The organism is Nonomuraea sp. ZG12 (assembly GCF_052068115.1).
In the GTDB taxonomy this organism is placed as follows: Bacteria; Actinomycetota; Actinomycetes; order Streptosporangiales; family Streptosporangiaceae; genus Nonomuraea.
This window is the reverse complement of record NZ_JBQHCW010000001.1, coordinates 337671-393416: the sequence shown is the minus strand read 5'-3', so window position 1 is coordinate 393416 and position 55746 is coordinate 337671. Positions and strand designations below refer to the sequence as shown.

Annotated in this window: 56 protein-coding genes and 1 riboswitch (1 of these 57 cut by a window edge); of the genes, 16 read left to right on the top strand and 40 right to left on the bottom strand. The window is 71.8% G+C overall.

Features of this window, described 5'->3' with window-relative positions; all coding sequences use genetic code 11:
- The 15 genes from ACTMTF_RS01795 to pyrR form a co-directional block, all read right to left on the bottom strand.
- A protein-coding gene (locus ACTMTF_RS01795) for a primosomal protein N' (RefSeq protein ID WP_441108909.1) crosses the window boundary here: on the bottom strand, positions 1-1026 show its start. It extends 1512 nt beyond the left edge of the window; 1026 of the gene's 2538 nt are visible here — the first part of the coding sequence; its start codon is at positions 1024-1026; its stop codon lies beyond the left edge, outside the window.
- A 359-nt stretch (positions 1027-1385) separates the two neighbouring features.
- On the bottom strand, positions 1386-2573 hold the full coding sequence (gene metK / locus ACTMTF_RS01790; RefSeq protein ID WP_397000965.1) for a methionine adenosyltransferase: 1188 nt from the start codon (positions 2571-2573) through the stop codon (positions 1386-1388).
- A 128-nt stretch (positions 2574-2701) separates the two neighbouring features.
- Complete coding sequence (locus ACTMTF_RS01785; protein ID WP_441108908.1) at positions 2702-3070, bottom strand: hypothetical protein; 369 nt, start codon at positions 3068-3070, stop codon at positions 2702-2704.
- A 571-nt stretch (positions 3071-3641) separates the two neighbouring features.
- Positions 3642-4841 carry a bifunctional phosphopantothenoylcysteine decarboxylase/phosphopantothenate--cysteine ligase CoaBC gene (gene coaBC, locus ACTMTF_RS01780; RefSeq protein WP_397000969.1) on the bottom strand — a complete coding sequence of 400 codons (1200 nt, stop codon included), beginning with the start codon at positions 4839-4841 and terminating at the stop codon, positions 3642-3644.
- Between the two features lie 8 nt (positions 4842-4849).
- Entirely contained in the window at positions 4850-5119 is a 270-nt protein-coding gene (gene rpoZ / locus ACTMTF_RS01775) for a DNA-directed RNA polymerase subunit omega (RefSeq protein ID WP_101783051.1), read from the bottom strand.
- Between the two features lie 5 nt (positions 5120-5124).
- Entirely contained in the window at positions 5125-5736 is a 612-nt protein-coding gene (gmk, locus tag ACTMTF_RS01770; protein WP_441108907.1) for a guanylate kinase, read from the bottom strand.
- 100 nt (positions 5737-5836) lie between these two features.
- Positions 5837-6160 carry an integration host factor, actinobacterial type gene (mihF, locus tag ACTMTF_RS01765; RefSeq protein WP_397000973.1) on the bottom strand — a complete coding sequence of 108 codons (324 nt, stop codon included), beginning with the start codon at positions 6158-6160 and terminating at the stop codon, positions 5837-5839.
- A gap of 825 nt (positions 6161-6985) precedes the next feature.
- A complete protein-coding gene (gene pyrF, locus ACTMTF_RS01760) occupies positions 6986-7684 on the bottom strand; it encodes an orotidine-5'-phosphate decarboxylase (protein WP_397000975.1) in 699 nt (232 codons plus the stop codon).
- Positions 7681-8658: a dihydroorotate dehydrogenase gene (locus tag ACTMTF_RS01755; protein ID WP_397000977.1), complete on the bottom strand. Its 978-nt coding sequence runs from the start codon at positions 8656-8658 to the stop codon at positions 7681-7683. Before ACTMTF_RS01755 ends, pyrF begins: the two co-directional genes overlap by 4 nt.
- A gap of 15 nt (positions 8659-8673) precedes the next feature.
- The gene (locus tag ACTMTF_RS01750) at positions 8674-9540 is read right to left on the bottom strand and encodes a dihydroorotate dehydrogenase electron transfer subunit (protein WP_397001550.1); all 867 of its coding nucleotides are present in this window, start codon (positions 9538-9540) and stop codon (positions 8674-8676) included.
- A 22-nt stretch (positions 9541-9562) separates the two neighbouring features.
- Complete coding sequence (gene carB, locus ACTMTF_RS01745) at positions 9563-12850, bottom strand: carbamoyl-phosphate synthase large subunit (protein WP_441108906.1); 3288 nt, start codon at positions 12848-12850, stop codon at positions 9563-9565.
- A complete protein-coding gene (gene carA / locus ACTMTF_RS01740) occupies positions 12837-13943 on the bottom strand; it encodes a glutamine-hydrolyzing carbamoyl-phosphate synthase small subunit (RefSeq protein ID WP_441108905.1) in 1107 nt (368 codons plus the stop codon). Before carA ends, carB begins: the two co-directional genes overlap by 14 nt.
- Positions 13940-15229 carry a dihydroorotase gene (locus ACTMTF_RS01735; RefSeq protein ID WP_441108904.1) on the bottom strand — a complete coding sequence of 430 codons (1290 nt, stop codon included), beginning with the start codon at positions 15227-15229 and terminating at the stop codon, positions 13940-13942. Before ACTMTF_RS01735 ends, carA begins: the two co-directional genes overlap by 4 nt.
- On the bottom strand, positions 15226-16143 hold the full coding sequence (locus tag ACTMTF_RS01730) for an aspartate carbamoyltransferase catalytic subunit (RefSeq protein WP_397000985.1): 918 nt from the start codon (positions 16141-16143) through the stop codon (positions 15226-15228). The genes ACTMTF_RS01735 and ACTMTF_RS01730 overlap by 4 nt, the downstream gene beginning before the upstream one ends.
- Positions 16140-16685: a bifunctional pyr operon transcriptional regulator/uracil phosphoribosyltransferase PyrR gene (gene pyrR / locus ACTMTF_RS01725; protein WP_397000987.1), complete on the bottom strand. Its 546-nt coding sequence runs from the start codon at positions 16683-16685 to the stop codon at positions 16140-16142. Before pyrR ends, ACTMTF_RS01730 begins: the two co-directional genes overlap by 4 nt.
- A gap of 129 nt (positions 16686-16814) precedes the next feature.
- On the opposite strand from pyrR, the gene ACTMTF_RS01720 reads away from it, so the two are divergent.
- From ACTMTF_RS01720 to bldD, 5 genes are all read left to right on the top strand, one after another.
- Positions 16815-18059 carry an arginine deiminase gene (locus tag ACTMTF_RS01720; RefSeq protein ID WP_441108903.1) on the top strand — a complete coding sequence of 415 codons (1245 nt, stop codon included), beginning with the start codon at positions 16815-16817 and terminating at the stop codon, positions 18057-18059.
- Positions 18060-18073: 14 nt separating this feature from the next.
- Positions 18074-18985 carry a carbamate kinase gene (gene arcC / locus ACTMTF_RS01715; RefSeq protein WP_441108902.1) on the top strand — a complete coding sequence of 304 codons (912 nt, stop codon included), beginning with the start codon at positions 18074-18076 and terminating at the stop codon, positions 18983-18985.
- 18 nt (positions 18986-19003) lie between these two features.
- Positions 19004-20425: an amino acid permease gene (locus ACTMTF_RS01710; protein ID WP_441108901.1), complete on the top strand. Its 1422-nt coding sequence runs from the start codon at positions 19004-19006 to the stop codon at positions 20423-20425.
- A complete protein-coding gene (locus ACTMTF_RS01705; RefSeq protein WP_441108900.1) occupies positions 20425-21291 on the top strand; it encodes a universal stress protein in 867 nt (288 codons plus the stop codon). Before ACTMTF_RS01710 ends, ACTMTF_RS01705 begins: the two co-directional genes overlap by 1 nt.
- A 303-nt stretch (positions 21292-21594) precedes the next feature.
- Positions 21595-22089: a transcriptional regulator BldD gene (gene bldD, locus ACTMTF_RS01700; RefSeq protein ID WP_138711987.1), complete on the top strand. Its 495-nt coding sequence runs from the start codon at positions 21595-21597 to the stop codon at positions 22087-22089.
- Between the two features lie 1173 nt (positions 22090-23262).
- Here bldD and ACTMTF_RS01695 read toward each other — a convergent pair.
- The 4 genes from ACTMTF_RS01695 to ACTMTF_RS01680 all read right to left on the bottom strand — a co-directional run bounded on the left by ACTMTF_RS01695 (position 23263) and on the right by ACTMTF_RS01680 (position 26715).
- Positions 23263-23520 carry a hypothetical protein gene (locus ACTMTF_RS01695; RefSeq protein WP_441108899.1) on the bottom strand — a complete coding sequence of 86 codons (258 nt, stop codon included), beginning with the start codon at positions 23518-23520 and terminating at the stop codon, positions 23263-23265.
- A 143-nt stretch (positions 23521-23663) separates the two neighbouring features.
- A complete protein-coding gene (locus ACTMTF_RS01690) occupies positions 23664-24110 on the bottom strand; it encodes an SAV_6107 family HEPN domain-containing protein (RefSeq protein WP_441108898.1) in 447 nt (148 codons plus the stop codon).
- Between the two features lie 1207 nt (positions 24111-25317).
- A complete protein-coding gene (locus ACTMTF_RS01685; RefSeq protein ID WP_441108897.1) occupies positions 25318-25509 on the bottom strand; it encodes a ferredoxin in 192 nt (63 codons plus the stop codon).
- A 6-nt stretch (positions 25510-25515) separates the two neighbouring features.
- On the bottom strand, positions 25516-26715 hold the full coding sequence (locus ACTMTF_RS01680; protein ID WP_441109810.1) for a cytochrome P450: 1200 nt from the start codon (positions 26713-26715) through the stop codon (positions 25516-25518).
- Between the two features lie 91 nt (positions 26716-26806).
- On the opposite strand from ACTMTF_RS01680, the gene ACTMTF_RS01675 reads away from it, so the two are divergent.
- A complete protein-coding gene (locus tag ACTMTF_RS01675) occupies positions 26807-27430 on the top strand; it encodes a TetR/AcrR family transcriptional regulator (protein WP_441108896.1) in 624 nt (207 codons plus the stop codon).
- Between the two features lie 47 nt (positions 27431-27477).
- Here the strand turns inward: ACTMTF_RS01675 and ACTMTF_RS01670 are convergent, their stop codons facing one another.
- The gene (locus ACTMTF_RS01670; RefSeq protein ID WP_441108895.1) at positions 27478-28275 is read right to left on the bottom strand and encodes a L,D-transpeptidase family protein; all 798 of its coding nucleotides are present in this window, start codon (positions 28273-28275) and stop codon (positions 27478-27480) included.
- Positions 28276-28372: 97 nt separating this feature from the next.
- On the opposite strand from ACTMTF_RS01670, the gene ACTMTF_RS01665 reads away from it, so the two are divergent.
- Both ACTMTF_RS01665 and ACTMTF_RS01660 read left to right on the top strand, forming a co-directional pair.
- On the top strand, positions 28373-28849 hold the full coding sequence (locus tag ACTMTF_RS01665) for a YbaK/EbsC family protein (protein WP_441108894.1): 477 nt from the start codon (positions 28373-28375) through the stop codon (positions 28847-28849).
- A 29-nt stretch (positions 28850-28878) separates the two neighbouring features.
- Complete coding sequence (locus ACTMTF_RS01660; RefSeq protein WP_397001011.1) at positions 28879-29472, top strand: GNAT family N-acetyltransferase; 594 nt, start codon at positions 28879-28881, stop codon at positions 29470-29472.
- 135 nt (positions 29473-29607) lie between these two features.
- Here the strand turns inward: ACTMTF_RS01660 and ACTMTF_RS01655 are convergent, their stop codons facing one another.
- The gene (locus ACTMTF_RS01655) at positions 29608-30237 is read right to left on the bottom strand and encodes a DsbA family protein (RefSeq protein WP_441108893.1); all 630 of its coding nucleotides are present in this window, start codon (positions 30235-30237) and stop codon (positions 29608-29610) included.
- A 27-nt stretch (positions 30238-30264) separates the two neighbouring features.
- Positions 30265-31185, bottom strand: a complete 921-nt coding sequence (gene metF / locus ACTMTF_RS01650) for a methylenetetrahydrofolate reductase [NAD(P)H] (protein ID WP_441108892.1) — start codon at positions 31183-31185, stop codon at positions 30265-30267.
- 103 nt (positions 31186-31288) lie between these two features.
- Between metF and ACTMTF_RS01645 the strand changes: the two genes are divergently transcribed.
- The gene (locus tag ACTMTF_RS01645; protein ID WP_441108891.1) at positions 31289-32356 is read left to right on the top strand and encodes a polyprenyl synthetase family protein; all 1068 of its coding nucleotides are present in this window, start codon (positions 31289-31291) and stop codon (positions 32354-32356) included.
- Positions 32357-32389: 33 nt separating this feature from the next.
- Here the strand turns inward: ACTMTF_RS01645 and thiE are convergent, their stop codons facing one another.
- The 3 genes from thiE to ACTMTF_RS01630 are packed head-to-tail and all read right to left on the bottom strand — an operon-like array spanning position 32390 to position 34589.
- A complete protein-coding gene (gene thiE / locus ACTMTF_RS01640; protein WP_441108890.1) occupies positions 32390-33043 on the bottom strand; it encodes a thiamine phosphate synthase in 654 nt (217 codons plus the stop codon).
- Entirely contained in the window at positions 33021-33395 is a 375-nt protein-coding gene (locus tag ACTMTF_RS01635) for an Rv2175c family DNA-binding protein (RefSeq protein ID WP_441108889.1), read from the bottom strand. Before ACTMTF_RS01635 ends, thiE begins: the two co-directional genes overlap by 23 nt.
- A gap of 30 nt (positions 33396-33425) precedes the next feature.
- The gene (locus ACTMTF_RS01630; RefSeq protein WP_441108888.1) at positions 33426-34589 is read right to left on the bottom strand and encodes an NAD(P)/FAD-dependent oxidoreductase; all 1164 of its coding nucleotides are present in this window, start codon (positions 34587-34589) and stop codon (positions 33426-33428) included.
- A gap of 59 nt (positions 34590-34648) precedes the next feature.
- Positions 34649-34765: riboswitch (TPP riboswitch) on the top strand.
- Between ACTMTF_RS01630 and ACTMTF_RS01625 the strand changes: the two genes are divergently transcribed.
- The 4 genes from ACTMTF_RS01625 to pknB all read left to right on the top strand — a co-directional run bounded on the left by ACTMTF_RS01625 (position 34756) and on the right by pknB (position 39072).
- On the top strand, positions 34756-36069 hold the full coding sequence (locus tag ACTMTF_RS01625; protein WP_441108887.1) for an FAD-dependent oxidoreductase: 1314 nt from the start codon (positions 34756-34758) through the stop codon (positions 36067-36069). Its footprint overlaps the riboswitch before it by 10 nt.
- On the top strand, positions 36066-36278 hold the full coding sequence (gene thiS / locus ACTMTF_RS01620; RefSeq protein ID WP_441108886.1) for a sulfur carrier protein ThiS: 213 nt from the start codon (positions 36066-36068) through the stop codon (positions 36276-36278). The genes ACTMTF_RS01625 and thiS overlap by 4 nt, the downstream gene beginning before the upstream one ends.
- Complete coding sequence (locus ACTMTF_RS01615; RefSeq protein WP_397001029.1) at positions 36271-37026, top strand: thiazole synthase; 756 nt, start codon at positions 36271-36273, stop codon at positions 37024-37026. Before thiS ends, ACTMTF_RS01615 begins: the two co-directional genes overlap by 8 nt.
- 129 nt (positions 37027-37155) lie before the next feature.
- Positions 37156-39072 (top strand): Stk1 family PASTA domain-containing Ser/Thr kinase, encoded by a 1917-nt coding sequence (gene pknB / locus ACTMTF_RS01610; protein ID WP_441108885.1) that lies wholly within the window; start codon positions 37156-37158, stop codon positions 39070-39072.
- A gap of 71 nt (positions 39073-39143) precedes the next feature.
- Here pknB and alc read toward each other — a convergent pair whose 3' ends face one another.
- Genes alc through ACTMTF_RS01595 form a run of 3 tightly spaced genes read right to left on the bottom strand, consistent with a single transcriptional unit; the run spans position 39144 to position 42601 of the window.
- Entirely contained in the window at positions 39144-40088 is a 945-nt protein-coding gene (alc, locus tag ACTMTF_RS01605) for an allantoicase (protein WP_441108884.1), read from the bottom strand.
- Complete coding sequence (allB, locus tag ACTMTF_RS01600; protein ID WP_441108883.1) at positions 40089-41396, bottom strand: allantoinase AllB; 1308 nt, start codon at positions 41394-41396, stop codon at positions 40089-40091.
- 50 nt (positions 41397-41446) lie between these two features.
- A complete protein-coding gene (locus ACTMTF_RS01595; protein WP_441108882.1) occupies positions 41447-42601 on the bottom strand; it encodes a glycerate kinase in 1155 nt (384 codons plus the stop codon).
- Positions 42602-42771: 170 nt separating this feature from the next.
- Between ACTMTF_RS01595 and ACTMTF_RS01590 the strand changes: the two genes are divergently transcribed.
- Positions 42772-43923, top strand: a complete 1152-nt coding sequence (locus ACTMTF_RS01590) for a winged helix DNA-binding domain-containing protein (protein ID WP_441108881.1) — start codon at positions 42772-42774, stop codon at positions 43921-43923.
- Here the strand turns inward: ACTMTF_RS01590 and ACTMTF_RS01585 are convergent.
- Positions 43877-45064, bottom strand: coding sequence for a hypothetical protein (locus ACTMTF_RS01585; protein ID WP_441108880.1), 1188 nt, complete (start codon positions 45062-45064; stop codon positions 43877-43879). The genes ACTMTF_RS01590 and ACTMTF_RS01585 overlap by 47 nt on opposite strands.
- A 45-nt stretch (positions 45065-45109) precedes the next feature.
- Between ACTMTF_RS01585 and ACTMTF_RS01580 the strand changes: the two genes are divergently transcribed.
- Positions 45110-45667, top strand: coding sequence for a CGNR zinc finger domain-containing protein (locus ACTMTF_RS01580; RefSeq protein WP_441108879.1), 558 nt, complete (start codon positions 45110-45112; stop codon positions 45665-45667).
- 34 nt (positions 45668-45701) lie between these two features.
- On the opposite strand, the gene ACTMTF_RS01575 is transcribed toward ACTMTF_RS01580, so the two are convergent.
- The 8 genes from ACTMTF_RS01575 to ACTMTF_RS01540 all read right to left on the bottom strand — a co-directional run bounded on the left by ACTMTF_RS01575 (position 45702) and on the right by ACTMTF_RS01540 (position 51763).
- Positions 45702-47060, bottom strand: coding sequence for an 8-oxoguanine deaminase (locus tag ACTMTF_RS01575; RefSeq protein ID WP_441108878.1), 1359 nt, complete (start codon positions 47058-47060; stop codon positions 45702-45704).
- Entirely contained in the window at positions 47057-47530 is a 474-nt protein-coding gene (locus ACTMTF_RS01570; RefSeq protein ID WP_441108877.1) for a (2Fe-2S)-binding protein, read from the bottom strand. Before ACTMTF_RS01570 ends, ACTMTF_RS01575 begins: the two co-directional genes overlap by 4 nt.
- Positions 47530-48390 (bottom strand): FAD binding domain-containing protein, encoded by an 861-nt coding sequence (locus ACTMTF_RS01565; RefSeq protein WP_441108876.1) that lies wholly within the window; start codon positions 48388-48390, stop codon positions 47530-47532. The genes ACTMTF_RS01570 and ACTMTF_RS01565 overlap by 1 nt, the downstream gene beginning before the upstream one ends.
- 4 nt (positions 48391-48394) lie before the next feature.
- Positions 48395-49255, bottom strand: a complete 861-nt coding sequence (gene pucL / locus ACTMTF_RS01560; RefSeq protein ID WP_441108875.1) for a factor-independent urate hydroxylase — start codon at positions 49253-49255, stop codon at positions 48395-48397.
- The gene (gene uraH / locus ACTMTF_RS01555; protein ID WP_441108874.1) at positions 49256-49555 is read right to left on the bottom strand and encodes a hydroxyisourate hydrolase; all 300 of its coding nucleotides are present in this window, start codon (positions 49553-49555) and stop codon (positions 49256-49258) included.
- Positions 49552-50061, bottom strand: coding sequence for a 2-oxo-4-hydroxy-4-carboxy-5-ureidoimidazoline decarboxylase (gene uraD / locus ACTMTF_RS01550; RefSeq protein WP_441108873.1), 510 nt, complete (start codon positions 50059-50061; stop codon positions 49552-49554). The genes uraH and uraD overlap by 4 nt, the downstream gene beginning before the upstream one ends.
- Before the next feature lie 114 nt (positions 50062-50175).
- Positions 50176-50760 (bottom strand): TetR family transcriptional regulator, encoded by a 585-nt coding sequence (locus ACTMTF_RS01545; RefSeq protein WP_441108872.1) that lies wholly within the window; start codon positions 50758-50760, stop codon positions 50176-50178.
- A 13-nt stretch (positions 50761-50773) separates the two neighbouring features.
- Positions 50774-51763 carry an aldo/keto reductase gene (locus ACTMTF_RS01540; protein WP_441108871.1) on the bottom strand — a complete coding sequence of 330 codons (990 nt, stop codon included), beginning with the start codon at positions 51761-51763 and terminating at the stop codon, positions 50774-50776.
- Between the two features lie 115 nt (positions 51764-51878).
- Between ACTMTF_RS01540 and ACTMTF_RS01535 the strand changes: the two genes are divergently transcribed.
- Positions 51879-52718, top strand: coding sequence for a deoxyribonuclease IV (locus ACTMTF_RS01535; protein ID WP_441108870.1), 840 nt, complete (start codon positions 51879-51881; stop codon positions 52716-52718).
- 300 nt (positions 52719-53018) lie between these two features.
- On the opposite strand, the gene ACTMTF_RS01530 is transcribed toward ACTMTF_RS01535, so the two are convergent.
- Genes ACTMTF_RS01530 through ACTMTF_RS01520 form a run of 3 tightly spaced genes read right to left on the bottom strand, consistent with a single transcriptional unit; the run spans position 53019 to position 55701 of the window.
- Complete coding sequence (locus tag ACTMTF_RS01530; protein WP_441108869.1) at positions 53019-54677, bottom strand: sodium:solute symporter family transporter; 1659 nt, start codon at positions 54675-54677, stop codon at positions 53019-53021.
- Positions 54674-54964, bottom strand: a complete 291-nt coding sequence (locus tag ACTMTF_RS01525; protein WP_397001065.1) for a hypothetical protein — start codon at positions 54962-54964, stop codon at positions 54674-54676. Before ACTMTF_RS01525 ends, ACTMTF_RS01530 begins: the two co-directional genes overlap by 4 nt.
- Positions 54961-55701: a LytR/AlgR family response regulator transcription factor gene (locus ACTMTF_RS01520; RefSeq protein WP_397001067.1), complete on the bottom strand. Its 741-nt coding sequence runs from the start codon at positions 55699-55701 to the stop codon at positions 54961-54963. The genes ACTMTF_RS01525 and ACTMTF_RS01520 overlap by 4 nt, the downstream gene beginning before the upstream one ends.
- Positions 55702-55746 lie beyond the last annotated feature (45 nt).

Here is a 55746-nt window from a genome sequence, read left to right as displayed (position 1 = left end):
GTTCGCGGTCAGCGCGACATGCCTGCCGCTCCCCAGCACCCGGCTCAGCTCCGCGTCGAGCAGCGCCACGTCCTTCCCGTCGGGCACGACGACGAGCGCCCCCCTGCCGCCGTCCAGCGTCGCCCGCACCGCCGCCGCGAGCGCCACCGCCCACCCCTGGCCACCGGGCAGCGCCGACCACACCGCCCGAGGCGTCCTGCCATTGCGCAGCGCGTCCAGAAACGAAGGCCCCATCGGATAGTCCGCCCAGGCCGCATCGTCCCCGCTCAACGGCACGGCAGCGCTTCCCGCCACCTCCCCGGACACACCTTCCCGCCCAGGATCATGCGCCCCCTCACCGCCCAAGGGCGTGACGGCGCCTTCCGCCACCCTCTCGACCTCACCCTCCCGCCCGAGGCCGCCCGGGTCGCGCGCCGCGTCCTTCGGCGTGGCGGACTGTGCCGGGTCCTCATCGACGCTCGTGACGGCCGGCCGCCGTGGATCCTCAACGCCCTGTACGGTCCGCCGCCCTGAATCGGGGACTCCCTGGCGGTCCGCCTCCGGCGAGGACTGCGGCACCGGCGGGGAGTCGGCGTCGGCCGTGGGGCGGACGGCCGACTCGGTCCTGGCATGACGTGGCGGGACGGCCAGGCGCAGCACGTCGGCGAGGGTGCCCGCGTAGCGGTCCGCCACCGCCCTGGCCAGCTCGGCGACCTCGGGGGTGAGCACCCGCTCGGGTGACACGACCCGTTCGAGCGGGGTCAGCTTGCCGGTGTGATCGCTGTGCTCCACCCGCTCCAGCACGAACCCGTCGACCAGCTTGCCCGCGAACCGCACCCGCACCCTGACCCCCGGCCAGGCGCTGTCCTGCATCGAGGCGGGCACGAGGTAGTCGAAGGGCCGGTCGAGGTGAGGCAGCGGGTTGTCCACCGCCACCCTGGCCACCGGCAACTCGGCGGCCGGGACCACGGCCCCCTTGGTGTTCTTCGACGACATCGGGGGCCGCACCGCGTCGAGCGGCAGGAGTGCGTCGTCGGAGTGGGTCACGCATTACGTCTACCAGACCCGGAAGCCGGAAACGCCCGCCCTGCCTGCCAGGACTCCCCCACCCACCGCCCCCGCACCACCCACGCCCGCACACCGTGACGCCGCCATCGGTGCGGTCAAAACCAGAGGCGTGAGCAGGACACCGCGGACGAAGAACGCCACCCCCCGCCTACGGCCCTGATCAGCACATCAAGGCCAACGGACCCGAGCAACCGAGTCACGGCCCCAGCCCCGCTCCGGGCCTGTGAGAGCGCCGGAAACCCGGGCGCACGCTCGAATCCCGCACCCCACGCCAGGGACCCGGTGCACGACTGAATGCCGCACCCCACGCCGGGGATGCGGCATCCGTCAGTTCAACGTTACAGACCGGCGGCGGACCTGAGGGTCTCGGCGCGGTCCGTGGACTCCCAGGAGAAGCCCTCGCGACCGAAGTGGCCGTAGGCGGCCGTCTCGGAGTAGATGGGCCGCAGCAGGTCGAGGTCGCGGATGATCGCGGCCGGGCGCAGGTCGAAGACCTGGAGGACGGCGGCCTGGATCTTCTCCACCGTCACCTTCTCGGTGCCGAAGCACTCGACGAACAGGCCGACGGGCTGCGCCTTGCCGATGGCGTAGGCGACCTGGACCTCGCAGCGGTCGGCGAGACCGGCGGCCACGACGTTCTTGGCCACCCAGCGCATCGCGTAGGCCGCCGAGCGGTCGACCTTGGACGGGTCCTTGCCGGAGAAGGCGCCGCCACCGTGGCGGGCCATGCCGCCGTAGGTGTCGATGATGATCTTGCGGCCGGTGAGGCCGGCGTCGCCCATCGGGCCGCCGATCTCGAAGCGGCCGGTCGGGTTGACCAGCAGGCGGTAGCCCTCGGTCTCGATGTCGAGACCCGCGAGCACGGGGTCGACCACGTGCTCCTTGATGTCGGGCGTCAGCATCTCCTTGAGGTCGATCTCCGCGGCGTGCTGCGTGGAGACGACCACGGTGTCGAGGCGCACCGGGCGGTCACCGTCGTACTCGATGGTGACCTGGGTCTTGCCGTCGGGCCGCAGGTAGGGGACGGTGCCGGACTTGCGGACCTCGGACAGGCGCTGGGCCAGCCGGTGCGCGAGCATGATCGGCAGCGGCATCAGCTCGGGCGTCTCGCGGCAGGCGTAGCCGAACATCAGGCCCTGGTCGCCCGCGCCCTGGCGGTCGAGCTCGTCGACATCGCCGCCGACCCGGTGCTCGTAGGCGTCGTCGACCCCCTGGGCGATGTCCGGCGACTGCGCCCCGATGGACACCGACACGCCACACGAGGCGCCGTCGAAGCCCTTGTGGGAGGCGTCGTAGCCGATCTCCAGGATCTTCTCCCGGATGACGCCGGGAAGGTCGACGTAGGTCTCGGTCGTGACCTCGCCTGCGACGTGGACCTGGCCGGTAGTGATCATCGTCTCGACGGCGACCCGGCTCGTGGGGTCGTCCTTGAGCATGGCGTCGAGAATCGCGTCACTGATCTGGTCGGCGATCTTGTCCGGGTGGCCTTCGGTGACCGACTCGGAGGTGAACAGGCGACGTGACAACTCAGTGGCTCCTCATGCAGCGGCTGCTGACGGATTTAAGGCTCGGGGCGAGTAGACACGCCAGAGCCTCGCCGAAGTCTAGCCCTACCAGGTGCCAGGGCGCGAAACCGTCCGCGATTCGACACTCGTCACAGGTGAGGCAGCGGATCGGGAGGCAGCGTCTCCGGCGCGAACACCTCCGCGTCGGCCGCGGCCACCACGGCCGCGTACTCGTCGTCGAACTCGAACACCATGCTCCCCAGCTCGATGACCGGCCCGGGGGCCTGCAGGATGGGCCCGAGCCTGGTCTGCCGCGGGAAGCTCGCGTACACCGACACCGGCCGGTCGCTCCTGAGCATCCTGGTGGCGAGCACCGAGATCGCCGTGTCCGTGACCACGATCAGGAAGTTGGCCGCCCCCGGCGGCCCGATGGACAGCGCGGGAAAGACGTACCGGATCGCCCCCTGATGGCCGAGTACGGTCCTGCAACGGTCCCTGACAGCAGCGTTCACTGGCATCCCGCCCCCTTTGCCCTTAAGTATCCGTAGGGGTAGGGATATGCCGCAACAGCTGATCCGGTAATCCACCTGCCTGGTTAGCCTCCTGTACGCCCCCCGACGAACCGCCCGCATGCCACCCCGGCACTCCAGGCGTCCGGGCACAACAGGTCGGACATAAGCCACAAACAACTCAGGCGTACGGCCACAACGGATCGAGCGCGAACCCGAGCCCAGCCGGCAGGCAAACGACGGCATGTCCCGTGCGACACCCGCGTGACCGAGGCACACGGCGCAGGGTCACCACGGGCGGCGAGACGTCCTCGGAGATCCGCGCCCTCACCCAGAAGACCCGGAGTGAGAAACGGCGCGACGCACCGGCCAGGCGCTGACATCAGGAGAAACACCCCGCAAGCCACCGGCACAGGAAGCGCCGCCACCAACGGAACCCCACCGGCACGGGAAGCAACACGCCGTATGGAAACCTACTGACACGGGACGCGACGCGCCCCCTGGAAGCCGGAGCAACACGATCCTGGAAAACAACGGCGCGATCTCTTGGCAAGGCGCCGGCATGGAGACAGCGGGCGCCTCAGCGCAGGCGGGCCGCGACCGCGTCCCAGACGGCGTCGGCCACGTCCTCCTTGGGCCCCCGCGGCACCTCGATCGGCTCGCCGCCCGCGACGAGCACGGTGGCGGCGTTGTCGGGGGTGCCGAAGGCGAGGTGCTCGCCGACCTGGTTGACCACGAGCAGGTCGCATCCCTTGCGGGCGAGCTTGGCCTGGCCGTTGGCGAGCACGTCGTGGGTCTCGGCGGCGAACCCGACGATCACCTTCGGCAGCGCGCCCGGCACGGCGGCCCTGCGCCGCTCCCCCAGCTCCGCCAGGATGTCGGGATTCTTCGTCAGGTGGATGGGCTCAGGCTCGCCATCCGTCTTCTTGATCTTGGCGTCGTGCCGGGCGGCGGGCCGGAAGTCGGCCACGGCGGCGGCCATGACCACCACGTCGGCGTGGCCGGAGGCGGCGAGCACCGCCTCGCGCAGCTCGGCCGTGGACTCGACCCGGACCACGGTGGCGCCGGCGGGATCGGGCAGCGCGACGTTGGCGGCGATCAGCGTCACCTCGGCGCCACGGGCGGCGGCGGTGCGGGCCAGCGCGTAGCCCTGCAGGCCGGACGAGCGGTTGCCGATGAAGCGGACCGGGTCGATGGCCTCGCGGGTGCCCCCGGCGGAGACGACGACCTTCTGGCCGGTCAGGTCGAGCGGCCGGTCGCGCAGCACGCGCAGGCAGACGCGGAAGATCTCGGCGGGATCGGGCAGCCGCCCGGGACCCGTGTCGGCCCCGGTGAGCCGGCCGACGGCCGGGTCGATCACCAGGGAGCCGCGCTCGCGCAGCGTCGCGACGTTGGCGCGGGTGGCGGGGTGCTGCCACATCTCGGTGTGCATCGCGGGCGCGAACACCACCGGGCAGCGCGCGGTCAGCAGTGTGTTGGTGAGCAGGTCTCCGGCGAGGCCGTGGGCCGCCTTGGCCAGCAGGTCGGCCGTGGCCGGAGCCACCACGACGAGGTCGGCCGTCTGGCCGATCCGCACGTGGGGAACCTCGTGAACGTCGTCCCACACATCGGTCGCCACCGGGTTGCCCGACAGGGCGGCCCAGGTGGGCTCGCCCACGAAACGCAGGGCCTCACGGGTCGGCACGACCCGCACCTGATGCCCGGACTCGGTGAACAGGCGCAACAGCTCACACGCCTTGTAAGCGGCGATGCCGCCGCTGACACCCAGGACGACCTTCATCGAGGAGGTCAGACCGCGCCTTCGATGGGCTCGGCGTTGAGCAGGCCCTCGGAGACCTCGCGCAGTGCGATGGACAGGGGCTTCTCCTGGGCGTGCGTCTCGACCAGCGGCCCGACGTACTCCAGCAGGCCCTCGCCGAGCTGGGAGTAGTAGGCGTTGATCTGACGGGCCCGCTTGGCACCCATGATCACCAGTGAGTATTTGCTGTCGACGATGTCGAGCAGCGCGTCGATCGGCGGGTTGGTGATCCCCTCAGCGACCGGGGCAATTCCTGCCACGATTGTCAGACCTCTCGGTTGGTGGATGTCGTGACCCCCTGAGGGTCAGTCATCAAGGCTATCAGCCGGCGGCACACGTCTTTGACATCCGTGTTCACCAGCGTGAGGTCGAACTCCCGCTCGGCCGCCATCTCGACCCGCCCGGCCGCCAGCCGCCTGGCGATGACGTCCTCCGGCTCGGTCCCGCGACCGCGCAGCCGTTTCTCCAGCTCTTCCCAGCTGGGCGGGGCCAGGAACACCAGCAGGGCCTCCGGCATGCTGCGCCGCACCTGCCTGGCGCCTTCGAGGTCGATCTCCAGCAGCGTCGGCACGCCGACCGCGAGCCTGTCCAGCACGGCCCGCCGGGGCGTGCCGTAGCGGTTGCCCGCGAACTCCGCCCACTCGAGCAGCTCGTCCCGCTCCACGAGCCGGTCGAACTCCTCGCCGTCGACGAAGAAGTAGTGGACCCCGTGCACCTCACCGGGCCGGGGCCTTCTGGTGGTCACCGAGACCGACAGCCACACCTCAGGGTGTGCCCGCCGGAGCTCGGCGACGACCGTGGACTTGCCGACGCCTGACGGCCCTGAGAGGACCGTCAGCCGCCTGTCGCTCGAGGGGAGGAAGCCGCCGACTCGCATGCCCACTCCGACTGCCTCATGGGCCCTAACACTGCCGGACCGGGACCTGTCGGTCACTTCCTACCCCCCGTTGAACCCGCGTTTTCGTGTGGAACCGAGATTAGCTCTCGTTGCCACCGAACTCACGCTCGAGGGAAGCCCTCTGGTTCGCACCGAGACCCCGCACGCGGCGGGACTCGGCGATGGCAAGACGCTCCATAAGCTGCTTGGCGCGGACCTTGCCCACGCCAGGGAGCGATTCCAACAGAGCCGACACCTTCATCTTGCCGATGACGTCGTCGGTCTGCCCGGACTTGAGCACCTCAGCCAGAGAAACCGCGCCATGCTTGAGCCGGTTCTTGACCTCGGCACGCTCTTTACGGGCCTTGGCAGCCTTCTCCAGGGCTGCGGCGCGCTGCTCAGGGGTCAGGGGAGGAAGAGCCACGCCGGGTCACCTCGAATTTCTGTCGATGTACTCGGACGGGAAGGGAAACTAGCTGGTCATCGGCCCCTAAGCAACGTCAAGAGCGGTTTCTCTCGCCACAAAGTCCACTTCATCACTGTCCGTAATGGTAAAATCACTTTCAGCTGATCAAATCGCCCTCACTTCCCACTTCTCGGCCGTGCGCGTCGCACCGCCGGAGGGCGCTACGATGATCATGTGAGGGCACGCGCCGCATGTCCGAAAGCAGGGCTGACCTGTGTCCGTAACCTCCGCACCGCACCCCGGCGGCCGAGTCCGGCACGCCCCAATACGCTCCCTCATGGGCGAATTCAGCACACCCCGGAAACCACCCGCAGATGAACCCGGCACCACCCCCCAGGCTCCTCGCACGAGCACCACGACGACCGCGACGGCTTCGACCCGCGAACCGCCGCAAGAACTCGAACGCCGACGCCGCAAGCCAGCGCGCTGACGCCGCAAGCACACCGAAGCCGTAAGCAAGCACCCTCACGCCGTGAGCCCGTCGACGCCGTACGCACGCTCGTTGCGAGCGCCCTGACGCGGCAAGCACGCTCGCTGTGAGCACGCTGACGCGTACGCGCTCTCGACGTAAGCACGCTGGTGCCGTACGCGCTCTCGCCGTGAGCACGCTGGTGCCGTACGCGCTCTCGCCGTGAGCACGCTGACGCCGTGAGCGTCCCGGCGCGGTAAGCCCGCGGCCTCACGCGTCGAAGCGGCGACGGCCCGTACGGTCGAAGCGCCCGTACGGCGCGCCGCCCACTCACGGGCGGGCAGGCGCCGGCGACGGGGACGGCGGGGACTTGGTCAGGGCTGGGTGGTGCGGCGTAGTGACGCCGCGATGGCGGCCGCGGCCGCGCCCGGGTCCGGGGAGCCGGTGATGGGCCGTCCGATGACCAGCAGGTCGGCGCCGTCGGCCAGCGCCTGCTCGGGGGTGGCCACCCGGGCCTGGTCCTGGCTGGCGGCACCGGTGGGCCGCACTCCGGGGGTGATGAGCATGATGCCCGTCCCCACCTCCGCCCGGACGGCGGACACCTCGTGGGGAGAGCAGACCAGCGCGGTGGCGCCGGCTTCGACGGACATGGCGGCCAGGCGGCGGACCGCCTCGTCGGCGGGCCCGGCCAGGCCGATGCGGCCGAGGTCCTCCTCCGCCAGGGAGGTCAGCACGGTGACGGCGGCGATCTTGGTGTGCGGCGCGGCCTGTACGGCCGCCCTGATCATCGCCGGGCCGCCGGTGGCGTGCACGGTCAGGATGGCGGGGCGCAGCCGTGCGACGGCCTTGGCGGCCCCGGAGACGGTGTTGGGGATGTCGTGCAGCTTGAGGTCGAGGAAGACCTGGACGCCGCTGGCGCCGCGGACGGAGGCGATCACGTCGGGCCCGTAGCGCAGGTAGAGCTCCAGGCCCACCTTCACCGTGCTGACGTGCGGTGTCACCAGCCCGGCCCACCTGGCGGCGGTCTCCAGGTCGGGGGCGTCGAGGGCGACGGCGATGGGTGCGGGCGTCACGGGGTGCTCTCCTCGGTGTCGACGAGCAGGTGCCGTGGGGCGCTGCCCGGCGGGCGGTGGGCCAGGCCGACGGCGTCGGCGAGGCGGTGGAAGCCGCGGGCCTGCAACAGGTCTTCGAGCTCTCGCTCGATGCGCAGGCACGCGTACGGGTCGTGGAACAGCGCGGTGCCGACGCCGACGGCGCAGGCGCCCGCCAGGATGAGCTGGAAGGCGTCCTGGCCGCTCATCACGCCGCCGACGCCGATGAGCGGCACGCCGGGCAGCGCGGCGTGCACCTGCCACACGCAGCGGACGGCGAGCGGCAGGATGGCGGGGCCGGACAGCCCGCCGGTCACGGCGGCCAGCGAGGGACGCAGCGCCTCGGTGTCGATGGCCATGCCCAGCGGGTTGTTGATCATGGACAGCGCGTCCGCTCCGGCGTCGACGCAGGCTCTGGCGACGGAGACGATGTCGGCCACGTCGGGGGCCAGCTTGGCGACGACGGGCACGTCGTAGCGCATGATGGAGCGTACGGAGGCGATCACCTCGGCCCCGGTACTGCCCTCGCGGGCGAAGACCCGGCCCCGGTCCTCCATGTTGGGACAGGACAGGTTCACCTCCAGGGCGGTGACGCCGGGCGCGTCGGCGAGCCGGCGGGCCAGCTCGGAGTATTCGGCGACGGTGCCGCCGCCGATGGACACGATGGTCTTGATGCCCCGCTGGGCGAGCCAGGGCAGCTCCCGCTCCAGGAAGGCGTCGATGCCGGGCCCTTGCAGGCCGACGGCGTTGAGCAGGCCGGAGGGCGTCTCGGCCATACGGGGCGTGGGCCGCCCGGCGCGTGGCGCCATGGTGATGGACCGGGTGGTGAGCGCGCCCAGCCGGTGGAGGTCGAAGAACTGGGCCAGCTCGCGCCCCGAGGCGGCGCATCCGGCGGCCGTGGTGACGGGGTTGGCCAGCTCCACATGCGCCAGGAATGTACGCATATCAACCGACATGGCCCTCACCCCCGCTCAACTGGCATGGCGGGCACCGCCTCCCGGCGCGCCGAGGGCGTCGAACGGGATCGTTCCCACGTCCTCGAAGCGCACCCGCTCCCCCCGGAACACCGGCCCCTCGGCGCACGCCCTGACCATCCTGGTGGCGCCGTCGTCGCCGATGATCGGCAGCACGCACGTCATGCAGACCCCGATGCCGCACGCCATCGACTCCTCCACCGCCACCTGCACCGGGATGTCGAACTCCATCGCCACCGCCGTGACCGAGCGCAGCGTCTCCATCGGGCCGCAGGCGTAGACGGCGTCGGCCCGGGTGTCGGCGATCACCGACGGCAGCGCGTCGGTGACCTTCCCCCGCACGCCGAGCGAGCCGTCCTCGGTGGTGAGGGTGGTGGTCTCGGCCATGCGGCGGGCCCGCATCGCGCCGAACACCCGGTCGGCACTGGCCCCGCCGAGCACGAAGTCGACCCGGCAGCCGCGCTCCAGCAGCGCGTCGGCCAGCGGGAACAGCACCGCGGAGCCGTACTCCGAGCCGACCAGCACGCAGTGGACCGGGTCGCGCGGCAGCGGGAACGGCCGGCCGAGCGGCCCGACCAGGTCGAGCGTGTCGCGGGCGCGGCGCTCGGCGAGCCAGGCGGTGCCGGAGCCGCGCACGGTGAAGACGAGCTCCACCGTGCCGCCGTAGTCGGACTTGACGTCGTGGATGGACAGGGCGCGCCTGGTCACCATGGACGTCCGCGCGCCCCCGACCGCGACGGAGACGAAGTGGCCGGGACGGTAGCGCTCGGTGATGCCGGGCGCCACCACGGTCAGCGCATGGTACGCGTCGACCCGGCGCGTCGTCAGCACCGTGCCCGTCACCTGCACCGGAGTGCCGGCCAGTCTGCTTCACCTCCTGGGGGAGCTAGCCCCGTAGTACCTGCGCGTGCTCCTGGAGGGACCGTACGCCGACATCGCCCCGCACGATCGCCTGAATGCCCGCCGCGGCGGCGGCGAGCCCCGCGACGGTGGTGATGCACGGGATGCCGCGCAGGACCGCGGCCGTGCGGATGTCGTAGCCGTCGAGCCTCGGCCCCGACTGGCCGGGGCTGCCGAACGGCGTGTTGACGATCAGGTCGATCTCGCCGTCGAGAATGCACTGCACACTCGTGGGCTCACCTCCGGGACCGGTCCCCTCACTCTGCTTTCGCACGATCTTGGCACGTACGCCGTTGCGGCGCAGCACCTCTGCCGTGCCCTCGGTGGCGAGGATCTCGAATCCGAGATCGGCGAGCGCCTTCACAGGGAAGATCATCGCACGCTTGTCCCGGTTGGCCACGGATACGAACGCGCGTCCCTTGGTCGGAAGCGGGCCGTAGGCGGCGGCCTGCGACTTGGCGAAGGCGATGCCGAAGGACTCGTCGATGCCCATGACCTCGCCGGTCGAGCGCATCTCGGGGCCCAGCACGATGTCGACGCCGCGGAAGCGGTTGAACGGCAGCACCGCCTCCTTGACCGCGATCGAGGCCTCCATCGGCAGCGTGCCGCCGTCGCCGGTGGCGGGCAGCATGCCCTCGGCGCGCAACTCCGCGAGGCTCGCGCCGAGCATCACCCGGGCCGCCGCCTTCGCCAGCGGCACCGCCGTCGCCTTGGACACGAACGGCACCGTACGGCTCGCCCGGGGGTTGGCCTCCAGGACGTACAGGACGCCGGCCGACATCGCGTACTGGACGTTCAGCAGCCCGCGCACCCCGACGCCGTCGGCGATGGCCTCGGTGGCGGCGCGGATGCGCTTGATGTCGAGGCTGCCGAGCGTGATGGGCGGCAGCGTGCACGCCGAGTCGCCGGAGTGGATGCCGGCCTCCTCGATGTGCTCCATGACGCCGCCGAGGTAGAGCTCGGTGCCGTCGTAGAGGGCGTCCACGTCGATCTCGACGGCCTCGTCGAGGAACTTGTCGATGAGCACCGGATGGCCGCCCTCCTCGGCCGCCATGTAGGTGGCGAGGGTCTCCTCGTCGTAGACGATGGCCATGCCGGCCCCGCCCAGCACGTAGGACGGGCGCACGAGCACCGGGTAGCCGACGTCCTCGGCCACGGTCAGCGCCTCGGCGACCGTGGTGGCGGTGCCGTGCTTGGGCGCGGGCAGGCAGGCCTCGGCCAGCACCTGGCCGAACGCGCCCCGCTCCTCCGCCAGGTGGATGGACTCGGGCGAGGTGCCGACGACGGGCACCCCCGCGTCCTTCAGCGCCTGCGCGAGCCCGAGCGGCGTCTGCCCGCCGAGCTGCACGATGACGCCCGCGACCGGGCCGGTCTCCTGCTCGGCGTGCACGACCTCCAGGACGTCCTCCAGCGTGAGCGGCTCGAAGTAGAGCCGGTCGGAGGTGTCGTAGTCGGTCGAGACGGTCTCCGGGTTGCAGTTGACCATGACGGTCTCGTAGCCGGCCCTGGACAGCTCGAAGGAGGCGTGCACGCACGCGTAGTCGAACTCGATCCCCTGCCCGATGCGGTTGGGCCCGGAGCCGAGGATGATGACCTTCTGCCTCGTGCCGTACGGGACCTCGCTCTCCTCGTCGTAGGCCGAGTAGAGGTAGGGGGTCTTGGCGGCGAACTCGGCGGCGCAGGTGTCCACGGTGTTGTAGACGGGCCGCAGGCCGAGGGCGTGGCGCAGGTCGCGCACCCGGGCCTCGTCGATGCCGCGGATCTCGCCGATCTGCACGTCGCTGAAGCCGTGCCGCTTGACCCGCTGGAGCACCTCGGGGGTCAGCTCCGGCGCGTCGGCCAGCGCCTGCGCCTCCTCGTGCAGCAGGAAGAGCTGGTCGAGGAACCACGGGTCGACGCTGGTGGCGTCGTACAGCTCCTCGGCGGTGGCGCCCGCCCTGATGGCCTGCTGCATGGTGACCAGCCGGCCGTCATGAGGGGTACGGCACGCGGCCAGCAGCTCGGCCTTGCCGGCGAGCTCGCCCGCCCAGGTGAACGACGAGCCCTTCTTCTCCAGCGACCGCAGCGCCTTCTGCAGCGCCTCGGCGAAGGAGCGGCCGATGGCCATGGCCTCGCCCACGGACTTCATGTGCGTGGTGAGGGTGGGGTCGGCGCCCTTGAACTTCTCGAAGGCGAAACGCGGCACCTTGACCACGATGTAGTCGAGGGTCGGCTCGAAGGAGGCCGGGGTCTCGCGGGTGATGTCGTTGGGGATCTCGTCGAGGGTGTAGCCGATGGCCAGCTTGGCGGCGATCTTGGCGATCGGGAAGCCGGTGGCCTTCGACGCCAGCGCCGACGAGCGGGACACCCGCGGGTTCATCTCGATGACGATCATGCGGCCGGTGCGCGGCTCCACCGCGAACTGGATGTTGCAGCCGCCGGTGTCGACGCCGACCTCGCGGATGACCGCGATGGCGACGTCGCGCATGTTCTGGTACTCGCGGTCGGTCAGGGTCAGCGCCGGGGCGACGGTGACGCTGTCGCCGGTGTGCACGCCCATCGGGTCGATGTTCTCGATGGAGCAGACGATGACCACGTTGTCGCGCCTGTCGCGCATGACCTCGAGCTCGTACTCCTTCCAGCCGAGGATGGACTCCTCCAGGAGCACCTCGGTGGTCGGCGAGGCGTCGAGCCCGGCGCCGGCGATGCGCCGCAGGTCGGACTCGTCGTAGGCGAGCCCGGAGCCGACGCCGCCCATGGTGAACGACGGCCGGACCACCAGCGGGTAGCCCAGCTCGGGGACGGCGGCCAGGCACTCGTCCATGGTGTGGCAGACGACCGAACGGGCCGACTCGGCGTTCAGGCCGTGCTCGCGGGCGACCTTGGCGACGATCCCCTTGAACAGCTCGCGGTTCTCGCCCGCCTGGATGGCGTCGAAGTCGGCGCCGATGAGCTCCACGTCGTACGTCTCGAGCACGCCGGCCTCGTGCAGCGCGACCGCGGTGTTGAGCGCGGTCTGGCCGCCGAGCGTCGGCAGCAGCGCGTCGGGCCGCTCCTTGGCGATGATCTTCTCGACGAACTCGGGGGTGATGGGCTCGACGTAGGTGGCGTCGGCGAACTCGGGGTCGGTCATGATCGTCGCCGGGTTGCTGTTGACGAGGATCACGCGGAACCCCTCGTCCCGCAGCACGCGGCAGGCCTGGGTGCCGGAGTAGTCGAACTCGCACGCCTGCCCGATCACGATCGGCCCGGAGCCGATCACCAGCACGGACCTGATGTCCTCACGCTTGGGCACGGGTCATGACCTCACAGAACTCGTCGAACAGGTAGGCGGCGTCATGCGGGCCCGCGGCCGCCTCGGGGTGGTACTGGACGCTGAAGGCGCGCCCGTCGAGCAGGCGCAGGCCTTCGACGCACCGGTCGTTGAGATTGACGTGGCTGACCTCGGCCTGCCCGAAGGGGGTGTCGAACGGCCCGTCGAGCGGCGCCTGGACGGCGAAGCCGTGGTTGTGCGCGGAGATCTCCACCTTGCCGGTGCGCACGTCCTGGACCGGCTGGTTGACGCCGCGGTGGCCGTAGCGCAGCTTGTAGGTGGACAGGCCGAGCGCGCGGCCGAAGAGCTGGTTGCCGAAGCAGATGCCGAAGAACGGCACCCTGGCCTCCAGCACGGCGCGCAGCGCGGAGACGTCCGCGGTCGCCGGGTCGCCGGGGCCGTTGGAGAAGAACACGCCGTCCGGCCGCACCGCCATGATCTGCTCGAACGTGGCGGTGGCGGGCAGCACGTGCACCTCGCAGCCGCGTTCGGCCATCCGGTGCGGCGTCATGCCCTTGATCCCGAGGTCGACGGCGGCGACGGTGTACCGCCTGTCGCCGATCGCGGGGACGACGTACGGCTCGGTGGTGGCCACCTCGGCGGCCAGGTTCGCGCCCGCCATGCCGGGGGCCTGGCGTACGCGCTCGACGAGCTCCTCCACCGGCGCGGCCGGGGCGCTGAAGATGCCGGCCCGCATGGCGCCACGCTCGCGCAGGTGGCGGGTGAGGGCGCGGGTGCCGGGCATGGCGATGCCGACGACGCCCTGCTCCTTGAGGTAGTCGTCGAGCGAGCGGTCGGCCCGCCAGCTCGACACCACCCGGGACGGCTCGCGGACCACGTATCCGGCGACCCAGACGCGGCCCGATTCGGGGTCCTCGTCGTTCACGCCGGTGTTGCCGATGTGCGGGGCGGTCATCGCGACGATCTGGCGATGGTAGGAGGGGTCGGTGAGGGTCTCCTGGTAGCCGGTCATGCCGGTGTTGAAGACCATCTCGCCGAAGGTCTCGCCTTCGGCTCCGTACGGGGTTCCGTGGAAGACACGTCCGTCTTCCAGGACGAGCACCGCGTTTGTCACACCAGCTTCCCTTCAAGAACGGTGGGCCTGCCCCGCAGGAACGTCGCCACTACCCGGCCCGGCAGCGTCATGCCGGTGTAGGGGGTGTTGCGGCTCTTGGACGCGAAGGCGGAGGGGTCCACCTCGGTGCGGGGCGCCGGGTCGTACAGGGTGAGGTTGGCGGGCGCGCCGACCTCGAGCGGCCGGCCGTGGCCGGACAGGCGGCCGATCCGCGCGGGCGCGGCGGACATCCGGTCGGCGACGGCCGCCCAGTCGAGCAGCCCGGTCTCCACCATGGCCTCCTGCACCACGCTGAGCGCTGTCTCCAGGCCGATCATGCCCATGGCCGCGGCCGACCACTCGGTCTCCTTGTCCTCGACCGGGTGAGGGGCGTGGTCGGTGGCGACGACGTCGATGGTGCCGTCGGCGAGCGCGGCGCGCAGCGCGGCCACGTCGGCGCGGGTGCGCAGCGGCGGGTTGACCTTGTAGATGGGGTTGTAGGCGCCGGCCGGCGACTCCTCGACGAGGTCGTCGGTGAGCAGCAGGTGGTGCGGGGTCACCTCGGCGGTGACGTTCCAGCCGTGGGACTTGGCCCAGCGCAGGATCTCCACCGAGCCGGCCGTGGAGACGTGGCAGACGTGCAGCCGCGAGCCGACGTGCGCGGCCAGCAGGCAGTCGCGGGCGATGACCGCCTCCTCGGCGACGGCCGGCCAGCCGGTCAGGCCGAGCCTGCCGGAGATCACGCCCTCGTTCATCTGCGCGCCCTCGGTGAGCCTGGGCTCCTGGGCGTGCTGGGCGATGACGCCGTCGAACGCCTTGACGTACTCCAGGGCGCGGCGCATGAGCACCGCGTCGGAGACGCACTTGCCGTCGTCGGAGAAGACGCGGACCCGGGCCGCGGAGTCGGCCATCGCGCCGAGCTCGGCGAGCTGCCTGCCGTCCAGGCCGACGGTGACGGCGCCGACGGGCTGCACGTCGCAGTGGGCGGACTCGCGGCCGAGCCGCCAGACCTGCTCGACCACGCCGGCGGTGTCGGCCACGGGCGAGGTGTTGGCCATGGCGTGCACGGCGGTGTAGCCGCCGCGGGCGGCCGACTGGGTGCCGGTCCGCACGGTCTCGGCGTCCTCGCGGCCGGGCTCGCGCAGGTGGGTGTGCAGGTCGACGAGGCCGGGCAGCGCGATGGCGCCGCCGCCGTCGACGACCTCGTCGTCGCCCTGGAGCGCGGGGCCGATCTCGGCGATGATCCCGTCCTGGACGCGGATGTCGGCCGGTTCGCCGCCCAGAATCCGGATATTTCGAATGATCACGCGATCTCTCCCCCGAGCAGCAGGTACAGCACGGCCATGCGGATGGTCACCCCGTTGGCGACCTGCTCGACGATGGTCGAGCGCGGCGAGTCGGCCACCTCGGCGGCGATCTCCATGCCCCGGTTCATCGGCCCGGGGTGCATCACGATGGCGTCGTCGGGCATCTTGGCGAAGCGGGCCCGGTCCAGGCCGTAGCGGCGGGAGTACTCGCGCTCGCTGGGAAAGTAGGCGGCGTTCATCCGCTCCTTCTGCACCCGCAGCATCATCACCACGTCCGACTTGGCCAGCACCGTGTCGAGGTCGTAGGAGACCTCGCACGGCCAGGTGTGCACCGAGACCGGCAGCAGCGTGGGCGGCGCGACGAGCGTGACCTCGGCGCCGAGCGTGTGCAGCAGCAGCACGTTGGAGCGGGCCACCCGGCTGTGCAGCACGTCGCCGACGATGGTGATCCTGCGCCCGTCGAGCGCGCCCAGCCGGCGGCGCATCGAGAAGGCGTCGAGCAGCGCCTGCGTGGGGTGCTCGTGAGTGCCGTCGCCGGCGTTGACCACGCTGCCGTGCACCCAGGTGGCCAGCCGGTGCGGCGCGCCGGAGGAGCCGTGGCGGATGACGACGGCGTCGGCGCCCATCGCCTCCAGGGTCAGCGCGGTGTCCTTGAGCGACTCGCCCTTGGAGACGCTGGAGCCCTTCGCGGAGAAGTTGATCACATCGGCCGACAGCCGCTTGGCGGCGGCCTCGAAGCTGATGCGGGTGCGGGTGGAGTCCTCGAAGAACAGGTTGACCACCGTGCGGCCGCGCAGCGTGGGCAGCTTCTTGATGGACCGTTCCGAGACCCTGGCCAGCTCCTCGGCGGTGTCGAGGATGAGCAGGGCGTCGTCCTTCGTCAGGTCGCCCGCGGAGATCAGGTGCCGGTTCACTTGGCGACCTCCTTCATGAGGATCACGGCGTCGCGCCCGTCGGTCTCCCGCAGGAAGACCCTGACCTTCTCGCTCTTGGCGGTGGGCAGGTTCTTGCCGACGTAGTCGGCGCGGATGGGCAGCTCCCGGTGACCGCGGTCGACGAGGGTGGCGAGCTGGACGGCGACGGGGCGGCCGAGGTCGTTGAGCGCGTCGAGGGCGGCGCGGACCGTGCGGCCGGAGTAGAGGACGTCGTCGACGAGCACGACGATCTTGCCGTCGATGCCGTCGGCCGGGAGCTCGGTGCGGCCGAGCGGGCGGGCCGGCTTGAGCCTCAGGTCGTCGCGGTACATCGTGATGTCGATCGAGCCGACGGGGATCTTGACCCCTTCGAACTCCTCGATGCGGTCGCCGAGCCGGCGGGCCAGCGGCGCGCCACGCGTGGGGATGCCCAGGAGGACGACTTCGTCGGCGCCCTTGGTCCGTTCGAGGATCTCGTGCGCGATCCGGGTCAGCGCCCGATGGATGTCCGGGCCTTCGAGGACGGCCCTGGATTCGGACATGAAGGATTCACCACCTTTCCCGCCTCACGGGACGGGTCTTAAAGGGCGTTGGTCGCGACACACAGTACCAGGCGCTACCAGCCACAACTCGGCGGGCGTGACGTCCGGGCTCGCGGGGATAGAGCAGGGATGAGGTTTCATGTCGATTCCGAAGTGGGCCGGCTCCACGAGGTCCTGCTGCACAAGCCGGAGCTGGCGCTCAAGCGGCTCACTCCGGCCAACAAGGACGCGTTCCTCTTCGACGACGTGCTGTGGGTGCAGCGCGCGATGGAAGAGCACGAGGAGTTCCAGCAAGTGCTCCGCGACCGCGGCGTCCGCATCCACCTGCTCTCGGACCTGCTGCGGCAGACCGTCGACATCCCGGAGGCGCGCAAGCACATCCTGGACGCGGTCGTCGACGAGCGCTGGCTCGGCCCGGTCGCCGTCGACGACATCCGCAACACCCTGGACGCGATGGACTCGGAGACCCTCGGCACCTACCTGACCGGGGGCATCACCAAGGGCGAGCTGGCGGCGCTGGGCTGCGCCCCCAAGTCGGTGCTCATGCACACGCTGCGCGAGGAGGACTTCATCCTGCCGCCGCTGCCCAACCACCTGTTCACCCGTGACACGTCCTGCTGGGTGTACGACGGCGTGGCCGTCAACACCATGAAGAAGAAGGCGCGGATGCGCGAGACGGTGAACATGGAGGCGATCTACCGGTTCCACCCGTCCTTCGCCGGCGGGTACGGCAGGCCCGGGGAGGGCGGCTACCACGTCTGGATGCCCGGCCAGGCGGTCGCGCCCGCCACCCTGGAGGGCGGGGACGTGCTGGTGATCGGCCGGGGCGCGGTGCTGGTCGGGATGAGCGAGCGCACCCAGCCGCAGACCGTCGAGATGTTCGCCCGCAGCCTGTTCAGGGCCGGCTCGGCCACCAGGATCGTGGCGCTCAACATGCCCAAGGCCCGCGCGTTCATGCACCTCGACACCGTCATGACCATGCTGGACGTGGGCGTCTTCACGCAGTACGCCGGGCTCGGCATGCTGCCCGCCTACACCATCGAGCCGGGCCGTACCGACAAGGAGCTCGAGGTCACCGACCACCCGCCGCAGGACATGCACCAAGCCATCGCCCACGCACTGGACCTGCCCGAGATCACGGTGCTCACGCCCACCCAGGACGTCTACGCCGCCGCGCGGGAGCAGTGGGACGACGGCTGCAACGGGCTCGCCATCGAGCCCGGCGTGGTCGTCGCCTACGAGCGCAACACCACGACCAACAACTACCTGCGCGACAACGGCATCGAGGTCATCACCATCCGCGGCAGCGAGCTCGGCAGGGGACGCGGCGGGCCGCGCTGCATGAGCTGCCCGCTCGTCCGCGACGGCATCTGACGGGGGCTGACAGGATGCGGGTCATCGTCGCGCTCGGCGGCAACGCGCTGCTGCGCAGGGGCCAGAGCATGAACGCGCACACCCAGATGGACAACGTGCGCGGCGTCGTCAAGACGCTGGCCGACCTGGCCAGGAAGCACGAGCTCATCATCACCCACGGCAACGGCCCCCAGGTCGGCATGCTGGCCCTGGAGAGTCCGTACCCCTTCGACACGCTCGGCGCGCAGACCCAGGGCATGATCGGCTACTGGATGCTCCAGGCCCTGCAGAACGCCCTGCCGGGCCGGCAGGTGCTGGCCATGGTCACGCAGACCCTGGTGTCGGCCGTGGACCCGGCCTTCGACGACCCGAGCAAGTTCGTCGGCCAGGTGTACGAGCGCGAAGAGGCCGAGAAGCTGGCCGGCGAGCACGGCTGGACCGTCAAGCCCGACGGGCGCCACTGGCGGCGCGTCGTCCCCTCCCCCTCGCCGCAGCGGGTCGTGGAGACCCGGCTGGTGCGCCAGATGGTCCGGGAGGGGGTCGTGGTCATCTGCGCGGGCGGCGGCGGCATCCCGGTCGTCCGGGACGAGCAGGGCCGTCTGGCGGGCGTGGAGGCGGTCATCGACAAGGACCTCACCGCGTCCATGCTGGCCGAGGCGCTCGACTGCGACGCGTTCCTGATCCTCACCGACGTGCCGCGCGTCATGCGGGACTTCGGCACGCCGCGGCAGAGCGAGATCGCCCACACCACCCCGTACGAACTCCGCGCCATGGACTTCCCCGCCGGATCGATGGGGCCGAAGGTGGACGCCGTCTGCCGGTTCGTCGAGACCACCGGCGACATGGCCGCCATCGGCCGGCTCGACCAGGCCGAACGCATACTCGGCGGCGACGCGGGAACGATCGTGACACCGAACGCCAGATGGCCGCTGACCAGCACGCTCTAGGCGTCAAGGAGGTCCAAGGTGTCCCTGGCGAGGCAACTGCTCCGCACCAAGCCGACCGAGCGCATCGTCGCCGAGGGCGGCCAAGGCGAGGGCGGCGATCTGCGCCGCACCATGTCGCTGTGGCAGCTCACGCTGTTCAGCGTCGGCGCCACGCTCGGCACCGGCATCTTCGTCATCCTCGGCCAGGCCGTGCCCAAGGCCGGCCCGGCGGTGGTGCTGGCGTTCGTGCTGGCCGCCATCACGGCGCTGTTCTCCGCCCTGTCCTACGCGGAGCTCGCCGGGACCATCCCGGTGTCCGGCTCCTCCTACTCCTACGCCTACGCGACCATGGGCGAGCTCGTCGCCTGGATCTGCGGCTGGTGCCTCATGCTGGAGTACGCCGTCTCCGTCGCGGCCGTGTCCGTGGGCTGGGGAGAGTATCTCAACGCCTTCCTGGAGAGCCTGTTCGGCTGGAGCCTGCCGGACGCGATCACCCGCTCCCCCGGTCAGGACGGCGGTGTGGTCAACGTCACCGCGATCCTGATCGTGCTGCTGGCGACCTGGTTGCTGCTGCGCGGGGCGTCGGAGAGCGCCACGGCCAACGCCGTGTTCGTGCTCATCAAGATCGCTGTGCTGCTGTTCTTCTGCCTGGTGGCGTTCACCGGCTTCACCGCGGGAAACTTCGCCCCCTTCGCGCCGATGGGCATCGCGGGCGTGACGGCCGCCGCGTCCCAGGTGTTCTTCTCCTACATCGGCTTCGACGCCGCCTCCACCGCCGGTGAGGAGGCCAAGAATCCCGTACGCGACCTGCCCCTGGCCATCGTCCTGTCGCTGGCCATCGTGACGGTGATCTACGTGCTGGTCGCGGTGACCGCGATCGGCGCCATGCCGTGGACCGACTTCGACCCCGAGGGCACCGAGGCCAGCCTGTCACTCATCGCCGACCTCGCCACCGGCTCCACCTGGGCGGGCCTGATCGTGTCCTTCGGCGCGGTGATCGCCATCGCCAGCGTGGTGCTCACGGTCATGTACGGCCAGACCCGCATCCTGTTCGCCATGTCCCGCGACGGGCTCATCCCACGCGTCTTCCAGCGGGTGAACCCACGCCGCCAGGTGCCGGTCGCCAACACGCTCATCGTCACCGCGTTCGTCTCGGTGCTGGCCGGGCTGATCCCGCTCGGCCAGCTCGCCGAGGCGACCAGCATCGGCACCCTGTTCGCGTTCGCGATCGTGAACGCCGGCGTGCTCATCCTCCGCTACCGCCGCCCCGACCTGCCACGCAGCTTCCGGACCCCGCTGTTCCCGGTCACGCCGGTGCTCGGTGTCATCTTCTGCTTCCTGGTGATGGCCGGCCTGGCCGGCGTCACCTGGGCGGCGTTCGGGCTGTGGATGCTCGCCGGTCTGATCTGCTATTTCCTGTACGGCTACCGCCACTCGCGGCTGAACGCCGAGGTGCCCTGATGAAGTTCGACAACCTGCTGACCGGTTTCATCCCGGAGCCCCAGGGCCGCGACGGGCTGGCGCTGGCCGTACTCCTGGCCAGGCAGGCAGGCGCGCATCTGACGGTGGCGACCGTGAAGCCGCCCGCGCCGGGCGGGCTCGGGCCTGCCCGGGCCGACGCGAGCGCGTGGGCCGCCTACCTGGAGGAGCAGGCCGCCGCCGCGCTCGCGCAGGCGCGCGAGCTGGTCGGCGAGGACGCCGACTACATCACCCACACGCACAAGGGCAGCGGGCGCGGGCTGGTGGAGCTGGCGCGCAAGCGCGGCGCGAGCGCGGTCGTGATCGGCTCCGCGCCGGGCGGCAACATCGGCCGCATCGTCCTCGGCAGCACCGCCGACCAGCTCCTGCACGCCTCGCCGGTGCCGGTGATCCTCGCCCCGCGCGGCTACGCCGACGATCCGCCTCCGGCGCTCGACCGCCTCACCGTCGCCTACCGGCGCGGCCCGTGCGCCGACGCGGCGGTCAAGCGGGCGGCCCGGCTCGCGGGCGTCATGGACCTGCCGCTGCGGCTGGTGACGCTGCTGGTGAGCAGCGCCCGGCCGGTCAAGGTGGAGCTGGACATGCTGGCGCGGCTTCGGGACCAGGCGACCGCCGACCTCAACGCGGCGGCGCGCGGGCACCGACGGCGCACCGACGTCGAGGTGGAGCTCCTGGAGGGCCGGAGCGTCGCGGGGGCTCTGCAGCACGGCCGCTGGGCTCCGGGGGAGCTCGTCATCTGCGCCTCCAGCGACGCTGGACCGCTCAGGCGCGTGTTCCTCGGCGACACCAGTATCAAGATCGTAAGGGCCGCGACCTGCCCTGTCATGATCCTGGCGCGTACTCCCTGAGCCTCCCGGAGATTCGCCTGGACCGTGCCGAAAATATCGTTACCAGCGGGACAACAGGGATCTAAGAGGCTTTCTATCCCGGATCGGATTCGACATCTTTTTTCCAATCAGCTTGACCTCAGGCGTCCACCCCTTTACCGTCACTGTGCGTAACCAAAACCGCGCGGCGTTCCAGGGCAAACCTGAGGCCATGGCTACCGATTGGTGCCGAACCGGCACCGGACCCCCGGTGGCTCGGGCATTCGCCGCAAGGGAGCACAATCTACTGAGAGCTACACATACGAGAGCCGGGGGGCCACACAAATGCCGTCTGAGTACGCAAAGTCGCTGGGTGCACGACTCCGCGCCATCCGCACCCAGCAGGGCCTGTCCCTGCACGGAGTCGAGGAGAAGTCACGGGGCCGCTGGAAAGCCGTCGTCGTGGGCTCATACGAGCGTGGCGACCGTGCGGTCACGGTGCAGAAGCTTGCCGAGCTTGCCGACTTCTACGGGGTGCCCGTCTCCGAGCTGCTGCCCGGCGGTGCCGCGCCCAGCCCGCTCGGGCCGACACCGAAGCTTGTCATCGACCTGGAGCGGCTTGCCACCCTGCCGAAGGAGAAGGCGGGCGCCCTGGCCCGCTACGCCGCCACGATCCAGAGCCAGCGCGGCGACTACAACGGCAAGGTCTTGTCCATCCGCCAGGAGGACCTGCGCTCCCTGGCCGTGATCTATGACAAGTCGCCCAGCGAGCTGACCGAGGAGCTCATCAGCTGGGGCGTCCTCGACGCCGAGGCCCGCCGGGCCGTCGAGGCGTTCTGACGCACGGCCGTCCTTTTGCCGACGGGGGCGCGCCACCCCAGGCGCGCCCCCGTTCCGCTCGCACAAGCCGGACACCACGCCCACGCGGCCCCGCGCACCGCACGCTGGGCCCGCCCGCACCACACTCGCCCGCGTGCCGCATCCCGCCAAAGCACCCGAATTGGGATATCTGCCCTCTTTCACCATAATTTCCATAAATTTGGCATTATGGTCCGCGGTCACCATGCAGACGACCTGACAGGGCTTGGTCTACGCCGGGCGAACCACTGATACAGCACCGAGGCTCCGTGCGTGGTTCACCGCCGGAGCATGGCCACTCCGTTTCGGGCAGCCCAGTACGACGAGATTCATTTGCCAGGGGCGTCCTACCGCACGGAGAACTGAGCGGACGGGTGTCGACCTGCAGGGGCGCATCCGCAGGAAGCTGGAGCTGGACAAGAACGCCGATCCCCACGGGGGAATCTCAGCGGACGAGCGTCAGCCCCCATGCCCCTCACAAGAACGGGGGGGGAATCACCCTGACCACGACCCCGGGCGACACGGCGCGGGACCGGTCACAGCATGACCAGCCGGCCGAAGAGCTGATCGACCACGCGCCCTACCTGGCCTAGTGACAGGAATCGCGTCACACGGCCCAAGCGAGCGACCTCGCGGCAAAAACACTTAGCGGTCAATGCGACCTGCGGAAACGTCCAGGGCAGCGTCATCGCGCCGCTGGGCGCCGGACTCATCTCCGAACCTTCCGAACGTCCGGACCGAAATCCGCCCTCTGCTGCGGTTCGCTGTAGTGTCGAGATCAGGTTCTCTGAGCGGCCTCGTCGCTTTCGGTTCCTTTTGTCGTACGTGAAGTCGGAGGTGATCACGGTGCACCCGATCTAGTGACGGCCCCAGCCCGGGGCGTCACGGAGCCGAAAGGTGACCGTATGAGCAAGACCGACAAGACCCGGCCCTGGTGGGTGCGGATGGCCGACGCGCCGCCGATGACCTGCGTACCCGTGCATGATCATCGTTTCGGGCCGTGCACGCTGCCGGACGAGATCACCGCCGACAGTGCGAACTGGCGCCGGGGCGGCTGTTACTGGGGCACCCCGGCTACCACGTACTCGTCCGCGAGACCAAGGGTGGCTACCGGGAGGCGTACTACATCCGTCGCGAGGACCGCCGCCGCAGCCGTCACCAGGCGCGCCGTGAGCTGCACTCGCGGAACATGCGCACCCCGAAGGTGTCGATGGTCCCGGCGCGCTGACGCTTCTCCGAGGTGTTCCGGCTCGTACGCGGCACCGGGCGCATCCTCGACGTGCTCGACGTCCTGCGCCAGGGCCGGCACGCCCTGCGCATCCACGACGGTGTGTTCTCCGCGACGGCGACCGCGATGGACCTCACCGCCCGCCACCCGCGCAGCGGAGAGCTGCCGTCCACCGTGAAGTTCATGGTGCGGACGCTCGCAGCCGCCGGGAACTCCAGCCTGCCAGGGGCACGTCCGCAGGAAGCTGAGGCTAGGCGGGCACGCCGACCGGGGACGCCGACTCCACGGCGAAACACCGACCCGACGGGGCGGCCTCAGCGGACGAGCGTCAGCCTGCCAGGGGCACGTCCGCAGGGAGTTGGGGCTGTGCGGGGACGCCGAGGAGATCCTCGACGGTGGAGACGAAGGTGTCGGCTTCGGCCAGGAGCTCGTCCGCGTCCGAGGCGCTGATGCCACGGACCACGCCGGCCTCCGCCGCGGCGCGCTTGCCGGCGCTCACCGCGAAGTAGGCGGCCCATTCGGCCAACTGGGGCTCGGCCTCGGGGAGCAGATCCCACGCGCTGCGCAGACGTCGCCTGCGGCCCTCCATGGGACGCGGGCGAGCGGCGAGGATCGCCGCGGCCGCACGCAGCGCCGCCAGGTGCGCCGCCACATATCGAGAGGCCGGGGTGCGAGCCGCAGCCGCATCGGCCAGGCAGGAACGAGAATCGGTCAAGTGGGCCCGAACCGCAGGCGACAGCCGGGGCCCGGGCGTTTCTCTGAGCCGTGGTGCCATCTTGCTCGCCTCCTTCGAGTCGTTGGCGACTCCCGACGTTGCCACCGGTGAAGTCAGAATCGCAGACCCCACCGACAGTTTCGCCGGGCTGGCCGGACGAGGAGCTTCCCCTCTCCCCGTCCGGCCAGGGCACGCCCACTCGTCTCCGCCGACGACGAGGACGCACCCTTCGCCCGTGGAGCCTGATCGCGGGTCTCGCTTGGGGGAAGCGATGCCCCGCGATCAGGTCCATAGACGTGAGCCGCGAGCCTCACGTCACTAGGTCGAACATAATTTCGATCACGCTCGGTGTCAACCAGTTCCACGAACACAGGTTCGATGACCATGATGCGAATACCCGCTTCGGAGCCGTACCAGGCCTACTAACAACCTCCAGCCGAACAACAACGGCAGCACGCCAACCCATGCCCCGAGCAGCGAACCAAGCAGACCGTCGACCTCCACGGGCACCGCACGCGAGAACCGAACGCCCCGTGAGCGGCCCGGACACCGGGATGCGGAGGCGAGCCAGGCCCGAGGGGGTTCGCGCCCGGGAGCCAGTTCAGGACGGATGCCGAGACCGAGACCGACGTCGAGGCGGACCGGCAAAGGCCGGGGCGCGGCAGGGCCGGAAGCGGGTACAGCGGCAGGCCGGAAGCGGGTACAGCACAGTGGCGGCCGGGCCAGGGCAGAGTTGAGGCCGGGACTGGAGCCGGCCGAGCGCAGGCCGGGCCGAGGCGGGCCGGGGCCGAGGCGGGCCGGGCGGGGGCCGGGGGCCGGACTGGCGCGGGGCGGGGACAGAGTTGGCCCAGGCCCAGACAAGTTGGCGACGGCCATGTGGCCACGTTGACGCCCGACCGGGGCAACATCCAGACCCGGGCCGAGGCAGCATTGACTTCGGGCCGCTGGGCAGCGTTGGGGCCGGGCTGGGGCACCGTTGAGGGCGGGCTGGGGCACCGTTGAGGGCGGACTGGGGCACCGTTGGGGGCGGAGTCAGGACTGGGAGTGCGGTTGTCAGGCCGACGTGGTCGGTGCGAGCCCCGCCGGGATTCCCTCCTGCCGCGATGAGGTCCGGCCCGGGGCGTGGGTCTGGCGACACTTCGTCGGGCAGCGGCCAGGCCGGACGGGCCGGGGCGTCATACGCAACCGGCGGGTGCAGTGAGGGGATGCCGACGGACGCCGTCACCGCGCCGGTTCGGCGTGGTGACGGCGGGCGCCGGTTGCCGCGTCAGTCGACCGAGATGGCCCCCGACGGGCAGAGGTTGACGGCGCGGCGCACCGCCTCCTCCAGGTCCGCAGGCGGGGCCGGGTCCAGGAGCACGACCAGACCCTCGTCGTCGCTCTGGTCGAACACCTGCGGAACCGTGAGCGCGCACATGCCCGCTCCGATGCACAACTGGGTGTTGGCCTTGATCTCCATGTTTACCTACCAGGTGACGGGGAGGCGGTGCACTCCGTAAATGCTCATGTCCGAGCGCATGGGCACCTCCTCAGGCGGTACGGCCAAGCCTAGGCCAGGTAGCCGGCGCAGCAGCGCACCGTAGGCGATGCGCATCTCGATGCGGGCGAGTTGCTGGCCGAGGCACTGGTGGATGCCGTGCCCGAAGGCCAGGTGGCCGCGCACCTCGCGGGTGACGTCGAGGCGGTCCGCGCCCGGGAAACGGGACGGGTCCCGGTTGATCACCGGCAGGTGCAGGGTGACGGAGTCGCCCTTCTTGATGAGGCGGCCGTCGAGCTCGAGGTCCTCCAGGGCGGTCCTGACGGGGCCGAGGTGGAGGATGCTGAGGTAGCGGAGCAGCTCTTCGACACCGTTGGCCAGCAGTGCCGGGTCGTCGCGCATGGCGGCGAGCTGGCCGGGGTTGGTGAGCAGCGCGTAGGTGCCGAGTGCGAGCATGTTGGCGGTGGTCTCGTGCCCGGCGATCAGCATCAGCACCGCGGCTCCGGTGATCTCCGCGTCGCTCAGCTCGCCGCTCGCCACCAGGCCGCTGATGAGGTCGTCCTCGGGGTGGGCGCGCTTGCGATCGACGAGTTCGTGAAGGAAGACGGAGATCCTGGTGATCGCGTCCAGCGCGTCCTGACCAGTGCCCTCGAGGCTGAGCAGAACCTTGGAGTCCTCCTGAAACTGCGCTCTGTCCTCGTACGGTACGCCGAGCAGCTCGCAGATCACCAGCGACGGGATGGGCATCGCGAAGGCACTCACCAGGTCCGCCGGTGGCCCCGTGGCCTCCATGTCGTCCAGGCAGGACTCGGTGATCTCCTGAATCCTGGGCTCCAGCTGCTTCATCCGCCGCACGGTGAACTGTCCGGTCAGCAGTTTGCGGAAGCGGGTGTGCTCGGGCGCGTCCATGCGCAGGAAGAAGCCGGGAGGCAGCTTGAGCTCGTCCGCGCCTACCCGCTGGGCGAGTTCGAGCCTGCTTGGGATCGGCGGGTGCGCCAGCTCGGTCCGGCTGCTGAAGCGCGGGTCGGCGAGCACGGCTCGGGCCACGGTGTAGCCGGTGACCAGCCAGCCTAGGTGGCCGTCGCCGTAGGTCATGGGATGCACGGCGTCCTGTTGCTGGATACGTGTGTACACCTCCGGCGGGTCGAGGGGGCGTTCGCGCTCGAAGGTCAGGGTCAGGTCGGTCATCATGTCTCCTCTCGCGTCCGCTCCAGGAAACAACATCGAATGCAAAATTGCAACGAGTGAAACTCGTAAATCGATGCAGTATAGTGCGGCCATGGTGGCCCTACGGGAGCGCAAGAAGCAGCGCACGCGCCAGGCGTTGGTGCGAGCCGCGCTTCGGCTGTTTCAGGACAAGGGATACGAAAAGACGACGGTCGCCGAGATCGCGGCCGAGGCTGACGTGTCCACACGGACGTTCTTCAGCTACTTCGCGAGCAAGGAGGACGTGGTCCTCTACGACGCGCCGCAGCGCATGGAAGAGGTCATGGCCCTGATCCACACCAGAGGGCCGGAAGAGCCGGCGGGTGACCTGCTGCGCCGGATCGTGCAGAGCAGCCTGGAGCACGCCAGGGCCGAGGACGACTTCGACGACGTCGTCGAACCGCAGGTCAGACTCGCTCTGATCATGTCCGTGCCCGCGCTTCAGGCCCGTGCCCTGCAGGTGCTGTTCGACAACCAGTTGCGGCTCGCGTGGGCGCTCCACGAGGCGTACCCGGACGAGCTGGACCTGGTGAGCTGCACCGCGGCAGTGGGCTCAGTGGTCGGCGCGGTCAAGCTCACCGCCGTGGCCAGCCTTACCAGGGGTGACTCACCTGAACAGGTGCGGGAGGCGCTGCCTCGCGCCGTGGACATCAGCATCCGCGGCCTGCGCCACCTGGCGGGCCCGGCGGCCGAATGAGCCGAGCCGGTCACGCACCCCCTGTGGCGCCCGCGGGCGTCAGCCTGTCAGCGGCGGAACTTGCCGCGTACGTGCACCGGGACACCCGTGCCGACCAGGCCGGGGACCTCCTCGGCCACGTTCATCGGCATCCGGACGCAGCCGTGGGAGGCCGGGTGGAGCGGCACCGACAGCGCGCCGTGGAAGGCGATGCCGCCGTTGAAGAAGATCGGGTTGTAGAGCTGCCCGAGGTAGGACCGGTGCCAGCCGTCCCTGCGCCAGGTGGTGCGGTAGTCGCCCGTCGGGGTGCTGGCCGAGCCGCAGAAGCGCTGCGTCTTGCCCTGCCAGGTGGCGGTCTCGCAGTAGGGGACGTTGCTGCCCGAGGAGACGTGGGTGATCAGCTTCACCTCGCCGCGCACGTACAGGACCATGATCTGTTTGCTGAGGCTGACCTCGGCGCGGGTCGGCTTGCCGTTCTTGACCAGCACCTTGGGCGACTCGGGGGCCTCCAGGGCCGACCAGGTGGCGCGGCCGACGGTGCTGGTCGGCTTGATGCCGTTGACCTTCTGGAACGCCCATACCGCGGCCAGCGTGGTGCCACCGTAGCGGCCGTCGACCTTGCCGGGGCGGTAGCCCAGCTCCCTCAGGCGTCGCTGCAGCCAGGAGACCGCCTCGCCCTTCGCGCCCAGTTTGAGCTTCTTGTCCGGTGCGATGACAGGAGCGACCGATCCCGCCTGACCCCCGGCGCTCACCGGGCTCGGCGCGCTCGCCGCCGCCGGCGACGACGCCTGGGTGCCGCAGCCGGCGAGGGCGACGACTCCCGCCGTCAGGAGAGCGGTCAGTCCTGGTAGCCGTAGGAATCCCACCAGTACCACCTCTCAAACCCTTACCAACTGAATCAAAAGACCCTACACACCAGCAGCAATAACGTAAACCGCCGGTCAATGTGTTTAGAGTGTCCGCATGCCCGAGAAGTTGCCCGCTAACGCGATACGTGTGGAAAAAGCGCTCCGGAGTCTGGGAGTCGCAGGCGAGATCGTGGTGCTGCCCGAGAAGGCGCCCACAGCCGCCACCGCGGCGGCCCAGGTCGGCTGTGAGGTCGGCGCGATCGCCAACAGCCTGATCTTCGAAGCGGACGGCGAGCCGCTGCTGGTGCTCACCAGTGGCGCGCACCGCGTCGACGTGGAGCTGATCGCCCGCACGGCGGGCGTTCAGAAGGTACGGCGAGCGACGCCGGAGTTCGTCAGGGAGGCCACCGGGCAGCCGATCGGCGGCGTGGCTCCCGTCGGGCATCCGGCGCCGGTGCGGACCCTGGTGGACACCTGGCTGAGCAAGCACGAGAAGGTGTGGGCCGCCGGCGGCCACCCGCACACGGTCTTCCCGACCACCTTCGACGAGCTCGTCCGCATCACCGGCGGCACACCCGTCGAGGTCGAGTGACGCGCGCCGGGCGGGAGTAGGGTTCGACGGTGATCGAGTTTCGCGGCGCGGGACCCACCGAGTTCGGCGAACGCCTGGACACGGTGATCGACGTCTACAGCGCCGCCATGCGCCCGCCTGCGGACCAGATCCCCGGCCGTAGGGCCATCATGCGAAATCATGGGACATATCCCTATTTCCAGTGCTATTTCGCAGAATGGCGTGATGCGCCGCTCGGGCTTCAGGGGGCGGCGGAGCTCCAGGGGGCTCCCCGGGTCGTGGGGTTCGCCTACGGGTTCCGCGGCGCGCCGGGGCAGTGGTGGCACGACGTGGTCTACCGGGCGCTGGAGGAGCGCGCGGGCCGCGCGGTGGCCGACGCCTGGCTGGGGCACGCGTTCGAGCTGGCCGAGATCCACGTCCACCCCGACTACCAGGGCAAGGGCATCGGCCGGGCCATGGTCCGCACCCTGTGCGCCGGTCGCCGCGAGCGCTCCGCCATCCTGTCCACCCACGACCGGCCCACGGCCGCCCGCCACCTCTACGCCAGCATGGGCTTCACGGACCTGCTGAGCAGGTTCGTCTTCCCGGGCGGCCACGAGGAGTACGCGATCGTCGGCAGGCCGCTCCCCCTGACCAGCTCATGACCCGATGAGGATTGAACCCGCACACCGGCGGGCATCCTCTATGACAGAGAGCGACGAGCTCTTTACTCTCTGTCCGCCTTCCCCGAACGCCACCCGCCCGGTCCCCCTGCGGGCGGGTGGCGACCCCCGGACCCGTCACGGCAGCCGCGGCTCCTCGTGCGCGTGGCCTTTGAGCTCGTGGAAGTGCGGAGTGCCCGCCACCAGCAGCGTGCCGTCCCACAGGCGCCCGGCCTGCTCGCCGGTGGGCAGCTGGGAGATCACGGGGCCGAAGAAGACGATCCGCTCCTCCGCCGCACCGGTGACCGCGCAGATCGGCGTCCCGATGTGGTCGCCGAGCAGCGAGATCCCCTCGGCGTGCGAGGCGCGGACCAGGTCGTCACCGGCCTCGGTCAGACCCGACTCCGCGAGGTCGGCGGGCAGCCCGGCGGCGGACAGCGCCCGCCGGAAGTCCCCCAGCCAGTCCCGCTCGGTCTCCCCGCCCTGCTCGTCCTGCTCGTCGCCGCGGCCACGCCACAGCTCGGTGTAGAAGCACCCGAGCGCCTCATGCCCGAAGCGGTGCCCCACGGTGGCGGCGATGCGGGCCGGCACCCACAGGTAACCCTCGGGATCGTTCTCGGGATCGTCGTCGCGGCCCTCGTTGAGCACCGAGAGGCTCATCACGTGCCAGCGGATCTCAACCGGGCGGACCTTCGCGACCTCCAGCAGCCACCGGGAGGTGAGCCAGCTGTACGGACACGAAGGGTCGAACCAGAAATCAGCGATCATGCCCATCAGTCAACACCCGCTGCGGTCTCAGCCTGGCACCGGCGCGGGCTGCAGGCGCTGGAAGACCTCACGGGCGGCGCTGGAGCGGTTGAAGGTGATGAAGTGGATGCCCGGCGCCCCCTCGTCGAGCAGCCGCTGGCACAGCTCGGCGCCGTGGTCGATGCCGAGGCTGCGCACCGCCGCCGGGTCGCCGGCGACGGCCTCGAAGCGGGCGGCCACGTCCGGCGGGAACGGCGCGCCGGACAGCTGCTCCGACCGCGCGATCGTGCTCAGCTGCGTCACCGGCATGATGCACGGGATGATCGGCGTGTCACAGCCACGGGCCGCCACCCGGTCGCGCAGCCGGAGGTAGTCGTCGGCCTGGAAGAACATCTGCGTGATCGCGTAGTCGGCGCCGGCCTGGCACTTGCGCACGAACTGCTCGGTGTCGGACTCGATGGACGGCGAGCGGGGGTGCTTGTAGGGGAACGCGGCCACGCCCACGCAGAAGTCGCCGGCCTGGCGGATCAGCCGGACCAGCTCCTCGGCGTACAGGACGCCCTCGGGGTGCTTGACCCACTCCGCCGACGGGTCGCCGGGCGGGTCGCCGCGCACGGCGAGGATGTTGCGCACCCCGGCGTCGGCGAAGCGGCCGATCAGGTGGCGCAACTCCCGGACGGAGTGGTCGACGGCGGTGAAGTGGGCGACGGGCGTGAGCGTGGTGTCGTGCGCCACCCGCTCCACGATGTCGACCGTGCGGTCACGGGTGGACCCACCGGCGCCGTAGGTCACCGAGACGAACGTCGGCCGCAGCGACTCCAGCTCCCTGATCGCCTTCCACAGCTGCCGCTCCCCCTCGTCGGTCTTGGGAGGGAAGAACTCGAACGAGAACGATCGTGCGCCCGAGGCGAGGAGCTCGCGCACGGTGGGGACACGATCGGGTAGGACGGAGGGTCGACCAAGCGCCATGCGGCAAGGTTACCCGTTGCCCGGCCGGCACCACCCGCCGCAGGGGAATCAACCGATATGAGGCGCTCTGCGAATGTCAGCGCCCGGCCACTAGTCTCATGGCATGAGCACAGACGCCGCGAGCATGGACGACCTGCGCGCCCAGGTGGACCGTCGCCTGAGGGAGTTCGTCGAACGGCAGTTGCACACCCTCGGCGGGGCCGAGCTCGAGCCGCTCCACACGGCCGCGGAGGAGCTGCTGTCGGGGGGCAAGCGACTGCGCCCCGCCTTCTGCTACTGGGGCTGGCGCGGCGCCGGCGGCACCGACGCGCCCGGCGTCCTCACCGCGGCGGCCTCGCTGGAGCTGCTGCAGGCCAGCGCGCTGGTGCACGACGACGTGATGGACAAGAGCGACCTGCGCAGGGGCATGCCGGCCGCGCACCGCCGCTTCCAGACGCTGCACGAGAAGGCCGGCTGGCACGGCTCGGCGGAGCAGTTCGGCGAGGGTGCCGCGATCCTGCTGGGCAACCTGCTGCTGATCTGGTCGGGAGAGATGTGGCGCACCAGCGGCCTGCCCCCGGAGTCGCTGGCGGCGGCCCAGCCGGTGCACGACCACATGCGCACCGAGCTGATGTGCGGGCAGTATCTGGACCTGCTGGAGCAGGCGGGCGGCGAGAACACCTTCGAGTCGGCCCTGCGCGTCGCGCTCTACAAGAGCGGCAAGTACTCCGTCGAGCACCCGCTGAGGCTCGGCCTGGTGCTCGGCGCGGGCGAGTCGAAGCCGTGGATGGACGAGCTGTGCACCGCCTACGGCACCCGGGTCGGCATCGCCTTCCAGCTGCGTGACGACATCCTCGGCGTTTTCGGCGACCCCGCCAGGACCGGCAAGCCGGCGGGTGACGACCTGCGCGAGGGCAAGCGGACGATGCTCGTGGCCCGCACGCTGGCCGCCGCCTCCGCCTCGGAGGCGAGCACGGTCCGCGCCCTGCTCGGCGACCGGGACCTCGACGAGCGGGGCGTGGCCACCCTGCGCGAGATCATCGAGGGCACCGGCGCGCTGCGGGAGTGCGAGGACATGATCGGCGACTATCTCGGCAAGGCGCTCGCCTCACTCGAACAGTCGCCGATCACGCCCGAAGCCCGCGCCGCGCTCGCCGAACTCGCCATCGCGGCCACCTCCCGCAGGATGTGACCGCGAAAGCTCACCCGGCCCGGCCGCGAAAGGTCACCCGGCCGGCGTCCCGGAGGACGTGAGCCGTTTGGCGAACTCGGCCGTGGCCGCGCCCGGATCCTCCGCGTCGGTGATCGCGCGCACGACCACGACCCTGGACACTCCGTACGACATGACCTCGTCCAGGTTGGACAGGTCGATGCCGCCGATGCCGAACCAGGGCCGGTCCACGCCCAGCGACGCCGCGTGCCTGAGCAGCGGCGGGCCGGGCGCGTGGCGGCCGGGCTTGGTCGGCGTGGGCCAGATCGGGCCGCAGCAGAAGTAGTCGACGCCCTCCTCCACGGCCGCGGCGGATGCCTCGGCGGCGGAGTGGGTGGACCGTCCGATGACGATGTCGTCGCCGAGTATCTCTCGCGCGACGGCCACAGGAAGGTCGTCCTGCCCCAGGTGGAGCACGTCTGGGTGGGCGGAGTAGGCGAGGTCGGCCCGGTCGTTGACCGCCAGCAGCCGGCCATGCCGGTCACAGGCGTCGCGGAAGACCTCGAGCAGCGCGAGCTCTTCGCGCGCCTCGAGCCCCTTCTCCCGCAACTGGACGATGTCCACGCCCGCGGCGAGCACCGCGTCGAGGAAGTCGGCCAGGTCACCACGATCACGCCGACCGTCGGTGCACAGGTAGAGGCGTGCGTCAGAAAGCGAGGGCCTGGGCACGCCGTTTCACCTCTGTATGACGACCGGCCTTGATCGCCTGAACCGGCGAGCCTGGCAGCGAGTCATCGGGGGTGAAGAGCCAGCGCAACGCCGCGACATCGTCGTAGCCGGCGTCCTGCAGCACGGTGAGTGTGCCGGGGAGGCCCTTCATCACGTCCTTTCCTTCAAGGAACACCGCGGGCACCTGTGGCCCGCCGCTGCCCCGCCTTACGCCGAGCAGCTTGTGATCCTTGAGGAGCTGCTTGGCCCGCCCCAGGGGAAGCCCCAGGCGCTGGGCCACTTCGGAGAGAGTGAGCCACTCGTCAACGAGCTGGTCGGTCTCCCGGTCGATCTGTGCAACAGAAAGCGTCACGAAACCACAACTACCACACGCCGTGCTTGCTCAAACAACACAATCTCGTAGGGGGACGTCCGGATCCACCAGGCGTTCCGTGTCCAGACGGTGGCCCGCCTCGATGATTCGGCGTCCCTGGACGAGGTCGCGGGGCCGGTCCACGGACAGCACCGCGGCCAGCTCGTCCTCGTCGGTGAGCCAGCAGGCCGACCACTTGCCCTCCGGTGTGCCGCGGTACAGCAGCCGCCGGCCGGCCGGATGATGGCCCGCGTACTGGATCATGTGACCGAACTGCTCCGACCAGAAGTACGGGACCGGGTCGTAGACCGCCTTCTCCCCCAGCAGGGTCGCGGCGGCGACCTCGGGCGCGCCCAGCGCGGTGTCCCAGTGCTCCACGCGCAGCCTGGCCTGGTAGCGGCGCGACCACCAGGCGGCGCAGTCGCCCACCGCGACCACGCCCGGCATCGAGGTGCGCAGGTGCTCGTCGGTGACGACGCCGTTGTGCAGGTCGATGTCGGCGTCGGCGAGCCACTCGACGGCCGGGCGCACGCCGATCCCGGCGACGACCACGTGCGCCTCGACGAAGCCGCCGCCGACCAGCTCGACGCCGCCCTCGTCCACCGCTCCGACCATGGTGTCGAGCCGCAGGTCGATGCCGTCGTACCAGCTCAGCGTGCGGGCGCCGATCTCGGCGCCGACCGCGAGCGCGAGCGGGGCGGAGGCGGCCTCGATCACCGTCACCGCGCAACCGGCCCAGCGGGCCGCGGTGGCCACCTCCGCGCCGATCCAGCCCGCGCCGATGACCGCCACCCGAGCGCCGGGGACCAGCCTGGCCCGCAGCTCCAGCGAGTCGTCCAGGGTGCGCAGCGCGTGCTGCGGGCCGTCGCCGGGCAGCATGATCGGCTCGGTCCCGGTGGCGATCACCAGCCCGTCGTAGGCGAGCTCGCCCTCGGTGGTCTCCACGGCGCCGGCCCGCAGCGCCTTGGCCGAGACGCCGGGCCTGAAGTCGATCCCCATCGCGGACAGGTCGGAGTCGACGAAGCTGGAGTCGGAGTCGCCGAGCAGCACGGCCTTCGACAGGGGCGGGCGGTCATACGGCCGATGCCGCTCCTCCCCGATCAAGGTGATCTTGCCGTCGAAGCCCCGCGCACGCAGAGCCTCGACGCTGCGCACGCCCGCCAGACCCGCTCCTACCACCACGACACGATTCACGTAAATGACCATAACGGGGGGCGTGCCGGATCGTCGCGTCGAGGCCGTAAGGTAGGGGACGTAAGACGCGCGGGAGTCCGGCCGATACCGGGCTGAGAGGAAGGCTTTACCGGGCCTTCGACCGCAAGACACCTGATCCGGATCATGCCGGCGAAGGGAGCGGACCATGGACGTGGTCGTCGGAGCGGGCATCGTCGGGCTGTCCATCGCCTGGCGGCTGGCTCGCGAGGGCCGGCCGGTCACCGTGGTGGATCCGGCCCCGGCCTCGGGCGCCTCGCACGCCGCGGCGGGCATGCTGGCGCCGGTCAGCGAGGTCACCTACACCGAGGAGCCGCTGCTCCGGCTCGGCCTCGCCTCCCTGAGCCGCTGGCCCGCCTTCGCCGCCGAACTCGCCGCCGACGCGGGCCTGACGAACGACACCCCCGGCTCCCGCCGCGCGCCCCTCCCGAACCACGCCCCCGCCCCCGGCGACGGGCCCGTCCCGGACGACGCCTCCGGCTCTCGTCACAGGCTCATCCCGGACGACGCCCCTGGCTCCGATGGCGAGCTCGGCGCGGCGGGCGGTGCGGACGGGGTGTCCGGCTCGGGCGGAGGCTTCGGCGGGGGGATCTCCGCCGCCGCCAGGGCCGGGCTCGACCTGCGGGCCGACGGGACGCTCGACGTGGCGTTCGGGGCCGACGACCTGGCCGCGCTGGGCGAGCTGGCCGCGTTCATGGAGAAGCTGGGCCTGCCGGTCGAGCGGCTGACGGGCCGGGAGTGCCGCCGGCTGGAGCCGATGCTGGCGCCCTCCGTGCGCGGCGGGCTGCTGGCCGGGACCGACGCCTGGGTGAACCCGCGCCGCGTCACCGCGGCGCTGCTCGCCGCCCTGGAGCGGCGCGGCGTGCCGCTGGTGCCGGCGCGCGTCAGCGAGCTGCTGCGCGACGGCGACCGGGTCACGGGTGTACGGCTGGCGCCCCCGGCGAGCCCCGGGGAGATCCTGGCCGAACGGGTGGTGCTGGCGGCCGGGGCGTGGAGCGGCGAGCTGGCGAACGTGCCGGTACGCCCGGTCAAGGGGCAGATCATGCGGCTGCGTTCGGAGCGGCCGCTGCTCGGCCGGTGCGTGCGCGGCATGGTGCACGGGACGCCGGTCTATCTGGTGCCGCGCGGTGACGGCGAGCTGGTCGTCGGCGGCACGCAGGAAGAGCTGGGCTTCGACACCAGGGTGACCGCGGGCGGCCTGTACGAGCTGCTGCGGGACGCCAGGGAGCTGGTGCCGGGCGTCACCGAGCTGGAGGTCGCCGACGTGGTGGCGGGCCTGCGCCCGGGGACGCCGGACAATCTGCCGATCGTCGGGCCGAGCGGCACGCCGGGCCTCACGCTGGCCACCGGTCACTTCCGCAGTGGGGTGCTGCTGACCCCCGTCACGGCCGCGATCGTCCAGGGCGAGGGCGGCGATCTCGCGACATTGTGCTCACCCGCTAGATTCCGGGATATGTCATGAAACTGATGGTCAACGGGACCGCGCACGAGGTGCCTGACAGCATGACCGTGGCGCAGGCCGTACAGAATCTGACCGGACGGTCAGGCGGGGCCACCACCGGCGTGGCGGTGGCCGTGAACGGTGAGGTGGTCACGCGCGGCTCGTGGGAGACCACGGCGCTGCGCGAGGGCGACCTCGTGGAGGTGCTGACGGCGGTGCAAGGTGGATGATCTGATCATCGCCGGGGAGAAGTTCTCCTCCCGGCTCATCATGGGCACGGGCGGCGCGCCCTCGCTGGAGGTGCTCGACGCCGCGCTGGCGGCGTCCGGCACGGAGCTGACCACGGTGGCGATGCGACGGCTCGACCCCGGTGCCCGCGGCTCGGTCCTGGACGTGCTCCGCGAGCGCGGCATCCGGGTGCTGCCCAACACGGCGGGCTGCTTCACCGCCGGCGACGCCGTGCTGACGGCGCGGCTGGCCAGGGAGGCGCTCGGCACCGACTGGGTCAAGCTGGAGGTCATCGCCGACGAGCGGACCCTGCTGCCGGACCCGATCGAGACGTTCGACGCGGCCGAGCGGCTGGTGGCCGACGGTTTCGTGGTGCTGCCGTACATCGGCGACGACCCGGCGCTCGCCCGCCGCCTGGAGCAGGCCGGCTGCGCGGCGGTGATGCCGCTCGGCTCGCCGATCGGCTCCGGGCTCGGCATCCGCAACCCGCACAGCATCGAGCTCATCGTGGAGGCGGCCGGGGTGCCGGTGATCCTCGACGCGGGCATCGGCACGGCCAGCGACGCCGCCCTGGCGATGGAGCTGGGCTGCGACGCCGTGCTCCTGGCGACGGCGGTGACCCGGGCGCAGCGGCCGGATCTGATGGCGACGGCGATGAAGGGCGCGGTGCTGGCCGGTCGGCAGGCGTGGCAGGCGGGCCGCATCCCGCGCCGGCGCTACGCTGAGGCGTCGTCACCGATGACGCCCTGAGGCCGGCGAACCACCGTCGGCCGTCAGGTCATCGCGGACTCGCCGGGAAACCCTTGAACGGGCACGGGTCCGCATCGGTTTCGGATGCTCAGGCCCTCCCGGGGGCGAAACGCCCGTAAACTCGGCGGGGTGGACACGACGACAGCGGACCCTCTGGTCGGCCGGCTGCTCGATGGGCGCTACCGCATCGAGTCCCTGATCGCCCGGGGCGGTATGGCGACCGTCTACCTCGCGCTGGACATCCGGCTGGACCGGACCGTCGCGCTGAAGGTCATGCATCGCTCGCTCGCCGAGGACCCGGCGTTCGTGCGCAGGTTCATCGGCGAGGCCAAGTCGGTGGCCAGTCTCTCCCATCCCAACGTGGTGCACGTCTTCGACCAGGGCACCGACAACGACATCGTCTATCTGTCGATGGAGTACGTACCCGGCAAGACGCTGCGCGACATCCTGCGCGAGCGCGGCAGGGTGCCGGCCCGCGAGGCACTGGAGATCATGATCCCGGTGCTCGCGGCGCTCGGCGCGGCCCACCAGGCCGGGCTCGTCCATCGTGACGTCAAGCCGGAGAACGTGCTGATGACCGACGACGGCCGGGTCAAGGTCGTGGACTTCGGCCTGGCCAGGGCCATCGAGGCGACCAACCAGACCCGCACCGGCGTGATGATCGGCACGATCGGCTACATGTCGCCCGAGCAGGTGACGACCGGCGGCGCCGACGTGCGCAGCGACGTCTACGCCGCGGGCATCATGCTGTTCGAGCTGGTGACGGGCGAGCAGCCCTACGACGGCGAGACACCCATGTCGGTGGCCTACCGGCATGTGCACGACACCGTGGCGGCGCCGTCGTCGGTGGTGCACGACGTGCCGCGGCTGATCGACACGCTGGTGGCCCACGCCACGGCCCGCGACCCGCAGGACCGCCCGGCGGACGCGACCGCGATGCTGGTGGCCGCCGTGGAGGCGCACCGGCTGCTGCCCCGGCAGACGGAGCCGCCGGCGGCACGCTCGCCGCAGCACTCCCGGCCGCACACGATGCCGCCGCGCGCCGCGCCCGCGCACACACTGATCCAGCCGCGGGTCGAGAGCGCGCCACCGCCGCCACCGCCGCGCCGCGATCGGTTCAGGGTCAACTGGTTCCTGGTGGTGCTCGCCGCCGTCATGGTGGTCGCGGTCGCGGCGACCGGGCTCTATTTCTCCCAGAAGAGCTACGCCACCGTGCCCGACCTGGTCGGCAAGAACATCACGGTGGCCGAGCAGAACGCCAGAAGGCTCGGCTTCACGATCGTCAAGGTCGCGGGCAAGCACAGCGAGAAGGTGGCCGAGGGGCTGGTGCTGGAGATGGATCCGGCGCCCAAGACGGAGGTCGAGAGCGGGCAGACCATCACGCTGGTCCCCTCGCTGGGGCCGAAGCGCGTGCTGGTGCCCAAGGTCCAGGGCATGTCCGAGCAGGACGCCCGCAGCGCGATCGCCACCGAGGGCCTCACCGTGGGCAAGGTCAGGCGCATGCAGAACCTCGAGATCGCGCGTAACACCGTGATCCGGACCTCGCCCCAGGTGGGCGACAAGGTCAAGGAAGGCGCCAAGGTCGACATCTACGTGAGCGCGGGCATGGTGATGCCGGACGTCAGCGGCATGCCGAAGGACGAGGCCGCCGCCTTCCTGGGCCAGCAGGGCTTCGCGGTGCAGGTCGCCGAGGTCGACGACGACGCCGAGCCGTGCACCGTCATCGCGCAGTCGCCCAAGGCCAAGTCGGAGGTCGACAAGGGCGCGCCGGCCATGATCACGGTGGCCCGCTGCCAGCAGGACTTCTGGCAGTGGTGGGGCCGCGACAACGGCGAAGGCGAAGGCGACGACGATGACGGCGACCGTGACTCGCGGATCGTGCCGCAGGTGATGGGCAAGAGCATCAGCGACGCCAAGGCCGAGCTGGAGGCGCAGGGCTTCCGGGTGCGGGTGCGCAACCTGGGCAACAGCGGCGTGGTGCGCTTCCAGCGTCCGGCGCCCAGCAGCGAGCGGCCGCCCGGCTCGGAGGTCCACCTCTGGCAGTGACGCCCGCCCCTCCGGGACACCTGGCTCAGTGACGCCCGCCCCTCCGGGACACCTGATTCAGGGACGCGCGCTCAGGCCAGCACGCCGTGCAGGCGCACCCTGGCCAGGCCGCCGTCGGGGTAGATGTCGACGCGCACCTGGCCGACCGGCTCGGCGTGCCGGAGCCGGAAGCGGTGCGGGGTGTCGGGCTGGAGCCTGGTCTTCGGCAGCAGCTCCGTCTCGCGGCCGCCGTCGAGCCCGGTGAGCGACACCCAGCCGGGGGCGTTGTGCAGCAGGTTGGTGGTGTCGATCTCGGCCAGGCGGATGAGGCCGCGCCCGGCGAGGCGGATGACCAGCCAGTCGTTGCCCGCGCCGCGGCGGCGCGCGGTCTCCCAGCCTTCGCCCTGGTGGCGGGCCAGGCCGGGGGCCAGGACGTGGTTGGGCGAGGAGTAGAACTCGTCGGAGCAGGCGGTCACCAGGCCGCCGTTGGCCAGGGCCGCCAGGTCGAGGCCGAGCCCGTCGTAGACGGGCAGGTCGGGCCGCGCCTCGCCGTGCACCCGCAGGCGGGCGATGCCGCCGTCGGGGAACGTGTTCAGCCGCACATGGGTGTGGCGGCCGCCGGCGGCGACCTCGAAGTGGTGCTCGGCGTCGCCGTTGAGCGCGCTCCTGGGCACGATCTCCTCCCAGGCGGCCTCGGCCAGCTCGGCCGGTGACGGATGTCCGGTCACCTCAGCCGCCTCGACGGAGGCGTACGGCGGATAGTTGCCCTTGAACCAGGCGGTGTCGATCACCACCCCGCGGATCACTCCTGGGATGCCGAGTCGCACCAGCGCCCAGTCGTGGCCGGGCTCGCGGCGGCGGCGGGTCTCCCAGCCGTCGTACACCTGCCCCTTGCTGCCGAACGTCTCCGCCCGGAAGACGGGACGTTCCGGCCGGATCAGGCACTCCTTGTCGGCGAAGGACTCGTCGCTGGCGGCGACGACCGCGCCGCCGTGGCTGCGGAGCGCGAGGTCGGGCAGGCGGGTGAAGGGGTGCATCTAATCTCCGAACCGCAGTTTTCCGTACGGTGTGCCGTCGACCGGCCTGCCCCGGAGCCAGGTGGTCAGGACGGCGCCCTTGAGGTGACGGCCGTGGTAGGGCGTGACCGGGTTCTTGTGGTGCAGCCGCCGGGCGTCCACCGGCTCGGTGACGGCCGGGTCGAAGGCGACGAGGTCGGCGTCCTTGCCGGGCTCGATCCCGCCCTTGCCCACCAGCCCGGCCAGTGCGGCGGGGTTGGCCGACATCCAGCGGACCAGCGCGCCGAGCCCGTGCCCTCTGCGGGACGCCTCGGTCCAGACCGCCCGCAGGCCGAGCTGGAGGGAGGCGACGCCGCCCCAGGCGGCGGCGAAGTCGGGCACCTTGAGGTCGGGGGTGGCGGGCGAGTGGTCGGAGACGACGCAGCTCAGCACTCCCCCGGCGAGCCCTTCCCAGAGCAGGTCGCGATTGGCGGCCGAGCGGATGGGCGGGCAGCACTTGTAGGCCGTGTCGCCCTCGGGGATCTGCTCGGCGTCGAGCGTCAGGTAGTGCGGGCAGGTCTCGGCGGTGATCCGCACCCCGTCCGCCTGGGCCCGCGCCAGCACGTCCAGACCCTCGGCGCTGGAGACGTGCAGGATGTGCGCCCGCGCGCCGGTCTCCCGCGCCGCCTCGACGACCTGCTCGATCGCGCTCCGCTCGGCCGCTCCCGGCCGCGACTCCAGGAACTGCCGGTACGACGGGCCCGCGCAGTCGGTCAGCAGCGCGGGATCCTCGGCGTGCACGACCAGGAGGCCGTCGAATCCGGCGATCTCCGCCATCGCCTCCCGCATCCGCGACGGCGTGAGCGACGGGAACTCCTCCACCCCGGACGGCGACAGGAAGCACTTGAACCCGTAGACGCCCCGGTCGTGCAGCGCCCTGAGCTCCTTGACGTTCGCCGGCACGGCCCCGCCCCAGAACCCGACGTCCACGTGGCACTGCCCCTCGGCGGCGCGCACCTTGGCCTCCAGCGCCTCGACGCTGACGGTCGGCGGCAGCGAGTTGAGCGGCATGTCGACGATGGTGGTGACGCCTCCGGCGGCGGCGGCCCTGGTGGCGGAGGCGAACCCCTCCCAGTGGGTCCGGCCCGGCTCGTTGACGTGCACGTGCGTGTCGACCAGGCCGGGCAGCAGCGCCAGGTCCCGCAGGTCGATCTCCTCCGCCGCCGGCGGCGGCGCGTCGTAGGGGTGCAGCGCCGCGATCCGGCCGTCGTGTACGGCGACGGCCAGCGCCCGCTCCCCGTCGGCCGTCACGGTCCTGCGTGACCTGACGACCAGGTCGTATCCGCTCACGGGGGCGCCGTCGCCCGCGCGGGGGCCGGCTGAAGGGGCGCGGGTGCCGGTCATGCGAGGTGGTCGGCGGCCAGGCGGGCCGTCACCTCGCGCAGGAGCGCGGCGGCCTCGGCCATGCAGCGCTCGGGGTCGGGCTCCAGGTCGGTGAGCGCGTAGGCGGCCGTGATGCCCGCGGCCTGGAGGTCGGCGTCGCTGAGCGTGCGGCGCCCGCAGACCGCCACCACGGGGACGCCCGCCTTGGCGGCGGCCTGGGCGACGCCGACGGGCGCCTTGCCGCGCAGGGACTGCTCGTCGAGCGAGCCCTCGCCGGTGATCACCAGCCGGGCGCCTTTGACGAGGTCGTTGAAGCCGAGCAGGTCGAGCAGGTAGTCGATGCCGGGCTGGACGTCGGCGTGCAGGAACGCCAGCGCGGCGAAGCCGACGCCGCCCGCCGCGCCGGCGCCCGGGGCGCCGGCGACGCCCATGGGGCGCGGCCTGTCGTCGTGCTCGACGGCGCCGACCAGGCCGTGCGTACGGGTGGCGACGGCGGCGAGGCGGGACAGCGCGGCTTCGAGCACGCGGACCTGGTCCGGCGTGGCGCCCTTCTGCGGGCCGTAGACGGCCGCCGCGCCGTGCGGGCCCAGCAGGGGGTTGTCGACGTCGGAGGCGACGACGATCTCGACGGCGGACAGGTCGAGGAGGCCGGAGACGTCGATCCGCTCCAGGTCGCGCAGCGCGGCCCCGCCGGGCGGCAGGTCGTCGCCGGCGGCGTCGAGGAGGCGGGCGCCGAGTGCCCGCACCAGGCCCGCTCCCCCGTCGGTGCAGGCGCTGCCGCCCAGGCCGAGCACGACACGGGTGGCGCCCTGCTTGACGGCGTCGGCGACGAGCTCGCCGGTGCCGTGGCTGGTGGCGGTCAGCGGCTCGGGGCCGCCGGGCAGGCGGCGCAGGCCGGACGCCTCGGCGAGCTCGACCACGGCGGTGTCGCCGCGCCTGGCGTAGGACGCGTCGACCGGCTCACCCGTCGGGCCGGTGACGCTGATGGTGACGCGGGTGAAACCGCAGGCCACGGCCGCGTCGACGGTGCCGTCACCGCCGTCGGCGACGGGCAGCTCGACCGCCGCGACGCCCGGGCCCGCCTCAAGGGCCGCGGCCACGACGGCGGCCACCTCGGCGGCCGTCAGCGAACCCTTGAACTTGTCCGGGGCGACAAGAACATGCTCAACCACTGCGCACTCCCACACGAGACGACACGGGACCGGGGCCGGCCATGCCCCATCATCACACCTCCGCCGTGATCGCCCCGAACCGCCCACGGCCCACCTCGTCTAGGCTTCGCCGTACCCGAGCCGTACCCAAGCCGTACCAGAGCCGTACGGGATCGTGAGGAGGGGTTCTCGTGCGCATCTCCACCGCGCAGCGGCGCGCCCGGCTGGGCGTGCGACACCGGCTGGCGCGCAAGGCCGCGAGCGTCGAGGAGGCGGCGCGGGCGGTCGTGGCGTTGCACGCCACCGACCCCGCCACCGTGTTCCTGTCGGCGGGCGCGCGGCTGACCGCGCCCGGCCCCGAGCCGGTCGAGCGGGCGCTGTACGAGGAGCGCACGCTGACCCGGATGACCGGCATGCGGCGCACGATGTTCGTGGTCCCGGCGGACCTGGTGCCCGTCGTGCAGCAGTCCTCGACCCGGGCGATCGCGGTGCGCGAACGCAGATCGCTGGTGAAGCTGCTGGCCGGGAACGGCAGGGACGAGGCCTGGCTGGACGACGTGGCCGCCTCGGTGCTGCGCGCGCTGGCCGAGGTGGGCGAGGCGACGGCGAACGAGCTGGGCGGGCTGGAGCCGCGCCTGCGCGAGCAGTACAAGGTGGCGGTGGGCAAGCCCTACGAGGCGACGCAGAGCGTGGCCGGCCGCCTGCTGAACGTGATGGCCATGGAGGGCAGACTGGTGCGGCGGGGCCGCCCGGCCGGCACGTGGATCAGCGGCCTGCACCGGTGGGGGGTCAGCCCCGTGATGGCCGAGCCGGCGGCGGACGAGGCAAGTGCGGAGCTGGTGCGGCGGTGGCTGACGGCGTTCGGGCCGGGCACGGAGGCCGATCTCCAGTGGTGGACCGGCTGGACGCTGGGCCAGGTGCGCCAGGCGCTGGCCGCCACCGGCGCGGTCGAGGTCGAGCTGGCGGAGGGCACCGGCCTCGTCCTGCCGGACGACCTGGACGACCTGGACGGCGAGCCGGAGCCGTGGGCGTCGCTGCTGCCCGCGCTCGACCCGACGCCGATGGGCTGGCAGGCCCGCGACTGGTATCTGCCGCGGGCGCACCGGGCCGAGCTGTTCGACCGCACCGGCAACGTGGGACCGACCGTGTGGTGGAACGGCGAGGTGGTGGGCGGCTGGGCCCAGCGCGCCGACGGTGAGATCGTCTGGCGGCCGCTGACGGACGTGGGCGCGGACGCCAGGGCGGTGATCGAGGCCGAGGTGGCAGGGCTGGCCGCGTGGCTCGGCGGGGTCAAGGTCACCCCCCGCTTCCGTACTCCGCTGGAACGCGAGCTGTCGACCTGACCTCCAGGGCCGACGAGCCCAGCGCCGGCACGGCGCCGGCCAGCGCGCACAGGCCGATCGCGGCCTGTGCGCCCGTCCGCTCCAGCAGCCAGGCCACGGCGAGCCCGGCGGCGCCGTAGCCGAGACCGCCCGCCGCGTACATGCCGGAGAAGCCCGCCGCCCACTGCGAGCGCGGCAGCCGGTCCTGCAGGGCGACGGCCCTGGCGGTGAGCGCGGGGGTCAGGCAGAGTCCGGCCAGCGCGAGCAGGGCGACGGCCGGGCCGAGTGAGGGCACGAGCGCGGCGGATCCGATCGCCAGGGCGATGCCGGTCGCCAGCAGCATGGCGTGGGCGAGCGGCGTGCCCTTCCAGGCTCGGGCGCCGTAGGCCAGGGCGCCGGCGATGCCGGCGAGCGTGCAGCCCGTCAGCACCGGCCCCGCCAGGTCGGCGCGGGCGCCGAAGCCGGTCAGCAGCACGGGCAGCGCCAGGGTGACCGCCCCGAACCCGAACATGACCGCCCCGTCGTAGACCATGGCGGGCCAGCCCAGCCGCCAGAGCCCGGCCCGCGCCGTGACGGGAGGCGGCCCCGGGTCACGCAGCCGCAGCCCGGCGAGCGCGCCCGCGCCCGCCAGCAGGGCCATGGCGAGCACCGGCAGCCGGGCGTCGAGCACGGCGAGCACGGCCACCAGCGCCGGCGCGATCGCCCACACGGTGGTGCTGACCGTCGACTCCAGGCTGAGGGCCGGGACCCGCCGCTCTGCGGGCACCACCCGGACGAGCAGGGCGCGCAGCCCGCCGTGTGCGCCCGACGAGATCGCGCCGCCGACGGCGGCCAGGGCGAACAGGCCCGCGACCGGCAGCACGGGCGCGAACGCGGCGAGCGCCGCGAAGGCGGCGGCCTCCACACCGAGCACCGACGCCGTCTCCCGGGGAGTGGGCCTGACGTCGAAGCGCCTGCCGAGCGGCCCCGCCGCGGCCGCCTCGGCCAGCGCGTGGCCGCCGCCGAGCAGCGCGCCGACGGCGTAGGAGCCGGTGACCGCGTGCCCCAGGAACACCAGGGCCAGGGGCGCCATGGCCACGGGAAAGCGCTGGCAGATCAGGACGGCGAACCACCCGCCGATTCCCGGCGAGCGCAGTACCACCGCGTACTGTTTACCGGTCATAAATTTAGACGGTAACAGTTACCAGCTAACCGGTACAGTGGTGACGTGGACGAGAAAGCCGCCCCGGGCGGGCTGGAGCAGGTCAGGGCGTTCGTCAACACCTGGCTGGTGCCCAACGACACGCGCGTGCCGGAGGATCGGCTGCCGGAGCTGGTCGCCGATCCCGCACGCTGGCGGGCGGAGCTGCCCGGCGTGCCGCCGGACCCGCTCGACCCGGGCGACCCGGGCGACCTGGGCGAGCTCGTGAGGCTCCGGGAGGCGCTCCGGCGCTCGCTCGGCCTGGAGCGGCCCGTGGAGCTCGACGGCTGGCTGCGCCGCCATCCGCTCCGGGCGGAGATCCCCGCTGACCCGGACGCGCCCCCGCTGGCCCTGCGCCCGGAGACCGCCGGCCCGATCGGGCACATCCTGGCGCTGGCGGCCGAGGCGATCCGGGCGGGGCAGTGGGCCCGGCTCAAGGCGTGCCCGGACTGCAAGTGGGTCTTCTACGACCACAGCCGCAACGGGGGCCGCCGGTGGTGCGCGATGACCGCCGGCAGCCCGTACGGGCGCGGCTGCGGCAGCATCGCCAAGGTGCGCTCCTACCGTGAGCGCAAGCGGGTCTGAGCAGTCGTCAGCGGGGTCCAGCGGTCGGCGGGGTCTAGCGGTCGGCGGCCAGGCGCGTCAGGCGGCGGTGGGCCTCGGCGCCCGCCCGGCCCGCAGCGTCGTGCGCGACGGTGCGCAGTTCGCCGTCCTCCACCACTGTCCGCCCGCCCACCAGCAGCCGGGCCAGCGGCGGCTGCGGCCCGAAGACCAGCGCGCAGACGGGGTCGTCGACGGCCGCCGTGAACGGGCCGTCCACCCGCCACAGCGCGAGGTCGGCCAGCTTGCCCGGCTCCAGCGAGCCGAGCTCGTGCCGACGGCCGAGGTTGCGTGCGCCGCCGAGCGTGGCCAGCTCCAGCGCCTGCCTGGCCGACAGCGCCTTCGGCCCGTACCTGGCGCGCTGGAAGAGCAGGGCCTGCCGCATCTCCCCCGCCATCGTGGTCAGCTCGGAGGAGGCGCTGCCGTCGACGCCGAGCCCGACGTTCGCGCCGCGCCGCAGCATCTCCGACACCCGGGCGATCCCGGCCCCCAGGCGCCCGTTGGAGGAGGGGCAGTGCGCCGAGCCGGTGCCGGTGGCGGCGAACTTGGCGATGTCGGCGTCGCTCAGGTGCACCGCGTGCGCGAACCATACGTCCTGGCCGAGCCAGCCGAGCTTGTCCATGTAGTCGACCGGGCGCATGCCGAACTGCTCCAGGCAGTGCTCCTCCTCGTCCAGGGTCTCGGCCAGGTGGGTGTGCAGGCGTACGCCCTTGTCCCTGGCGAGCCTGGCGGCCTCGGTCATCAGCTCCGCGCTCACCGAGAACGGCGAGCAGGGCGCGACCGCGACGCGCAGCATGGAGGAGAAGGAGGGGTCGTGGTAGGTGTCGACGGCCTCCGCCGTGGCGGCGAGGATCTCGTCGAGCTCCTCCACGACGACGTCCGGCGGCAGCCCGCCCGCCGACTGACCGCGATCCATCGAGCCGCGCGCGGGGTGGAAGCGGATGCCCAGCTCGCGGGCGGCCTCGATCTCGGCGGCGAACAGGTCGCCCCGGCCCTTGGGGAAGACGTAGTGGTGGTCGCTGGAGGTGGTGCAGCCCGACAGCGCCAGATAGCCGAGGCCCGCCGACGCGGCGCCCTTGACGACGTCGGCGTCCATGGCGGCCCACACCTCGTACAGGGTGACCAGCCACTCGAACAGGGTGGCGTCCTGGGCGAGCCCCTGGGTCGCCCACTGGTAGAGGTGGTGGTGGGTGTTGACCAGGCCGGGTGTAGCCAGGCAGCCGGTCGCGTCGATCCGGGTCGCCCCGGGCGCCTCGGGGGACCGCGCCATGGGGCCGAGCTCGGCGATCCGGTCCCCCTCGACGCGGATGTATCCGGACGCGATCTCCGGCCCTGTGACAGGGGCGATGTGGACGTTCTCGATCAGCGTGCCGGTCACCTGGGCGCCGACTTCCGCGTGGCCGCCAGCCGCACGGCGTCGAGGATCTTCTCGTAGCCGGTGCACCGGCACAGGTTGCCCGCGAGGGCCTCGCGGATCTCCGCGTCCGAGGGCTGGGCGACGCGTTCGAGCAGGTCGTGGGCCTGCACGATGAGGCCGGGGGTGCAGAAGCCGCACTGCACCGCGCCGCACTCCACGAACGCCTCCTGCACCGGATCGAGCCGGTCCCCCTCGGCCAGCCCTTCGACGGTCCGCACCCGGCGGCCGTCGGCCTGTCCCGCGGCGACCAGGCAGGCGCAGACCGGCGCGCCGTCCAGGTAGACCGTGCAGGATCCGCACTCGCCCTGCTCACAGGCGTTCTTGGAGCCGGGCAGACCGAGCCGCTCACGCAGGACGTACAGCAGGCTCTCGCCCTCCCACACGTCCTCGGCGGTCTCCTCGCGGCCGTTGACGGTGAACGTGACGCGCATCAGGCGGCCCTCCTTCCCAGATGGTCGTGCCACGCCCAGGTGAGGGTGCGGCGGGCCATCACGTCGATGGCGTGCCTGCGGTAGCCGGCGGTGCCGCGCACGTCGTCGATCGGCGAGGCGGCCAGCGCGGCCAGCTCGCCGAAGCGCCGCAGCAGCGCCGGGTCGAGCGGTGCGTCCCAGTCGAGCTCGCCGGCCAGGAGTTCCTCCGCCTTCAGCGCCCTGCGCGGGGTGGGCGCCGCCGAGCCGAGACCAGTGCCGACCCGCCTCTCCCCAGGCCACAGCGCGACGGCGAACGAGCAGACCGCGATCACCATCGCGTTGCGGGTGCCGACCTTGGAGAAGTACTGCGGGCCGCCCGCCGCCCGGATGTGGAAGGCCCTGATCAGCTCGTCGGGGCGCAGCGCGTTGCGCTTGACGCCGAGGTAGAACTCCGCCGCCGGGATCAGCCGGACGCCCCCGGCCAGCGACTCTGCCTCGATCACCGCGTCGGCGGCGAGCAGGGGCGGGTGGCTGTCGCCGGCGGGCGAGGCCGCGCCGAGGTTCCCGCCGACGGATCCGCGGTTGCGGATCTGCGGCGAGCCGACCGTCCGCGACGCCTGCGCCAGTCCCGGCAGCGGACCGCCGAGCTCACTGATGATCGTGCTGTACGGCACCGCCGCGCCCACCCGGTAACGCCCGTCCTGCACCGACCAGGTCGCCAGCTCGGCCACCCGGGTGAGGTCCAGCAGCGCCACCGGGCGGCGCACGGCGAAGTTGATCTCCACCATCACGTCGGTGCCGCCCTGGAGGGGCACCGCCTCCGGCTGGTCCGCCTTGGCGGCCAGCGCCTCCGCCCATGTCGTGGGCCGCAAGAAGTCCATCGCTTCACTCCCAGGCGAATCCGGCATCAGGGGCGTCCTCCCGCAGCACACTGCCCTCGATCAGGCCGTAGGGCCGGTCGGCGGCGAAGAAGACCTCGTTCTCGTTGGCCAGCCCGAAGGGCGACAGGTCCACGGGGAAGTGGTGCTTGTTCGGCATCGCCAGCCTGACCTCGCAGATCTCGGCGCGGGTGGTCAGCGCGCGCTCGCCCATGGCGTACAGGGTCTGCTGGAGGGACAGGCTGTGCGTGTCGGCGAACGCCTGGAGCAGGCATTCGCGTACGGCGTCGTAGGAGGCCCGGTAGTCCCGCCCGCCGCCCGTGTGCCGCCAGCGGGCGGTCACCGCGGTGGCCAGGACGCGGTCGGTGGTGGGCTGGAGGGTGGTGTACTCGTCGGCGAGGAAGCCGTGGAACTCCGAGCCGGTCGAGTTCAGCACCACCAGGTCCGTCAGCCCCGACACCACGGTGCCGCGGCCGTCGGCGTCGTGGTGGACCACGCAGGTGCGCACCTCACCGCCGTGGCGGACGAAGGAGTGGTCGCCCCGGCGGTCCCAGCCGTACTCCTCGATCTCCACCCTGGCGTGCCGGATGGTCGGGTGCTCCTCGACGAAGTGCCCGGCCAGCAGCAGCGCGAAGTCCTCGATCTGGTCCACGCCGTGCTTCTTGGCGAAGGCGTACACGGTGTTCTTCTGTGTGTCGGTCGGCAGCACGGCGGCGTTGTCGCCGGTCAGGTGCGCGGCCTCCATGTCGCCGGACAGGCTGGAGCTGACGTTGACGTCCTTGATGTGGTGGCGGTCGCCGTCCCTGACGACCCGCACCAGCCTGGTCTCCGCCTTGCCGTAGCGGTTGGGTCCGAGAACGATCGACATCTAACTCCCTCGGTAGGTGGAGTAGGCGTACGGGCTGAGCAGCAGCGGCACGTGATAGTGGTCGCCGGGGTCGGTCACGGTGAAGGTGATGACGACCTCGGGATAGAAGGTGTCCGGCAGGTAGCCGCCGGTGTCGAAGACGACCCGGTGCACCCCCGCGACCGGCTCCCAGCCCTTGAGCCGGCCGTCGCCGTCCGTGCGCCCCTCGGCGACCACCCGGCCCTCGTGCTCCAGCCGTACGCGCATCCCGGCGGCGGGCCGGCCCGTGACCGCGTCCAGCACATGCGTGGAGAAGCTCACCCGGCCTCCTCCACCAGCTTGCCGACGCGCAGCCGGGCGATCTTCGCCAGCTCCTCGCGGACCGTGCGCCGCTCGCTCTCCTCGTCGGCGGTCAGTCTCTCGCGCAGCCGCCGGAGCATCTCGCCGCCGGTCAGGCCGGTGGCGCAGACGAGGTAGACGTGGCCGAAGCGGCGCTCGTAGGCCCGGTTCCCCTCCGCCAGGGCGGCGCGCAGCTCCTCCTCGACGCCTGATTGCTCCCGCGCGGACCAGGCCGACTCCCGGGAGGCGCCGCGCGCCCGCTCCCCGATCCTCGGATGCGCCGCCAGCGCCTCCAGCACCTGGGGCCAGGTCAGCTCGCGCACCGCCGCGCCGGCCGCGTCGGCCAGCGCGTCCGCGTCCCGGAACGGGCGGCGGGCGGCCACCTCCGTGGCGAAGGCACGGCTGGCGCAGCAGGAGAGCAGCTCCTTCTCCGCGTCGTCCGGCCCGAGGGCGTTGAAGCCGGCGAGGCCGGGAGGCGTGTTGGGCATGACACGAGTAGACACATGCGGGTGGTGCCCGGTCCACCCGCCAGAGCTCCCAACTGCGGGAGGGCTTGGTCAAGACTTTTCGTGTCATGCTCCAACGGCCGCCGGCCGGGCAGGTCAGCGGGAGCGGAGGCCGTCCAGGATGAGGGCGCAGAGCGCGTCGAACTCGTCGTCGATCTCCGGCCGCCCCCAGTCCGCCGAGTGGACGGGAGAGTGGAATCGGAGCGAGGCGTCGAACACCGCACGCGCCGCCGCGGCCGGGTCGGGGGTGGCGAACTCGCCGCGGGCCACCCCGTCGGAGATGATCTCGCGAAGCTGCTCCACGAGGTCGGCCACGTGCTGCTCGATCGCCTCACTGGCGTCCCCGATGAGCGCCATGTACATCGCGAACAGCTCCTCGTCGTCCAGGGCCTTCTTCCGCTTGGCCGCGAACAGTGTGGCCAGCCAGTCCCGCAGCCGGACGTCGGCGGGCCCGTCGCCGGCCATCACGGCGTCGAGCAGGCTGTGCGACTCGCGCAGCCAGCCCTTCATCACCGCTTCCCGCAGCGCCGCCTTGCTCGGAAAATGCCGGTAGACGCTCCCGTGGCTCACCTTCAGCGCCCGCGCCACGTCCACCACCGTGGCCTTGGCGGGCCCGTACCGGCGCAGAACCTCCACCGCCGCACTGAGGATCTGGTCACGGGTCAAGCTGCCATCGGTCATATGCCCAAGTCTGTCAGCGCTCACTGTCGAGGTGCGCCAGCATGGAGACCGGATAGCGCTCCCCGGCGGCCGCGTCGGCGGGCACGGCAGCCTCGATGCGCCCGGCTTCCTCGGCGGTCAGCGTCACGTCGAGCGCCCCCAGCGCCTCGGCGAGCCGGTCCCGGCGCCGGGCGCCGACCAGCGGGACGATGTCGTCCCCCCGCCCGAGGACCCAGGCGATGGCCAGCTGGGCCACGGTCACGCCCTTGGCGTCGGCGATCTCGCGCAGCGCCTCGGTCAGGTCGAGGTTGCGCGCCAGGTTGTCGCCGGAGAACCGCGGGCCATGGGCGCGGAAGTCACCCGGCGAGAGCGTGCGGTCCTTGGCCCAGTGCCCGCTCAGCAGCCCGCGCGACAGCACGCCGTACGCGGTGATGCCGATGCCGAGCTCGCGGCAGGTGGGCAGGATGTCGTCCTCGATCCCCCGCGACAGCAGGGAGTATTCGATCTGCAGGTCGGCGATCGGGTGCACGGCGTGCGCGCGCCTGATCGTCTCGGCCCCGACCTCCGACAGCCCGATGTGCCGTACGTGTCCCTTCTGCACTTCTTCGGCGATGGCGCCCACGGTCTCCTCGATGGGCACCTGGGGGTCCATCCTGGACGGGCGGTAGACGTCGACGTAGTCGGTGCCGAGGCGGCGCAGGGTGTAGGCGAGAGCGGTCTTGACGGCGGCCGGACGGCCGTCGTAGCCGAGCCAGTCGCCGTCGTAGTCGCGCTGCGCCCCGAACTTGACGCTGATCCGCACCCCGTCGCGGTCCCGGCCGTCGAGCGCCTGGCGGATGAGGAGCTCGTTGTGCCCCATCCCGTAGAAGTCGCCGGTGTCCAGAAGGTCGACCCCCGCGTCGAGCGCGGCGCGAATGGTCGCGATCCCCTCGCCCTCGTCCGCCGGTCCGTAGAGGTCGGACATGCCCATGCAGCCCAGGCCGAGAGCGCCGACCTGCGGCCCGTTCTTTCCCAGAGTTCTCATGCCGTGAAGTATGGCCTATCAGATGACAGATTTCAAATTCTGTCATTAGATATCCCATGGGACCTGGCCTGACCTGCGCGGGAGTGCCGGCGATGGGCCTAGACTGGGTGGCACCATGACCTCAAGATCTCTCATCGGCGGACACGTCTTCGTCACCGGCGGCCTGGCCAAGGGCGGTCTCGCCTACATGGCCGACATCGGCGCCGAGATGATCCAGGTGTTCGTCACCAACCCGCGCGGCTGGGCGCTCACCCCCGGCAAGCCCGAGCAGGACGCCAAGCTGCGCGAGGCGGGCGTCGACACCTTCGTCCACGTCCCCTACCTCGCCAACTTCGGCTCCCCCACCCCCGAGACGCTGGCCGGCTCGGTCGCGCTCGTCCGCCACACCCTGGGGCGCGGCGCCGACATCGGGGCCAAGGGAGTCGTGGTGCACACGGGCTCGGCGGTGTCCCAGTCCCGCGACGACGCGCTGCGCCAGTTGCGCGAGCACCTGCTGCCGCTGCTCGACGAGATCCCGGACGACGGCCCCGACCTGCTGCTGGAGCCGATGGCGGGCCAGGGCGCGATGCTCTGCGCCACCGTGCAGGATCTGGAGCCCTATCTCGACGCCCTGGAGTGGCATCCCCGCGCGGGCGTCTGCCTCGACACCTGCCACGCCTTCTCGGCCGGGCACGACCTGACGGCCGAGGGCGGCGTCCAGGAGACGTTCGACCTGCTGCACAAGATCGCGCCCGGACGGCTCAAGCTCATCCACGCCAACGACTCCAAGGACGCCTGCGGCTCCAAGAAGGACCGCCACGAGAACATCGGCGCCGGCCGGATCGGCGCCGAGCCGTTCGCGGAGCTGATGCGCCACCCCGCCGTGGCGGGCGTGCCGATCTGCATCGAGACCCCCGGCAAGGCCGACGAGCACCGTGCGGACATCGAGACGTTGAAGCGGTTGCGCGACGGCTGATCCGCCGGGCGGGCCGGCGTGACAGGGGCGCCCGCGCTCGCGGTCCGACCGCCCCCGTTTGGCCGGATCGCGGTCCGATCCCCGGCCACGGCGGGCGCCCCTTCACGTGGTCGGCAGCGGGCCCAACCCCCCGGTCGAGGGCCCGACAGCCGTGGCGGCCAGTGCGGCCACCATGGATCCAGCGCGTTCGGCGAGAGCCTTGCGGCTCCCCTCCTGCTGCGCCGGAGTGGCTCCGATGCCGAAACACTACGGTTGCGGCCTTCCGCACGACACCCCGTTGACCGCCGCCTCGCCAAACGGTCAGTAGTCATCGATATGCGGGACGCGCCCGGACGGTGAGCGGTCACCGCCGGGCGACGAGCGGTCGCCTCCGGCGCCCTCCGAAGGCTCCGGCAGATGCATTCTGGCCATCATCCGGCCCACTCCCCCGGGCACCCGACCCGGCGTGACCAGGGACATCACCACCATCACGGCGAACGCGAGAGGCACCGCCACCGACGCGGGGTGGGAAGTCGGCACGCCCATGTTCACGCCCGCCTGTTCGCACACCACGAGCACGACGGTCACGCCTCCGCCCGCCACCGCCCCGGCCAGCACGCCGGCGTCGGTGAGCCGCCGCCACCAGATGCCGAGCAGCAGCAGCGGGCAGAAGGTGGCCGCCGACAGGCTGAAACCGAGCATCATCAGCGGCATCGAGCCGCCGGGGTCCGTGGCCGTGGTGAGGCCCAGCGCGGTGACCGCCACGGCCAGCACGGCGCCGCGGAAGACGCTGACTCCGGTGGCCCGCGAGACACAGGACGAGATGGCGCCCCCGACCGCGCTCAACACCCCGCACGCGGTGGCCAGGAAGGCGACGAACGCGCCGGCGGCCAGCAGCCCGGTCAGCAGCTCGCCGGCCGACCCGGGCAGCATCCTGGCCGGCAGCAGCAGCATGATCTCGTCCATGACGCCGCCCTCCGGCTGAACGGGCGACCCCATGAGCGACTGGACGGGCGACTGGAGGGGCTGCTGGACGGGCTGCTGGACGGCGCTCAGCACGCCGTAGAGCGGCGGCACCACGCAGAACAGCGCCAGCGTCGCCTGCGCCGCCACGATGGAGCGCCTGGCCTCGTGGCCGTCCAGGCTGACGTGGAGCCGGACGATCAAGTGCGGCAGGCCCATCGTGCCCAGCGCACACGCCAGCAGGACCATGAGCGCTCCCGGCACCAGTCCCGCCATCCCGTCGTAGCCGCCCGGGGACCCGCCCGAAGCCCCTCCGGCGCCGTACGACGACCCGACGGCGCCGTACGATCCGACGGCGCCGTCCCAGAGCCCGCCCGGCAGCCCCGTGACGAAGGCGGCGACGTCGCCGGACGGCTGGTCGTGCCACCAGACCGCCCACAACACCACCCCCACGCCGAGGAAGATCACCAGTTTCAGCCAGTACTGCGACGCCTGCACGCTCGTCACGCTGCCCGTCCCCCCGGCCAGGGCGATGGCGACCCCGGCCGAGGCCAGCGCCGCCCACCCGGCCCAGGCGGGCATCCCGGTCAGCAGCCGCATCACCACCCCCGCCGCGTGCAGCTGGGCGACCAGGAACGCCATCCCAATGACCAGTGAGAGCGCCGTGGTGAGGCACCGCAGCGGCACCGACCCGAGCCGCCACTCGGCGAAGTCCGGCAGCGTGTAGGTGCGCGAGCGGCGCAGCGGCGCGACGACGAGGGCGAGGACGAGGACGAACCCGCCGGCGACGCCCGCCGGATGCCACACGCCGCTCGCGGTGCTCAGCCCGGCCAGCCCCAGGCACACGGCGGCCGAGGTGAACTCGGAGCTGATCGCCGCCCCGTTACGCCAGGGCCGCACCGCCCGGCGGGCGGCGTGCAGCTGGGCGGGGGCGGTGTAGCGGCGCGGGCGCGCGGCGCTCACGGAGATGCCCAGCAGCACGATGAAGGCGGTCCAGGTCAGCACCGCGACGGTCATCGTTCGAGTCGCTCCGCGCGTTTGAGATGGTGGACGGCCAGCGCCACGAGGGCGGGCTGCACCGCCAGCGTCATCGCCACCCAGGCGTCGGGGGCGCGCAGCCAGAGCGCGGCGGCGGGCAGCCCGGCGAGCGAGGTGAGCGCGGCGGCGATGGTGGCCAGCGCCTGGCGTAACTGCCGGGAGACGAGCTCGGCCACGTCGGGGGCCTCGCCCTCGGGGGTGAAGGGACCGCTCAGGCGGCCGGCCACCCCCTGGCGGCGGGTCACCGGCACCCGGCGAGCGGTCACGAGATCACTCCTCTGTGCTGGCGGACGAGCTGCTCGCGCACCTGGCGGCTGTGCCTCCTGCTGACCTGCAGGACCTCGCTGCCGACGGTGACCGTGACCCGGCCGCCCTCGAACCTGAGCTCGCTGACGTGGCGGGTGGAGACGAGTGTGCTGCGGTGCACCCGGATGAAGCCCGCCTCCGCCCAGCGCCGCTCCAGCGCCGCCAGCGACATGCGCACCAGATAGCTGCCGTCGTCGGTGTGCAGGCGCACGTAGTCGCCCTTGGCCTCGGCGAAGCGGACCGCCTGCTGCGGCACGAACCTGGTGCGGCCGCCGAGCTCGACCGGGATCACGTCGTCCTGGCCGGGCTCGACGGCGGGCGCGGCGGCCACCTCCAGCCGGCGCACCGCCTCCGCCAGCCGCTCGGCCCTGACCGGCTTCAGGAGGTAGTCGACGGCTTCGAGGTCGAAGGCCTGCACCGCGCACCGGTCGTGGGCGGTGACGAAGACCAGCTTCGGCGGGCTGGGGAACCCGCCGACGAGCCTGGCCAGGTCGAGGCCGTCCAGGCCGGGCATCCTGATGTCGAGGAAGATCGCGTCGAGCCGCTCTCCGCCGCCCATCATCTGCACCATGTCCTGCAGCGCCGCGACGCCGTCGCAGGCGGTGATCACGTGCTCGACCCGGCGGTCCTGGCGCAGCAGGTAGGCCAGCTCCTCCAGCGCGGGCTCCTCGTCGTCCACGGCCAGCACACGTAGCATGACCCCTACGCTGCCGTATGAAGTCAAAGGTCACAACCCCTCCCG

Bases quoted from the DNA above. Each gene is read 5' to 3' on its own strand.
- ACTMTF_RS01785 (WP_441108908.1), bottom strand. From the start codon at position 3,070: ATGCCAGTGAACGCTGCTGTCAGGGACCGTTGCAGGACCGTACTCGGC.
- coaBC (WP_397000969.1), bottom strand. From the start codon at position 4,841: ATGAAGGTCGTCCTGGGTGTCAGCGGCGGCATCGCCGCTTACAAGGCG.
- gmk (WP_441108907.1), bottom strand. From the start codon at position 5,736: ATGCGAGTCGGCGGCTTCCTCCCCTCGAGCGACAGGCGGCTGACGGTC.
- ACTMTF_RS01755 (WP_397000977.1), bottom strand. From the start codon at position 8,658: ATGTCGGTTGATATGCGTACATTCCTGGCGCATGTGGAGCTGGCCAAC.
- pyrR (WP_397000987.1), bottom strand. From the start codon at position 16,685: ATGTCCGAATCCAGGGCCGTCCTCGAAGGCCCGGACATCCATCGGGCG.
- ACTMTF_RS01720 (WP_441108903.1), top strand. From the start codon at position 16,815: ATGAGGTTTCATGTCGATTCCGAAGTGGGCCGGCTCCACGAGGTCCTG.
- arcC (WP_441108902.1), top strand. From the start codon at position 18,074: ATGCGGGTCATCGTCGCGCTCGGCGGCAACGCGCTGCTGCGCAGGGGC.
- ACTMTF_RS01705 (WP_441108900.1), top strand. From the start codon at position 20,425: ATGAAGTTCGACAACCTGCTGACCGGTTTCATCCCGGAGCCCCAGGGC.
- bldD (WP_138711987.1), top strand. From the start codon at position 21,595: ATGCCGTCTGAGTACGCAAAGTCGCTGGGTGCACGACTCCGCGCCATC.
- ACTMTF_RS01695 (WP_441108899.1), bottom strand. From the start codon at position 23,520: ATGAACTTCACGGTGGACGGCAGCTCTCCGCTGCGCGGGTGGCGGGCG.
- ACTMTF_RS01690 (WP_441108898.1), bottom strand. From the start codon at position 24,110: ATGGCACCACGGCTCAGAGAAACGCCCGGGCCCCGGCTGTCGCCTGCG.
- ACTMTF_RS01685 (WP_441108897.1), bottom strand. From the start codon at position 25,509: ATGGAGATCAAGGCCAACACCCAGTTGTGCATCGGAGCGGGCATGTGC.
- ACTMTF_RS01680 (WP_441109810.1), bottom strand. From the start codon at position 26,715: ATGACCGACCTGACCCTGACCTTCGAGCGCGAACGCCCCCTCGACCCG.
- ACTMTF_RS01675 (WP_441108896.1), top strand. From the start codon at position 26,807: ATGGTGGCCCTACGGGAGCGCAAGAAGCAGCGCACGCGCCAGGCGTTG.
- ACTMTF_RS01665 (WP_441108894.1), top strand. From the start codon at position 28,373: ATGCCCGAGAAGTTGCCCGCTAACGCGATACGTGTGGAAAAAGCGCTC.
- ACTMTF_RS01655 (WP_441108893.1), bottom strand. From the start codon at position 30,237: ATGATCGCTGATTTCTGGTTCGACCCTTCGTGTCCGTACAGCTGGCTC.
- metF (WP_441108892.1), bottom strand. From the start codon at position 31,185: ATGGCGCTTGGTCGACCCTCCGTCCTACCCGATCGTGTCCCCACCGTG.
- ACTMTF_RS01645 (WP_441108891.1), top strand. From the start codon at position 31,289: ATGAGCACAGACGCCGCGAGCATGGACGACCTGCGCGCCCAGGTGGAC.
- ACTMTF_RS01625 (WP_441108887.1), top strand. From the start codon at position 34,756: ATGGACGTGGTCGTCGGAGCGGGCATCGTCGGGCTGTCCATCGCCTGG.
- thiS (WP_441108886.1), top strand. From the start codon at position 36,066: ATGAAACTGATGGTCAACGGGACCGCGCACGAGGTGCCTGACAGCATG.
- alc (WP_441108884.1), bottom strand. From the start codon at position 40,088: ATGCACCCCTTCACCCGCCTGCCCGACCTCGCGCTCCGCAGCCACGGC.
- ACTMTF_RS01585 (WP_441108880.1), bottom strand. From the start codon at position 45,064: ATGACCGGTAAACAGTACGCGGTGGTACTGCGCTCGCCGGGAATCGGC.
- ACTMTF_RS01570 (WP_441108877.1), bottom strand. From the start codon at position 47,530: ATGCGCGTCACGTTCACCGTCAACGGCCGCGAGGAGACCGCCGAGGAC.
- ACTMTF_RS01565 (WP_441108876.1), bottom strand. From the start codon at position 48,390: ATGGACTTCTTGCGGCCCACGACATGGGCGGAGGCGCTGGCCGCCAAG.
- pucL (WP_441108875.1), bottom strand. From the start codon at position 49,255: ATGTCGATCGTTCTCGGACCCAACCGCTACGGCAAGGCGGAGACCAGG.
- uraD (WP_441108873.1), bottom strand. From the start codon at position 50,061: ATGCCCAACACGCCTCCCGGCCTCGCCGGCTTCAACGCCCTCGGGCCG.
- ACTMTF_RS01545 (WP_441108872.1), bottom strand. From the start codon at position 50,760: ATGACCGATGGCAGCTTGACCCGTGACCAGATCCTCAGTGCGGCGGTG.
- ACTMTF_RS01540 (WP_441108871.1), bottom strand. From the start codon at position 51,763: ATGAGAACTCTGGGAAAGAACGGGCCGCAGGTCGGCGCTCTCGGCCTG.
- ACTMTF_RS01535 (WP_441108870.1), top strand. From the start codon at position 51,879: ATGACCTCAAGATCTCTCATCGGCGGACACGTCTTCGTCACCGGCGGC.
- ACTMTF_RS01530 (WP_441108869.1), bottom strand. From the start codon at position 54,677: ATGACCGTCGCGGTGCTGACCTGGACCGCCTTCATCGTGCTGCTGGGC.
- ACTMTF_RS01520 (WP_397001067.1), bottom strand. From the start codon at position 55,701: ATGCTACGTGTGCTGGCCGTGGACGACGAGGAGCCCGCGCTGGAGGAG.